The sequence below is a fragment of the Streptomyces sp. NPDC059373 genome (genome assembly GCF_042751495.1).
Classification (GTDB): domain Bacteria; phylum Actinomycetota; class Actinomycetes; order Streptomycetales; family Streptomycetaceae; genus Actinacidiphila.
Genome location: NZ_JBHYXC010000036.1, coordinates 1 through 55275 on the forward strand (window position 1 = coordinate 1; position 55275 = coordinate 55275).

Below are 55275 nucleotides of genomic sequence, written 5' to 3' on the forward strand. Positions count from 1 at the left end.
CCCCTGGCCCTCGGGGCCCGGGGCGGAGCCCCCGGTTTCGGGAAGGGGCGGGTGCGGGGAGAGAAAACCCCGGCCACCGGCCCGCAGACGGCTCGCGACAGCCACAACCGACAGGCAGAACCAACCCGCATGTACTCCCTCCTCTTCAAGCTGGTCTTCCGCCGGATCGACCCCGAACGGGCGCACCACCTCGCCTTCGGCTGGATCCGGCTCGCCGCCCGCATCCCGGTGCTGCGCACCCTCACCGCCGCCGTCCTCGCGCCGCGCCACGCGGCGCTGCGCACGGAGGCGTTCGGATTGCGGATGCACGGGCCGTTCGGGCTGGCCGCCGGGTTCGACAAGAACGCGGTCGGCATCGACGGCCTCGCCATGCTGGGGTTCGACCATGTCGAGATCGGCACGGTCACCGCGCAGCCCCAGCCGGGCAATCCGAAGAAGCGGTTGTTCCGTCTGGTGGCCGACCGGGCGCTGATCAACCGGATGGGCTTCAACAACGAGGGCTCGGCGGCCGTCGCGGTCCGGCTCGGGGCGCGTAAGCCGGTCTTCAAGCCGGTCGTGGGCGTCAACATCGGGAAGACGAAGGTCACCCCGGAGGCGGAAGCGGTCGCCGACTACGTGACGTCGGCCGAGTGGCTCGCCCCGCACGCGGACTACCTGGTCGTCAACGTGTCGTCGCCGAACACACCCGGCCTGCGCAACCTTCAGGCGGTCGACCATCTGCGGCCGCTCCTGACCGGGGTGAAGGCCGCCGCCGGCGCGGTGCCGCTGCTGGTCAAGATCGCACCGGACCTCGCGGACGAGGACGTGGACGCGGTCGCGGACCTCGCCGTGGAGCTGGGCCTGGACGGGATCATCGCGACCAACACCACCATCGCCCGCGAGGGCCTCGGGCTGTCCTCGGACCCGTCCCTGGTCAAGGAGACCGGCGGGCTGTCCGGCGCGCCACTCAAGGCCCGCTCGCTGGAGGTGCTGAGCCGCCTGTACGCCCGCGTGGGAGACAGGATCACCCTGGTCGGCGTCGGCGGCGTGGAGAGCGCCGAGGACGTCTGGCAGCGCGTCCTCGCCGGTGCCACGCTGGTGCAGGGCTACAGCGCCTTCATCTACGAGGGCCCGTTGTGGTGCCGCCGTATCCACCGGGGCCTGGCCGCCCGTCTCGCCGAGAGCCCGTACGACACCCTCGCCGACGCCGTCGGCGCCGCCGTCCGTAAGGAGAAGGCCGCATGACCTGGGAGAGTCCCGAGAACCTCGAGCCCTTCGGCGCCCGGCTGCGCCGTGCCATGGACACGCGCGGGCAGCTGTGTGTGGGCATCGACCCGCACGCCTCGCTGCTGGCCTCCTGGGGTCTCGGCGACGACGTGGCGGGCCTGGAGCGCTTCACGTACACCGTGGTCGAGGCGCTGGCCGACCGGGTTGCCGTGCTGAAGCCGCAGAGCGCCTTCTTCGAGCGCTTCGGGTCGCGCGGCATCGCCGTACTGGAGCGGGCGGTGGCGGACGCGCGGCAGGCCGGCGCGCTGGTGCTGATGGACGCGAAGCGCGGCGACATCGGCTCGACCATGGCCGCCTACGCCGCGACCTACCTCGACAAGGACTCGCCGCTGTTCTCGGACGCGGTCACCGTCAGCCCCTACCTCGGCTTCGGCTCGCTGCGCCCGGCGCTGGACGCCGCCCGGATCAGCGGGGCGGGGGTGTTCGTGCTCGCGCTGACCTCCAATCCGGAGGGCGCCGAGGTGCAGCGGGCCGCCACGCCCGACGGCAGGTCACTCGCACAGGTGATGTTGGACCACATCGCGGAGGAGAACCGGGGGGCCACGCCGCTCGGCTCCGTCGGCGCCGTGGTGGGTGCGACGCTCGCCGAGGCGGGGGTGGAGCTGGCGGTCAACGGGCCCCTGCTGGCCCCGGGTATGGGGGCTCAGGGCGCCACCGCGGCCGATCTGCCGCGGATCTTCGGCGCCGCCGTCCGCGATGTTCTTCCGAGCTTCAGCCGGAGTGTCCTGCGGCACGGTCCGTCGGTCGCCGCGCTGCGGGAATCGGCCGCCCGGGAGGCAGCAGAAGTGGCCGAATCCGTCAAGTAGGCCACAAACCTGCGGTGATTTGTCCCAAAAGTCCTGGTCGGGTGAGGCTGACCAGGACTTTTCTTCTTGTTTGCGCTGACTGTGAGCGCTTCGGCCGCTAGTCTCCGACGAGAGCGCGCAACGTGCGCGTTTCACGTTGCCCCTGCAGGTCGGGGGCGACTAGGTTCCACACCGGTCCGTATCCGACAGTTCTACTTCCGAGGTGACGTAGGCGTGGCTCTTCCGCCCCTTACCCCTGAACAGCGCGCTGCCGCGCTCGAAAAGGCCGCCGCGGCTCGCCGGGAGCGCGCCGAGGTCAAGAATCGGCTCAAGCACTCCGGCGCCTCGCTGCATGAGGTCATCAAGTCGGGCCAGGAGAATGACGTCATTGGCAAGATGAAGGTCTCCGCCCTTCTGGAGTCCCTGCCCGGCGTGGGCAAGGTCCGCGCCAAGCAGATCATGGAGCGGCTCGGCATTTCCGAAAGCCGCCGGGTCCGCGGGCTGGGTTCCAACCAGATCGCGTCCCTGGAGCGCGAGTTCGGCAGCCCGGCTGCCTGATGTCCCCAGCGGTCCCGCGAACCTCCGGGACCGGGGATAATCGCTCCATGATGGATCGTCCGCGGCTGACCGTGCTCTCCGGCCCCTCCGGGGTCGGCAAGAGCACGGTCGTCGCCCATATGCGCAAAGTCCACCCCGAGGTCTGGCTCTCGGTGTCGGCCACCACCCGCAAGCCGCGCCCCGGTGAGAAGCACGGGGTCCAGTACTACTTCGTGGACGACGACGAGTTCGACAAGCTCGTCGCCAACGGGGAACTGCTGGAGTGGGCGGAGTTCGCGGGGAACCGCTACGGCACCCCGCGCCGGGCCGTGCTGGAAAAGCTCGACGCCGGTGTGCCGGTGCTGCTGGAGATCGACCTGCAGGGCGCCCGGCTGGTCCGCAAGGCCATGCCGGAGGCCCAGCTGGTCTTCCTGGCGCCCCCGGGGTGGGAGGAGCTCGTACGCCGGCTCACCGGCCGGGGCACCGAGTCCCCCGAGGTGATCGAGCGACGGCTGGCGGCCGCCCGGGTCGAACTGGCCGCCGAGTCCGAGTTCGACGTAACCCTTGTCAACACCTCCGTCGAGGATGTAGCCCGCGAGCTGCTAGCCTTGATGGGAGTTGTCTGACTCCGAATCTTTTTCCCTTTTATCGGAAGGTAGAGCGTGTCCTCTTCCATCTCCACGCCCGAGGGCATCATCAACCCGCCGATCGACGAGCTGCTCGAGGCCACGGACTCGAAGTACAGCCTCGTGATCTACGCGGCCAAGCGTGCGCGTCAGATCAACGCGTACTACTCGCAGCTCGGTGAAGGCCTGCTGGAGTACGTCGGCCCGCTGGTGGACACCCACGTCCACGAGAAGCCGCTGTCGATCGCCCTTCGCGAGATCAACGCGGGTCTGCTGACCTCCGAGGCCGTCGAGGGCCCCGCGCAGTAGTCCTTTCCAGCCCTTCGGAGCTGCCACCACGGGCCCGGCCGTCAAACGGCCGGGCCCGTGGTGTGTCATAGACACATGACTAAGCCACAGGTCGTCCTCGGGGTGAGCGGCGGGATCGCCGCGTACAAGGCGTGCGAGCTGCTGCGGCGGTTCACCGAGTCCGGACACGACGTACGGGTGGTGCCCACCGAGTCGGCGCTGCACTTCGTCGGCGAGGCCACGTGGTCGGCGCTGTCCGGCCACCCGGCCACCACCCGGGTGTGGGACGGCGTGGAAGAGGTCCCGCACGTACGGATCGGCCAGCACGCCGACCTCGTGGTGGTCGCCCCCGCCACCGCCGACATCCTCGCCAAGGCCGCCCACGGCCTGGCCGACGACCTGCTCACCAACACCCTCCTCACGGCGCGATGTCCGGTGGTGTTCGCCCCGGCCATGCACACCGAGATGTGGGAGCACCCCGCCACCCGGGAGAACGTCGCCACCCTGCGCCGGCGCGGCGCCGTCGTCATCGAGCCCGCCGTCGGCCGGCTCACCGGCGTCGACACCGGCAAGGGACGCCTCCCCGACCCCGGCGAGATCTTCGAGGTCTGCCGCCGCGTCCTGGTCCGGGGCACGGCCGCCCCGGACCTGGTCGGCCGGCACGTCGTCGTCAGCGCAGGCGGCACCCGCGAACCCCTCGACCCGGTCCGCTACCTCGGCAACCGCTCCTCCGGCAAGCAGGGCTACGCGCTGGCCCGCGTCGCCCTCGCCCGGGGCGCCCGGGTCACCCTCGTCGCCGCGAACACCGCCCTCCCCGACCCGGCCGGCGCCGACGTGGTCCGGGTCGGCACCGCCGTACAGCTGCGCGAGGCCGTGCTCAAGGCCGCCGCCGATGCCGACGCGGTCGTGATGGCGGCCGCCGTCGCCGACTTCCGGCCCGCCCACTACGCCGAGGGCAAGATCAAGAAGAAGGACGGCGAGGAGCCGGCCCCGCTGGAACTCGTACGCAACCCGGATGTGCTGGCCGAGCTGTCCCACGACCGTCCGCATCCCGGGCAGATCGTCGTCGGCTTCGCCGCCGAGACCGACGACGTCCTCGCCAACGGCCGCGCCAAGCTCGCCCGCAAGGGCTGCGACCTGCTCGTCGTCAACGAGGTGGGCGAACACAAGGCCTTCGGCTCCGAGGAGAACGAGGCCGTCGTCCTCGCCGCCGACGGCTCCGAGACCCCCGTCCCGTACGGCCCCAAGGAGGCACTTGCCGAACTGGTGTGGGACCTTGTGGCGCGGCGCCTGGGCTGATCAGCCGCATTCGGCCTACGGTGAAAACACGGTGTCGCAGGTCACGGCCATCCAAGGTACGAGATCCCGTGTCCACCAGAACGCTTCGAACGATAAACTAGCCACGGAACCGCCGGGCGCAGCCCCGCGCGAGCCGCCAAATGTTCAGTCAGCAGCCGCTGCAACCCCAGGGAGCGATGTGTCCCGCCGCCTGTTCACCTCGGAGTCCGTCACCGAGGGACACCCAGACAAGATCGCTGACCAGATCAGCGACACGATCCTCGACGCGCTCCTCAAGGAGGACCCCACCTCCCGCGTCGCCGTCGAGACGTTGATCACCACCGGCCTGGTGCATGTCGCCGGAGAGGTCACGACCAAGGGGTACGTCGACATCGCGACCCTGGTCCGTAACAAGGTCCTCGAGATCGGCTACGACTCGTCGAAGAAGGGCTTCGACGGCGCCTCCTGCGGCGTCTCGGTCTCCATCGGCGCGCAGTCCCCGGACATCGCCCAGGGTGTCGACACCGCGTACGAGAAGCGGGTCGAGGGCGGCATCGCCTCGGGTGACACGGACGACGAACTCGACAAGCAGGGCGCCGGCGACCAGGGCCTGATGTTCGGGTACGCCACCGACGAGACCCCCGAGCTCATGCCGCTCCCCATCACGCTGGCGCACCGCCTCTCCAAGCGCCTCACCGAGGTCCGCAAGAACGGGACCATCCCGTACCTGCGCCCCGACGGCAAGACCCAGGTCACCATCGAGTACAACGGCGACAAGGCCGTGCGGCTGGACACCGTCGTGGTCTCCTCGCAGCACGCGAGCGACATCGACCTCGACTCGCTGCTCGCCCCCGACATCCGCGAGTTCGTCGTCGAACCCGAGCTCAAGGCGCTGGTCGAGCAGGGCATCAAGCTCGACACCGACAGCTACCGCCTCCTCGTCAACCCCACCGGCCGCTTCGAGATCGGCGGCCCCATGGGCGACGCCGGCCTCACCGGCCGCAAGATCATCATCGACACCTACGGCGGCATGGCCCGCCACGGCGGCGGCGCCTTCTCCGGCAAGGACCCCTCCAAGGTCGACCGCTCCGCCGCCTACGCCATGCGCTGGGTCGCCAAGAACGTCGTAGCCGCCGGCCTCGCCTCCCGCTGCGAGGTCCAGGTCGCCTACGCCATCGGCAAGGCCGAGCCCGTCGGTCTCTTCATCGAGACCTTCGGCACCGCCACCGTCGACGTCGAGAAGATCGAGCAGGCCATCGGCACCGTCTTCGACCTCCGCCCGGCCGCCATCATCCGCGACCTGGACCTGCTCCGCCCCATCTACGCCCAGACCGCCGCCTACGGCCACTTCGGCCGCGAGCTGCCCGACTTCACGTGGGAGCGCACCGACCGCGTGGAGGCGCTGCGCAAGGCCGTCGGCCTGTAACCCGCTTGTTCACGGCCCCGGACCTGACCTCAGGTCCGGGGCCGTACCCATGCCGCCGCCCGTTGTCGGCGCCGTCTGGTAACACTGAGGCTGTGAGCAGCGAGAACGATCGGGACGCGACCCCGGCGGGGGATCAGGCCGCCGGGGGGGAGCAGCTTGCGCTCATACGGGAGACGGTGCGCGAGGCGAAGGGGCCGAGGGCGAAGCCGCGGACGTGGCGGGGGGCGGCGCTGGCGGAGGGGTTGCCGGTGGCGCGGGTGCTGGTGGACAAGGGGCTGCTGCACCTGGACCAGTACTTCGACTACGCGGTGCCGGCGGCGATGGACGAGCAGGCGCAGCCCGGGGTGCGGGTGCGGGTGCGGTTCGGGGCGAGGGTGGTGAAGGGGCGCCGGGAGGGCGGCGAGCTGCACGACGGGTTCATCGTGGCGCGGCTGGCGGAGAGTGACTACCGGGGGCCGTTGGCACCGTTGGCGCAGGTGCTGTCGCCGGAGCAGGTGCTGTCGCCGCCGTTGCTGAGGCTGTGCCGGGCGGTGGCGGACCGGTATGCGGGGGCGCTGGCGGATGTGGTGCAGCTGGCGGTGCCGCCGAGGCGGGCAAAGCCGGAGGCAGAGGCAGCGGCGGAGCCGTCGGCCGCGGCGCCGGCGTTCTCCGGGGTGCCGGGCACGCTTGCGGAGGCGGGGAGCTGGGGGCGGTATCCGACGGGGGCGGCGTTTGTGCAGGCGCTGGCGCGGGGGGATTCGCCGAGGGCGGTGTGGACGGCGTTGCCGGGGCCGCAGTGGCCGGAGGAGCTGGCCCGGGCGATGGCGGCGACGCTGGTGTCGGGGCGGGGGGCGCTGGCGGTGGTGCCGGACGGCAGGGCGGCGGCCCGGGTGGACGCGGCGCTGACCGGGCTGCTGGGGGAGGGGCGGCATGTCGTACTGACCGCCGACGCCGGGCCGGAGGAGCGGTACCGGCGATGGCTGGCGCTGAGCCGGGGCGCGGTGCGGGCGGTGGTGGGGACCCGGGCCGCGATGTTCGCGCCGGTCGCCGACCTCGGGCTGGTCGCGATATGGGACGACGGCGACTCCAGCCACTCCGAGCAGCACGCGCCGCAGCCGCACGCCCGCGAGGTGCTGCTGCTGCGGGCGTCCGAGGAGCGGGCCGGATTTCTGCTGGGCGGCTTCACCTGCACCGTGGAGGGGGCGCAGCTGGTCGACACCCGGTGGGCGCTGCCCATCACGGCGTCGCGCGAGCAGGTGCGGGCCGTCGCGCCGCTGATCCGTACGGTCGGGGAGAACGACGAGGCGCGGGACGGGGCGGCGCGGGCGGCACGGCTGCCGAGCCTGGCGTGGCAGGTGACGAAGGAGGCGCTGACGCGCGGCCCGGTGCTGGTGCAGGTGCCGCGCCGGGGATACGTACCGGGGCTGGCCTGCGAGCGGTGCCGGGAGACCGCCCGGTGCGGGGGCTGTTCGGGGCCGCTGGAGCTGCGGGAAGGGGGCGGCGCGCCGACGTGCGGGTGGTGCGGGCGGATCGAGACGGCCTGGCAGTGCCATGAGTGCGGCGGCTCCCGGCTGCGCGCCCAGGTCGTCGGCGCACGCCGCACAGCGGACGAGCTGGGCCGGGCCTTCCCCAAGGTGCCGGTGCGCATGTCCGGGCGGGACGGGGTGCTGGCGTCGGTGCCCGACGCGCCCGCGCTGGTGATCTCCACGCCGGGTGCCGAGCCGGTCGCCGAGGGCCCGGGGTATGCGGCGGCGCTGCTGCTCGACGGCTGGGCGTTGCTCAACCGGCCCGACCTGAGGGCGGGGGAGGAGGCGCTGCGGCGCTGGGCGGGCGCGGCCGCGCTGGTGCGGCCCGCGGGGGAGGGCGGCACGGTGGTCGTCCTGGGCGAACCGACGCTGCGCCCGGTGCAGGCGCTGGTGCGCTGGGACCCGGCAGGGCATGCCGTGCGCGAGCTGGCGGAGCGCGCAGAGCTGGGCTTTCCCCCGGTGTCCAGGATGGCGGCGGTCGCCGGCCGTCCGTCAGCCGTCGCCGACCTCGTCGCCACCGCCGAACTGCCCGAGGGTACCGATGTGCTCGGCCCGGTGCCGATCCCCGTCGTCGAGCCCGGCCGGCCCCGGCGGCCCGGGGACCCGCCGCCCGGCGAGCAGTGGGAGCGGGTGCTGCTCCGGGTGCGCCAGGGCAGTGGGGCCGCGCTGGCGAGTGCGCTGAAGGCGGCGCAGACGGCACGCATCGCGCGTAAGGAGGCCGACCCGGTGCGGGTGCGGATCGACCCGCCGGACATCGGCTGACGGCGACCCGCCGGGCATCGGCTGACGGACGGCCGCCGGGCATCGGCTGACGGCGGCGCCGGACATGCCACCGCCCCGGCGTCCCGCCTGTCGGCGTGGCGGGCGGCGGGGCGGGTGCGCGGCGTACGGGATCAGCCGGTGCGGGTTCCGCCGGTGCGGGGGCCGGGGACCGCGCCGGGGAGGGCTTCGTCGTGGGACGGTACCGAACGGGCGGCAGGGACCACGGGCACCACGGGGACGGCCGGAGCGGCGGCGATCACGGCTGCCGCGGTGTCGTCCGTACCGGGGGCGGAGGAGGTCCGGCGCGCCCCGTAGCGGCGGTGCACGGCCTGCTTGGTCACCCCGAGGGCGGAGCCCACCGCGTCCCACGAGAAACCGAGCGAGCGGTCGAACTCGACGGCCGCCGTGACCAGGGTCTCGACGCTGTCCCGGAGCTCCTGCGCGAGCCGGACCGTGGGGGCGGGGGCGCGGCCGTAGACGACGAATCCGGCGGCGGGACCGCTGCGCCGCGGACGGTAGACGTTGCCCAGTTGGGCGGTGAGGGTCCGCAGGGCGTCCACTTGGCGGCGGACCCTCTCGATGTCCCGCACCAGCAGGTGCAGGCTTGCCCGTGCCTGGGCGTCGTGCGTTGCGTGTTCGGGCATCAAAAAGCCTCTCGAACCGGCTCCGGCATGGAACGGACCGTCCTTATCGGCCCGATTTCGGTCAATCTCCTTTGACCAACGCGCCAGCCTCCCTGCGGGTCACGCAGCTGGGGGCGCACCACCTCTCACAGGGGGCGCACGATCGCGCGCACGCCCCCACTGTCGCCGTACCGCCGACGCCGTAGCCGGACCCCATAGACTGGGTCGCTGTCCCCCGATCCGCCCATGACCACGGGAGTCCGCCGCGTGTCCGTCCAGCCGATCCGCCTCTTCGGAGACCCGGTGCTGCGCATGGCGGCGCAGCCTGTCACCGTCTTCGACAAGGAACTCCGTACCCTCGTCAGGGATCTGTCCGAGACCATGCAGGACGCCCCCGGCGCCGGCCTGGCGGCACCTCAGATAGGCGTATCGCTGCGGGTGTTCACGTACTACGTCGAGGGCGAGCTCGGCCACCTGGTCAACCCGGACCTCAGCCTCAGCGAGGACGAGCAGGACGGCCCGGAGGGCTGCCTGTCACTGCCGGGGCTCACCTACGACTGCAAGCGGGCGTACGGCGTGGTCGCCAAGGGCTTCAACATGTACGGCGACCCCGTCACGATCGAGGGCACGCAGCTGCTCGCGCGCTGCATCCAGCACGAGACCGACCACCTGGACGGCATCATCTTCATCGACCGGCTCGACACGGAGCAGCGCAAGGCGGCGATGAAGGCGATCCGTGACGCGGAGTGGGCGGGACAGAGTGTGCCGCAGGTCAGGATCTCGCCGCACAGCACCTTCGGCCGGGCGCTCTGAACCTTCGGCCGCGCGCTCTGACTTTCCGTATCGCCAAGGCTTCGCCACCGCTCCGCCGCACCGAAAGGCACCACACACTCCATGAGGCTCGTCTTCGCCGGCACCCCCGAGGTCGCCGTCCCCGCCCTGGACGCTCTGTTGGCCTCCGACCGGCACGAGGTCGTCGCCGTGGTCACCCGGCCCGACGCGACGGCGGGGCGGGGACGCAAGCTCCTCGCGAGCCCGGTCGCGCAGCGGGCGGAGGAGGCCGGCGTCGAGGTGCTCAAGCCGCGACGGCCCCGTGACGAGGACTTCCTGGCCCGGCTGCGCGAGATCGCCCCGGACGCCTGCCCGGTCGTCGCGTACGGCGCGCTGCTGCCGAAGGCCGCGCTCGACATCCCGGCGCACGGCTGGATCAACCTGCACTTCTCGCTACTCCCGGCCTGGCGCGGCGCCGCCCCCGTGCAGCATTCCGTGATGGCCGGGGACGAGGTGACCGGCGCGTCGACCTTCCTGATCGAGGAGGGCCTCGACTCCGGGCCGGTCTACGGCGTCGTCACGGAGGACGTCCGGCCCACCGACACCAGCGGCGACCTGCTGACCCGGCTCGCCCACAGCGGCGCCCGCCTGCTGACCGCGACCATGGACGGCATCGAGGACGGCACGCTGGTCGCCCGCCCGCAGCCCGCCGAGGGCATCACCCTCGCCCCGAAGATCACCGTCGACGACGCCCGCATCGACTGGACGGCGCCCGCCCTCCGCGTCGACCGCCTGGTACGCGGCTGCACCCCGGCGCCGGGCGCCTGGACCCTCTTCCACGGCGAGCGGCTCAAGGTCGGGCCGGTCACCCTGCGCCCCGACCGGCGCGAGCTGGCCCCCGGCGAGCTGGAGGTCGCCAAGAACGCGGTCTACGTCGGCACCGGCAGCTACGCCGTACGGCTCGGCGACGTCCAGCCGCAGGGCAAGAAGCGGATGGCCGCCGCCGACTGGGCACGGGGCGTACGGATCGCCTCCGGCGAGCGGGTGGGCGAGCCCGGGGAGCAGGGGGAGAAGGCGGAGTAGGGGCCGTCGGTGGCCGCGCCGTAGGCTTGGTACGCAGGCCTTCGCAGGCCGTCGCCGTCGTCACCCCGATCCGGAGCACCTTTCACGTGAGCGCAGCCTCTCCCCGCCGTACCGGCCCCGCCCCCCAGGGAAAGCCCCAAGGCAATCCCCAGGGCAAGCCTCAAGGCAAGCCGCAGGGCCGGCCCTACCGCCGTCCGCAGCGGGATCCCGTGCGGATCCTGGCCTTCGAGGCACTGCGTGCGGTCGACGAGCGGGACGCGTACGCGAACCTCGTACTGCCGTCGCTGTTGCGGGAGGCCGAGGCCGAAGCGACGCGCAAGGGGCGGGAGTTCGACCGGCGGGACGCGGCGCTGGCCACGGAGCTGGTCTACGGGACGCTGCGGCGGCAGGGGACGTACGACGCGGTGATCGCGGCCTGCGTCGACCGGCCGCTGCGCGAGGTGGACCCGCCGGTGCTGGACGTCCTGGCGCTGGGCGCGCACCAGCTGCTCGGGACGCGGATCCCGAGCCATGCCGCGGTGTCGGCGACGGTGGAGCTGGCCCGGGTCGTACTCGGCGACGGGCGGTCGAAGTTCGTCAATGCCGTGCTGCGGCGGATCGCGGCGCAGGACCTCGACGCGTGGCTGGAGCAGGTCGCCCCGCCGTACGACGACGACCCCGAGGACCATCTGGCCGTCGTCCACTCCCACCCCCGCTGGATCGTTTCCGCACTCTGGGACGCCCTCGGCGGCGGCCGCGCCGGCATCGAGGAGCTGCTGGCCGCCGACAACGAGCGGCCCGAGGTCACCCTCGTCGCCCGCCCCGGCCGGTCAACGGCGCAGGAGCTCGCCGACTCGCTCCCGCCCGAGGCGACCGTGCCGGGCCGCTGGTCCCCGTACGCCGTCCGGCTCGCGGAGGGCGGCGACCCGTCGGGCGTCGAGGCGGTAAGCGAGGGCCGGGCCGGCGTTCAGGACGAGGGCAGCCAGCTCGTGGCCGCCGCATTGGCCGCCGCACCACTGGAAGGCCGCGACGCCCTCTGGCTGGACGGCTGCGCCGGCCCCGGCGGCAAGGCGGCGCTCCTGGCCGCGCTCGCCACCCAGCGCGGTGCGGTGCTGGTCGCCTCCGAGAAGCAGCCGCACCGCGCCCGGCTCGTCGCCCGAGCGCTCGCCGGCAACCCCGGCCCCTACCAGGTCATCGTCGCCGACGGCACCCGCCCCGCCTGGGCCGAGGCCGGCTTCGACCGCGTACTCGTCGACGTCCCCTGCACCGGCCTCGGCGCCCTCCGCCGCCGCCCCGAAGCCCGCTGGCGCCGCCGCGCCGAGGACCTCCCCGGCTTCGCCCCCCTCCAGCGCGGCCTGCTCACCCAGGCCCTCCGTGCCGTCCGGGTCGGCGGCGTCGTCGCCTACGCCACCTGCTCCCCCCACCCCGCCGAAACCCGCGCCGTCGTCGAGGACGTCCTCCGCGACGCGTCGGCCGACTGGGTCGACGCCCGCCCCCTCATGCCCGGCGTCACCGACCTCGGCGACGGCCCCGACGTCCAGCTCTGGCCCCACCTCCACGGCACCGACGCGATGTACCTGGCGCTGCTGCGCCGTACGGCCTGAGGCGTGAGCGGCAAGTACGCCAGGGTGGAGCGGGAGCGCCGCTTCCTGCTGGCGGGTCTCCCCGACGGCACGCCGTCGGGCGCCGCGCGCTCCATCGTCGACCGGTACGTCACCGGTACGCGCCTGCGGCTGCGGCAGATCACGGATGAGGGGACAGGCGCGCGCGAGTACAAGTTCACGCAGAAGATCCCGGCGGACCGGCCCGGGCCGGTCCAGGGGCTGATCACCAACACGTACCTGTCACGGGCCGAGTACGACGTGCTGGCCGCGCTCCCGGCGGCGACGCTGCGCAAGGCGCGGCACAGCCTGCCGCCGTTCGGGGTGGACGTCTTCGAGCCGCCGCTGCACGGGCTGGTGCTCGCGGAGGCGGAGTTCGGGACGGACGCGGAGATGCCGGCCTTTACGCCGGGCATCGAGGTCGTTGCCGAGGTGACAGCCGATCCGCGCTTCACCGGGGGGCGGCTGGCCCGGACGAGCCGTGGGGAACTGCTTGCCTGGCTGGCCGAGTTCCGGCTCGTCGTCGGTTGACGGGAAGGGGCGGGGTGGGGGGATCCCCCCCCGCCGGGGCGGTCAGCGGGGCTCGGGGTCGTCGACCGGCGCACGCGCGGGCTCGGGCGTCGTGGCACCGGGCGCGGTCCGGTCGAGGTGGCTGGGCCACCAGACGCGGGGGCCGAGGTCGAGGGTGAGGGAGGAGACGAGGACGGAGCGGACGATGAAGGTGTCGAGGAGGACGCCGAAGGCGACGGCGAAGCCCATTTCGGCGAAGCCGACGATGGGGAGGGTGGCGAGGGCGGCGAAGGTGCCGGCGAGGACGAGGCCGGCGGAGGTGATGACGCCGCCGGTGGCGGCGAGGCCGGTGAGGGTGCCCTGGCGGGTGCCGGCGTGGGCGGTCTCCTCGCGGATGCGGGTCATGAGGAAGATGTTGTAGTCGATGCCGAGGGCGACGAGGAAGACGAACACGAACAGCGGGAACGCGGTGTCCTCGCCCTCGAAGCCGAAGACGTGCCGGAAGGCCAGCGTGCTGACGCCGAGGGCCGCCGCGAAGGACAGTACGACGGTGCCGATGAGCACCAGCGGGGCGATCAGCGCCCGCAGCAGCAGGGCGAGGATGATCATCACCACGACCAGGATCAGCGGGATGAGCAGCTCGCTGTCGCGTTGGGAGGCGGCGTTGGCGTCGACGACCGTGGCGGTGCCGCCGCCGACCTTGGCGTCGGCGCCGGGGATGGCGTGGAGGGTGTCGCGGGCACGGTGGACGGTGTCCTTGGCGGCCTGGCTGTCGGGGGCGGCCGTGGTGGTGGCTTCCAGGTAGACCAGGCCGTTCTTCTCGGCGGGCGCCCCGGGTGGCGTACCCACCGAGCCAGGGGCGACGCCCTTCACGGACGCCAGGGAGGCCTTGACCTGGGCGGCCGCGCCGGCCTTGGTGATGACGACGAGCGGCTGGCCGGCGCCGGCCGCGAAGTAGCGGGCCTGGACCTCCTGCCCGGCCACGGAGTCCGGCTTGCCGGTGTAGCTCTGGGCGTTGGTGAGGCCGGCCGCCTTGAGGGTGATGAGGCCCAGGGAGAGGACCGCCAGGATCAGCGCGGTCGTCACCCACACCGCGCGCGGCCGGCGGTCGATACGACGGCCCACCCGCGCCCACACTCCGGTGCGGGTCGGCTCGGCGGAGCCGACGTGCGGGATGGCGGGCCAGAAGACCCAGCGCCCGACGATGACCAGCAGCGCCGGGAAGAGCGTCAGCATCGCGGTGACGCCGATGGTGATACCGATCGCGGCGACCGGCCCCAGCCCCGACGTGGAGTTCATCTCGGCGAAGAGCAGACAGAGCATGCTGACCGCGACGGTCGCCGCGCTCGCGATGATGGCGGGCCCGGCGCGGTGCAGGGCGAGCGCCATCGCCTCGTGCCGGTCCTCGTGGCGGCGCAGTTCCTCGCGGTAGCGGGCGACCAGAAGCAGCGCGTAGTCCGTGCCGGCGCCGAAGACCAGCACCGTCAGGATTCCGGCGCTCTGTGCGTTGACGACCAGCCCTGCGTGCTTGGCCAGCAGATAGATCGCGGCCTGGGCGGTGAAGAGCGCGCCGATCACCGACAGCACGGGCACCAGCAGCAGGGTCAGGCTGCGGTAGGTGAGGAGCAGGATGACGATGACCACGCCGAGTGCGGAGTACAGCAGGGTGCCGTCGATGCCGGAGAACGCGTCGGCCGAGTCGGAGGCGTAGCCGCCGGGGCCGGTGATGTGGACGTCGAGGCCGGCGGTGTCCTTCGTGACGGTGCCCCGGATGTCCTTGACCGCGTCGGCGATGCCGTTCCAGCCGCCCTTGTCGACGCTGATGGGGACGATCAGCTGCGCGGCGCGCGGGTCGGTCGGCCGGTCGAACACCGGCCCCTGCGTGCGCGAGCCGAAGATGCCGTGCCGCGTCAGGGCCTTGATGTCGGCGGCGTCGGCCTGGATCTTCGTACGGTCGGCGGCGGTCAGCCCGTCGGGCCTGGTGTAGATCACGACGGCGGGTGCGGTGTCGGGAAGGAAGCTCTTCTGCAGGTTGAGCACCTGCGTGGACTCCGCGCTGCCGGGCAGCCACGAGGACGCGTCGTTCTGCTCGGCGTCGTTGAGCTTCTGTGCGAGCGGCGACACGACCACGAGCAGGATGATCCACAGCGCGAGGACGACCCACTTGCTGCGCCTGCCGCAGACGAGCAGGGCCACCCTGCCCGACGCACCTGGAGTACGTGGATTTCCTGGAGTGCCCGGATCCGTCACGTCAGCCACCTCCGCCTGGTCGTAGGCGTCCCCCGAGGAGTGCTCAGTTTCTCCGCCTCAGCATGGCATGCGGGGCCTGGCGCCGCAGGGTGCTTCGCCGAGCCGCGACCCGTCCGTGACCCGTGGCGTCGCCCACCGCTCGGCACCGCCATACTGGGAACATGGCCGTGCAGATCAACCCCAGCATCCTGTCAGCCGACTTCGCGCGCCTCGCCGAGGAAGCGCGTGCGGTAGAGGGCGCCGACTGGCTCCATGTCGACGTGATGGACAACCACTTCGTCCCCAACCTCACCCTCGGCGTGCCGGTCGTCGAAGCGCTGAGCAGGGCGACCCGGACCCCGCTGGACTGCCACCTGATGATCGAGGACCCGGACCGCTGGGCCCCGGCCTACATCGAGGCGGGCGCCGGCTCCGTCACCTTCCACGTCGAGGCCGCCGCCGCCCCCGTGCGGCTGGCGCGTGAGATCCGTGCCCAGGGCGCGCGGGCTTCCATGGCGCTGAAGCCGGCCACTCCGATCGAGCCGTACGAGGACCTGCTGCCCGAGCTGGACATGTTGCTGATCATGACCGTCGAGCCCGGTTTCGGCGGCCAGGCCTTCCTCGACATCATGCTGCCGAAGATCCGCCGGGCCCGGCGCCTCATCGACCGGCACGGCCTCCAGCTGTGGCTCCAGGTGGACGGCGGCGTCTCCGCGTCGACCATCGAGCGCTGTGCCGAGGCCGGTGCCGATGTCTTCGTCGCGGGGTCGGCCGTGTACGGCGCGGAGGACCCGGCGGAGGCGGTACGTGGCTTGCGTAAGCAGGCCGCGGCGGCCTGCGCCCACTGAGACCGGACCACACGGGCTACGTGCCCGTAACCTCGCGCGATCGTGCGAGGATGAGCGCGGAGCCGATCAGATGGGCAAACGGGAGAGCGACGTGACCACAGGCCGCACGCAGGTGCGCATGGGCCCAGGAGAGATGGTCCAGGCGGCAGCGATGGCTCGCCGCTTCTACCTGGAAGGCAAATCCAAGATCCAGATCGCCGAGGAGTTCGGCGTGAGCCGCTTCAAGGTGGCCCGGGTCCTGGAGACCGCCCTCGAGCGTGATCTCGTACGCATCGAGATCCGCGTCCCCGCCGAGCTCGACGCCGAACGCTCCGACGCGCTTCGTGCCCGCTACGGTCTCCGGCACGCCGTCGTCGTGGAGTCCCCGGCCGACGAGAGCGACGGCCCCGACCCCGAGAACCTCGGCGCCGTCGCCGCCGACCTGCTCGGCGAACTGGTCAACGAGGGCGACGTCCTCGGGCTCGCCTGGGGCCGCTCCATCATCACCATGGCCAACGCCCTCGACCGGCTGCCCCCCTGCACCGTCGTCCAGCTCACCGGTGTCTACGACGCCGGCACCGCCGACCGCGGCTCCGTCGAGGCCGTCCGCACCGCCGCCGCCGTCTCCGGTGGCGAGGCGCACCCCATGTACGCCCCGATGGTGCTCGGCGACGCCACGACGGCGGCCGCCCTACGCGCGCAGAGTGGCATCGCCGCCGCCATGAGCTACTTCGACAAGGTCACCGTCGCCGTCGTCTCGGTCGGCTCCTGGGAGGCGGGCATCTCCACGGTGCACGACGCCCTGACCGACGAGGAACGCGAGCACTACGCCTCTCTCGGCGTCGCTGCCGAGATGTCCTCCCACCTCTTCGACGCCCAGGGCCGCCGCGTCGGCCGCGACCTCGGCGAACGCTGCATCACCATCGAGGCGGACCGGCTGCGCCGGATCCCCGAAGTGCTCGCCATCGCGGGCGGCCGCCGCAAGGGCGGCGCCATCGACGCAGTGCTTCGGTCCGGCCTGGTCACCAGCCTCGTCACCGACACCGCGGCAGCGGATTACCTTCTGCATTCCACCGATCCGCTGTCGCGGGCCGCCCTCGACCGCACCGACCCCGACGGGTCGTAACGGCCCTCGCCGCCGGCCCTGTGGGAGCATCGCCGCATGTCCCCACGGTCCGCGCTCGGCGCCCTGCTGGCGTGCCTGGTGCTGTTGCTCGGCGGCTGCGCCGCACAGGGCGGCGACACCGGCGCCGGCCCGACGGCCGCCACGACCTCGACCGCTATCGCGACGGTCACCGAAGCGCAGCTCCCCGCCGAGGCACGCGCGACGCTGAAGCTGATCGAGGCGGGCGGCCCGTTCCCGTACGCCAAGGACGGCGCCGTCTTCGGCAACTTCGAGGGGCTGCTGCCCGGCCGGAAGCGCGGCTACTACCACGAGTACACGGTGCGCACCCCGGGGGAGCGCGACCGCGGCGCCCGCCGCCTGGTGACGGGCGAGGGTGGCGAGTTCTACTACACCGACGACCACTACGGCTCTTTCAAGGCGGTACTGCGATGACGAAGGCCCTGCTCGCCGTGCTCGACGGCAGCGCGCCGCCCGCCGTGCTGCCCTGGTCCGTGGCGGAGCTGCCGGCCGCGAAGGCGCAGGAGGCGGCGCGGGCGGCCGGGTGGCGTACGGACCTGCTCGACCTGGCCGGGGTGCGGGACAAGCCGGGGTTCATGGACCGGTGTGCGACGGCGCTGCGGCTGCCGGACTACTTCGGGCGCAACTGGGACGCCCTGGACGAGTGCCTCGGCGACCCGAGCTGGTGGCCGGAGCAGGACGCCGCCGGATGGCTCGTGCTCGTACAGGGGTGGCAGGAGTACGCGGCGGAGCACCCGCACGACTGGGTCATCGCCGAGCAGATCCTCGCGGACGCGGTCAGTGACGGCGCGCGCGTCGCCGTCCTCCTGGAGGAACCGGCAGGCGGCGGACAGCAGTGAGCCCGGCGACGGCCCCTTGTGAGGGGGCCGCGGCCGGGCCGGTGGTCCGGGGCGGGCATGCTCCGCTCATGCGGTGCCCCGGAGCCCGGATCACGCGGGCAGGCGGGTGAAGCGCGCGGTGATGGCGAGGGTCGAGATGTCCTTCAGCATGCCGAGCTGATTCCACGTCAGGCCGAAGTCCTTGCGGTTGACGGTGAGGCCGGCGGTGAGCGTGACCGCGTCCGCCGTGACCTCGGTGGCCTCGGCGGTGAAGGCCAGCGGACGGCTGGTGCCGGTCACCGTCAGTTCGCCCGAGACCTCGACGGTCCCCTTGCCGCCCGCGGAGACGCTGGTCGCGGTGAAGGTGATCGACGGGTGCGTGTCCACGTCGAAGAAGTCGGCGGAGCGCAGGTGGATGTCGCGCTTCTTGTGCTGGGTGTCCACGGAAGCGGTGTCGATCGTCACGGTGCCGTGGGCGGAACCGCCGGGGAGCACCTCACCCTCTCCGCTGATCTTGGTGAAGGTGCCCTTGACGTTGACCAGGCCCCAGATCGACTTGTGCTCGAAGGCGACCGAGGAGCCGGCCGGATCGAGGGTCCAGCGGCCGGGGGCGACGTCGGTCAGGGGTATGGCGTGCCGGGAACCAGCGGTGGTGTCGGACATGGTCGATCGTGCCTTCCGTGATACGGGCGAGCACAACGCGAGCCCGCTTTAGTTTTCAATGAAAAGATATCTATTAGGTAGCTGCCGAGATAATAGCTCGCTGAGTTACCCTCGGCAAGGGCGATGACCTCGCACAAGACGAACAGGACGGGAGCCGGACATGGGGCAGCCGACGCGGCTGGACGACGGGGCAGGGGTCTGTCCGGGGGCCGAGGAGGTCGAGCTGCTCCGCCGCTGGCGCGTCATCGACAGTGGCCTCCGTCGGATCACCGACCAACTGCTGGCCGACGTCCATGACGAGGTCGGCATGCCGCCGTCGGAGCTCCACGTGCTCTGCTTCCTGGCCGAGTCCCCGGAGCAGGCGGCCCCGATGCGGCAGCTCTCCGAGCTCCTCGGCTTCTCCACCGCGGGAACCACGGGAGTGGTCGACCGCCTCGCCGACGCCGGTCTGGTCGAGCGTCGCCCGTCCCGTACGGACCGCCGCGTCACCTTCGCCGCCCTGACGGAGCTGGGCCGGCGCACCGCCTCCGCCGCTGTCGGGGTGCTCGCGGAGGCAGTGCGCCGGCGGATCACCCAGCCGCTGGGCGACGACGGCTTCGCCGCCCTCGAGGCCGCTGTCGGCTCCCTCGGTGGTGGCGGCGAAGCCGACGACGGATGCCCGCGCTCCAGCGCGTGCTGAGGGCTTACGCCTCGTCGGCGAGGTAGGACCGGCAGGGCGAACGGGATCGGGCCGATGGATCGATGGACGGGCGTGCGCGCTACGAAGCGCGGTGCCGCACCGCACGGATGACGGTGAAGGAGTACGGCGGGAGTTCGTGCTCGACCGGTCCCGAGGGCGACAGGGTGACGGTGTGGGGCTCGGCCGGGGCGGGGGCGAAGGGCTCGCCGTCACCCGGGGCGGCCGCCAGGACGGTCGCGGTGACCCGAAGCGGCGGACCGGCGTCGTGCAGATCGACGGTCGTGGTCACCGCGCTGGGCGTCGTGTTGGCCACCTTGACGATGACATCCCCGGTCCGGCTGTCACGGACCGAGGAGACCGCGAACCGCTCCGGTTCGTGCCGCACGTCCTCGAGGTCGTGGACCGGCCGCCCGTCGAGGAGGCAGCGGACACGGCTGCCGCTCAGCTCGACCCGGACGTCGTACCAGCGGCCGGTCTCCATGGGATGCGGCACCGGGTCGGCGAGGTCGTGAAGGAAGCCGTCGTCGCTGCGCTGGAGGGTGAGCGAGCGGTTCCGCCAGCCGCCGAGGTTCCACTGGTAGTGGTCGCCCTCGGCCGTCCGCCCGAAGCCGATGACGAAGCCCTCTGCGCCGCCGGTCCGCCGCGCCCGCAGGGTGACCACGCAGTCCCCGGCCGGGGCCGCCGACGCCAGGACCGACAGCGCCTCGGGGTCGTCGCCGGTCTGGCGCAGCACCCCGCCGGCGAACTCCCATTCCCCGGCCCGGGGTTCCCAGCCGTCGGCGGGCCGGCCGTCGATCCTGACGTCGGCGAACTCCGCCCGGGTGGCACAGGTGCCCAGCGAGATGCCGTGCCGGTCCGCCCGCGGTTCGGCGGGGCCGCTGGGGCCGCCGGAGACGGTCACCGGCAGGCTGCTGTCGCCGGAGTTCGACGAATGCATCCGCTGGACGTGGTAGTTGAGCGTCTTGTGGACGTGTGCGTTGTCGAAGTAGATCAGGTCGGGGACCCACTGGGTGTTGCCCACCTTGGCCAGCAGCGGGGCGTAGGAGGAGAGCCGGACCACGTCGCCCGCGCGCTCCATGGCGATCATGTACGTGGCCTCCGCGAGGGCGCAGAGCATGGTGTTGCCCCGGGCGGCGTACTCGCCGACGTAGAGCTCGGGGCCCGAGCGGTCCAGCGCGTCGAAGCGGCGGGTGTTCTCCAGGAACCAGCGCGGGGATTTGTAGGAATGCTCGTCGACGATCTCCACATCGAGCTTGTGCGCCAACTCCCAGCCCTGCTCCCACTCCGCGCCCACCGGGGCCGGTCCGGTCGTGCCGATCACGGTGATCTCCGGATGGTGCTCGCGCAGCGCCGCGTGGACCAGGTCGAAGCGCTCCCGGAACTCGGGGGTGATCTGGTCCTCGTTGCCCACCCCCAGGTACGCGAGACCGAACGGCTCGGGGTGGCCGGCGGCCGCTCGCACGGCTCCCCAGGGTGAGTCCGGGGGCCCGTTGGCGTACTCGACGAGATCCAGCACCTCCTGGACGTACAGCGGCATGTCCTCCTCGGGGACGGCCTGTTGACCGCCCGGGGCGTTCTGGCAGCAGACCCCGGCGGCGACGACGGGGAGCGGCTTGGCACCGATGTCCTCGCAGAACTGGAAGTACTCGAAGTAGCCGAGCCCCGCCGACTGGTGGTAGCCCCACAGGTTCGGCTGGGTGCGCCGCCACTCCAGGGGGCCGACGGTGTCCTTCCAGCGGTACATGGTGTCCAGGCCGAGGCCGTGGGCGACGCAGCCGCCCGGGAACCGTACGAACTTCGGCTGCAGGTCGGCGATCGCCTGTGCGAGATCGGCGCGCATGCCGTTCGGCCGGTCCCGGAAGGTCGCCCGGGGGAGCAGCGAGACGAAGGCCAGGTGCAGGACCCCGCGGGTGTGGGTCAGGAGGGTGAAGCGCGCGTCGGGGTCCGTCGAAGCGGCTTCGAGGGTCGCGGTGTACCAGGTCCATTCGTCCGAGGTGACCGGGCCGAGCGCCGCCTCGCCGTGCTGGGCGGCACCGGCCGCGCTCTCCAGCCTCACCGTGAGCGCGGCCGGCCCACCGACGGCTCGGCGGGCCAGGACGCGGACGTTGTACTGCTCGCCGGCCGTGACCGCGATCCCGTCGAAGCCGCCGTTGCGCAGGCCGGCGCCGCCACCGGGCTCGGTGACGCGCACCTCGGCGTGGTGCGGGCTGTTGGGGTGCGGTGGCCGGTCCGTGCCGATGGTGACGCCGGCCTCGGCGCCGCCGAGGCACACCGGTTCCCATGCGGTGAGCGCGTGCCAGCCGGCCCGGTCGGCGCCGGAGTAGGAGAACGAACGGTTCTGGACCAGTTCCGCGTACAGGCCCCCGTCCGCCGCGTGGTTGAGGTCCTCGAAGAAGATCCCGAAGAGGTCCGGACTGATCGGCACCCCCGCCGCCGAGGCGTCGACCGTGATGACGGCCCTGGAGTCGGTCACGTCGCTCTCCCGTTCCTTCGCCTCGGCGGTCGTAGAAAACGTTCTCTATGGAAGCTAGGCCCGCGCCTCCCGCCGGGCAAGGTGTCGTGCATGGGAATCTTCCGGCACGGACAACTTCCCTGCGTGTGCACGGTATTTCGAACCAGCTGCAGCGCAGGGGCAGTGGCCTCGCACCCAGAGAACGATTTCCTGCCGGGTCCAGGCCGACGCCCGGGCATCGCGTGGGCGCGAGTGACGCCGCTGACGCGCCGGATGCTGGTGGACAGCCCCGGCACCCTGCCCGGGTAGGCGACGCGCTGGTGCCCGCGCTGAGCAGGTGCGTGGTCATGGCGAAGGCGCCGCCCTCATTGTCGTACTCCACGACGGTGGCCCGGTCCAGGGCGTTCGCGAAGTGCGTCCTGCGGCTCTGGCAGGCCCTGTCCTCCCAGGCGCCGCCGACCACGATGACGGCGTCCGCGCGCTGCTCACGCATCGCCTCGACGACGGCCGGGACGCGCTGCGGATCGCCGTGCGTGGTGCAGAGCATGCACAACCGGCCCTCGGCCGGAGAGGGTCGATGACCAGGGCGCCAAAGTGACCCAGGATCAGGGGGGGTTGCGGGCCGCCTGGCGACGGGTTTGGCTGTCCTCATGCAGCGACCGGTTTCGGCTCCTCGGCAGCAGTTCGGCACTCTGGATCACCGCTACCGGGGTGAGCACCCGGTGCGTACGCTCGGCTATCTCTTCCGGCCCGACCGGGGCCGACTGCTTGTGGCCATCGCCGCCTTCGTCGTCAAACACAGCCCCGTATGGCTGCTTCCGCTCATCACCGCCAACGTCATCGACGTCGTCGTCCAGCACGGCCCGGAGTCCGACCTGTGGCTCAACGCGGGAGCGCTGCTCGTCATCCTGCTGCTCAACTACCCGCTGCACCTGCTGTACGTGCGGTGCGTGGGCAGCAGCGTCCGGCGCATGGGGACGGCTCTGCGCGACGCGCTCTGCCGCCGTATGCAGCAGCTCTCCATCGGCTATCACGCCCGGACCAGCGCGGGGGTGCTGCAGGCCAAGGTGATCAGGGACGTGGAGACGATCGAGCAGGGGATCCAGCAGTGCGCCGACATGGGCCTGGCCGCGGTCACCACCCTGATCGGCGGGCTCGTCGTCATCGGCGTGCGCGTGCCGTCGTTCCTGCCGGTCTTCCTGGTCGTCGTGCCGGTGGCCGGGGTGCTGGTGATGCGGCTGCGGGGCCGGCTGCGCAGTCACAACGAGTCCTTCCGCCAGGAGGTGGAGCGGCTCTCCTCCCGGGTCGGCGAGATGACCAGCCTGATCCCCATCACCCGGGCCCACGGCCTGGAGCGGGCGGCACTGCGCCGGGTCGACGGATCGCTGCGCCAGGTCTTCGTCGCCGGCCTGCGCCTCGATCTGGTCAACGGCCGGTTCGGCGCGCTCGCCTGGATCCTGCTCAACACGCTGGGCGTGGCCTGCCTCGCCGGATCAGCACTGGTCTCGTACCACGGCTGGCTGCCCATCACCGCGGGCGACGTCGTCATGCTCAGCGCCTTCTTCACCGTCCTCACCGGCTCGGTGACCACCCTGCTCGGCCTCACCCCCGTCATCAGCAGGGCCCTGGAGTCGGTGCGTTCCGCGGGCGAGGTGCTCCAGGCGCCCGACCTGGAGAACAACGCCGGCAAGGCACAGGTCGAGCAGGTCCGGGGCCGCATCGACTTCGAGGACGCCGGATTCTCGTACGAGGGCACGGCAGGCCCGGCCGTCGAGGACTTCAGCCTCAGCGCCCGCCCCGGCGAGACCGTCGCGCTGGTCGGCGCCTCCGGTGCGGGCAAGTCCACCGTGCTGAACCTCCTCATCGGCTTCATCCGGCCGACGTCCGGGCGCATCATGCTCGACGGCACGGACATGGCCACCCTCGACCTGCGCAGCTACCGCCGCTTCCTGTCGGTCGTCCCGCAGGAGTCGATCCTCTTCGAGGGCTCCATCCGCGAGAACGTCACCTACGGCATGGCCGACACCGACGAGCACCGGGTGCGCGACGCGCTGCGCGACGCCAACGCCCTGGAGTTCGTCGAGCAGTTGCCGCAGGGCCTGGACACCGTCGTCGGGGAACGGGGCGCACGCCTGTCCGGCGGCCAGAAGCAGCGCCTCGCGATCGCCCGCGCCCTCATCCGCGATCCCCGGATCCTCATCCTGGACGAGGCCACGTCGGCCCTCGACACCCGTTCCGAGGCCCTGGTCCAGCAGGCCCTCGCCCGCCTCGTCCGGGGCCGCACCGTCTTCGTCGTCGCCCACCGGCTCTCCACGATCCAGGGCGCCGACCGGATCGTGGTCATGGACGCGGGCCGGATCGCCGAGGTCGGCACCCATGAGGACCTGCTGCGCCGCGGCGGCGTCTACGCAGGCCTGCAACCGGCCGGCCGATCCTTTGGCTGAACCGACAAGCGGGCCGCCCCGTAGCTGGTGGAAGGCACACACATGGCGGCGGTGGTTCGCCAGGAGGTGGTGACATCGGGGATGATGGCGTAGGAGCCGCGGCCGGACCGGGTGCTGACTCCCCACCCGCCACCCCGTAAATTCGCAGGTGAGAGAGTTGGCATGCGTTTCCTCAATGATGTAAAGCCTCCGTACGACCTGACGTACGACGACGTCTTCATGGTCCCCAGCCGCTCGGCGGTGGGATCCCGTCAGGGCGTGGACCTCTCGTCCCCCGACGGCACGGGTACGACGATCCCGCTGGTGGTGGCGAACATGACCGCCATCGCGGGCCGCCGCATGGCGGAGACCGTCGCCCGGCGCGGCGGCCTGGTGGTGATCCCGCAGGACATCCCGATCGACGTGGTCACCGAGGTGGTCAGCTGGGTCAAGGAACGCCACCTGGTCCTCGACACCCCGATCACGCTGGCACCGACCGCCACCGTCGCCGACGCGCTGTCGCTGCTGTTCAAGCGGGCGCACGGCGCGGGCGTCGTGGTGGAGGACGGGCGCCCGCTCGGCATCGTCACCGAGCACGACCTGACCGGCGTGGACCGCTTCACCCAGGTGTCGGAGGTCATGTCCCGGGACCTGCTCCTGCTGGACGCGGACATCGACCCCCGCGAGGCCTTCAACCGCCTCGAGGACGCCCACCGCAAGCTCGCCCCCGCCATCGGCGCGGACGGGCGGCTCGTGGGCATCCTCACCCGCAAGGCCGCGCTGCGCGCCACCCTCTACCAGCCCGCCGTCGACAAGGACGGCAAGCTGCGCATCGCCGCCGCCGTCGGCATCAACGGCGACGTGGCGGGCAAGGCCAAGCAGCTCCTCGACGCGGGCGTGGACACCCTCGTCGTCGACACCGCGCACGGCCACCAGGAGTCGATGCTCGCCGCGGTGCGCGCCGTGCGCGGCCTCGACCCGCAGGTGCCGGTCGTGGCCGGCAACATCGTGGCCGCCGACGGCGTACGCGACCTCGTCGAGGCCGGCGCCGACATCATCAAGGTCGGCGTCGGACCGGGCGCCATGTGCACCACCCGCATGATGACCGGTGTGGGCCGCCCGCAGTTCTCCGCCGTCATGGAGTGCGCCGCCGAGGCGAAGAAGCACGGCAAGCACGTCTGGGCCGACGGCGGTGTCCGGCACCCGCGCGATGTCGCGATGGCGCTCGCCGCGGGCGCGTCCAACGTCATGATCGGCTCGTGGTTCGCGGGGACGTACGAGTCCCCGGGCGACCTGCAGCAGAGCGCCGACGGCCGGCTGTACAAGGAGAGCTTCGGCATGGCCTCGGCCCGTGCCGTACGCAACCGCACCAGCGAGGAGTCCGCGTACGACCGGGCCCGCAAGGGGCTGTTCGAGGAGGGCATCTCCACCTCGCGGATGTTCCTGGACCCGGCCAGGCCCGGCGTCGAGGACCTGATCGACTCGATCATCGCCGGGGTGCGCAGCTCCTGCACGTACGCGGGCGCCGCCTCGCTGGCGGAGTTCGAGGAGAAGGCCGTCGTCGGCATCCAGAGCGCCGCCGGATACGCCGAGGGCAAGCCGCTGCACGCCAGCTGGTAGTGACGGCGGATCAGCACCGCGACGGCCGTTTCCTTCGGCTCGGGCCGAAGGAATGGCCGCCGCCGTACGGTGCCTGATGCCATGACGGGCATGACACAACGCATGCGCGAAGGCTATGCGGGCACCGGCCCGGGGGCGATCACACCGGACGGCTGCGCGGTGGAGCTGTGGGCCAGGCTCCGGATCGGCGACGAGCCCGAGATCATCGAGGCGGCGGTGCCCGCCGGGGCACGGATCCTCGAACTCGGCTGCGGGGTGGGCCGGATGACCCGCCCGCTGGCGGAGCGGGGCTTCACGGTCACCGCCGTGGACGAGTCGCCGGAGATGCTGGAGCGGGTCGCCGGGGCGGAACGCACGGTGTGCGCCGCCATCGAGGAACTGGACTTGGGCGAGCGCTTCGACGTGGTGCTGCTCGCCTCGTTCCTGGTCAACGCCGGCGACCCGGCGGTGCGCCGCGCCCTGCTGCGGACCTGCCGCCGCCATGTCGCGGACGGCGGGCTCGTCCTGGTCCAGCGCGAGGGCGAGGACTGGCACGACCCGGAGAACGTGCCGCGCGAGAGCGTGCGGGGCGACGCCGTCCTCAGGCTGGTCTCGTCGGAGCCGATCGGCCCGGACACCTACTCCAACCTCTTCGAATACGTCTTCCCTGACGTCCGCTGGGCCCACACCTTCGTCTCCCGGCGGCTGACCGAGGAGCAGTTCGCCCAGGCTCTGGCGGAAGCCGGGCTCGCCCTGGACGCGGTTCTCACGCCGGACCGTACGTGGGTGCGGGCCGTGCCGGTGGCCGAGCAATGAATCGGCGCTTACCGGGTCTTTCACGCAACGATCGTCCGCAGATACGCAAGAGACGCGCATTACGGGACGCTGCGGTCATCTCATAGGGTCGTGCCTCGTACGTGGAGCGGTGGCGACCCTCGGCGGTCCCCACCCTCCGGTCGCCGCCGCCTGAAGCCGGCAGCGACAAAGGAGTCTCCCCCGTGGCACGAACCGGCACAGAGCCGCCCCCCACCCTTGACCCACCGCGCGGCGGCGGCGGTCTCGGGGCGCGCGTCATGCGGCGCAAGCCCGTCGAGCGGCTGGTCGCGGAGAGCGGCCAGGGAGAGGGCGGCCAGCTGAGGCGCTCGCTCGGCATGTGGCAGCTCACCATGATCAGCATCGGCGCCACCCTCGGCACCGGCATCTTCGTCGTCCTCGGCGAGGCCGTGCCGAAGGCGGGCCCCGCGGTCGTCATCTCCTTCGTGATCGCCGGCGTCACCGCCCTCTTCTCGGCCCTGTCGTACGCCGAGCTGGCCGGCACCATCCCGGTCTCCGGGTCCTCGTACTCGTACGCCTACGCCACCATGGGCGAGCTGATCGCCTGGATCTGCGGCTGGTGTCTGATCCTCGAGTACGGGGTCTCCGTCGCCGCCGTGGCCGTCGGCTGGGGCCAGTACCTCAACGAACTGCTCGACGGCACGATCGGCGTGACCATCCCGACGGCGCTCGCGGCCCCGCCCGGCGACGGCGGCATCCTCAACCTCCCGGCGCTGGTGGTCGTGCTGCTCGCCATGGGCTTCCTGCTCGGCGGCGCCCGCGAGAGCGCCCGCGCCAACACCGTCATGGTCCTGGTGAAGATCGCCTCGCTGGTGCTCTTCTGCGCCGTCGCCTTCACCGGCATCCGGGCCGGCAACTACGCGCCCTTCGTCCCGCTGGGCCTGGGCGGGGTCAGCGCGGCCGGTGCCTCGCTCTTCTTCTCTTACATCGGCTTCGACGCCGCCTCCACGGCCGGCGAGGAGGCCAAGAACCCGCAGCGGGACATGCCCCGGGCGATCATGCTGTCGCTGCTGATCGTCACCGCGCTGTACTGCCTGGTCGCGCTGATCGCCGTCGGCGCCATGCCCTGGAAGAACTTCGGCAACGCCGACGCCGCGCTCGCGCAGATCATGAAGGACGTCACCGGCCAGAGCTTCTGGGCCGTGCTGCTCGCCGCCGGTGCGGTCATCGCCATCGCGAGCGTCGTGCTGACCGTGCTCTACGGGCAGACCCGGATCCTGTTCTCGATGTCGCGTGACGGACTGGTGCCCAAGGTCTTCTCCAAGGTCAACCCGCGCACCGGCACCCCGGTCGCCAACACCGTCATCGTGTCGCTGTTCTGCGGTGTGCTGGCCGCCTGCGTACCGCTGGGCGCGCTCGCCGACGCCACCAGCATCGGCACGCTCTTCGCCTTCGGGCTGGTCAACATCGCGGTGATCGTGCTGCGGCGGAAGCAGCCCGACATGCCGCGCACCTTCCGGGTGGCCTTCTCGCCGGTGACGCCGGCGATCGGCTTCGGGCTGTGCGTGTGGATGATGGGCAGCTTCGACGCCATCACCTGGGAGTACTTCCTTGGCTGGATGGCCGTCGGCCTCGTGGTCTACTTCGCTTACGGCCTCCGCCGCTCCCAGCTGGCCCGCGAAGAGAAGTGATCCACCCGCTGTGCGACTGAACGATCTCGACGAACGCATCGTCCACGCCCTCGCCGAGGACGCCCGCCGCTCCTACGCCGACATCGGCGCCGTGGTCGGGCTCTCCGCCCCGGCCGTGAAGCGCCGCGTCGACCGGTTGCTGGCAGCCGGCGCGATCACCGGCTTCACGGTCCGGGTGGATCCGGCGGCGCTGGGCTGGGAGACGGAAGCGGTCGTCGAGCTCTACTGCCGCCACAACACCTCGCCGGACGACATCCGGCGAGGCCTGGCGCGCTACCCCGAGGTCGCGTCCGCCTCCACCGTCACGGGGGAGGCGGACGCGATCGTCCAGGTCTTCGCGGAGGATGTGCGGCACTTCGAGCGCGTCCTGGAGCGCATCGCGGGCGAGCCCTTCGTGGAGCGTACGAAGTCCGTGCTGGTGCTCTCACCGCTGCTGCGGCGCTACACCTCGGGCTCTCCGACGTAACCCCGCGCAACGAATCGCCGGGTCGGGGGCGAAAGACGCAACGGATCGGTCATTGGTCCGCAATGTCCGCGTCTTGTCGGTAGGTGATCGTGAAACGTACCGTTTTGAAAGGCCCCCGAACACCCGGAAGACGCGAGGTTCCATGACGCCGCTGCGCACCGCCCTGCTCCAGAGCTCAGGAGAGCTCAGTGACGTCGCGCGGAACATCGAGATCCTGGACGACGCCGCCCGCCGGGCGGCCGGGGCAGGGGCAGGGCTGCTCATCGCACCGGAGATGTTCCTGACCGGGTACGCGATCGGGGAGGACATCCCCCGCCTCGCCGAGCCCGCCGACGGCCCGAGCGCGCAGCGGCTCGCGGAGGTCGCCGCCGCGCACGGCGTGGCGCTGGCCTACGGCTACCCCGAGCGGGGTGCCGGCGGCGAGACGTACAACTCGGTGCAGCTCATCGGCCCCGACGGGCAGCGGCTGGCGAACTACCGCAAGACCCACCTCTTCGGCGACTTCGAGCGCAAGTACTTCACCCCCGGCGACACCGGGGTCGTGCAGGCGGAGCTGAACGGGCTCAGGCTCGGCTTCCTGATCTGCTACGACGTGGAGTTCCCGGAGAACGTGCGGGCGCACGCCCTGGCGGGCACCGATCTGCTGGTGGTGCCGACGGCGCAGATGCACCCGTTCGAGTTCGTCGCCGAGAGCCTCGTCCCGACGCGGGCCTGGGAGAGCCAGCTCTACGTCGCGTACGTCAACCGGCACGGCGCCGAGGGCGACTTCGACTTCGTCGGGCTGAGCTGCCTGGCCGGGCCCGAAGGCGGGGCCGCGCTCGTGCGCGCCGGGCGCGGCGAGGAGCTGCTGTTCGGCGACGCCGACCCGGAGGTGCTGCGCGCGTCGCGCGCGGCGAACCCGTATCTGGCCGACCGCCGCCCCGAGCTTTACTGAGCCACTTTCTTTTTCCTAGGAGCACCAGCCCGATGACGTCCGTGCCCACCGCCGTCCACGACGAGCAGCACGCCGAGGCCCAGGCCACCCCGCCCATCACCATGTTCGGGCCGGACTTCCCGTACGCGTACGACGACTTCCTGGCGCACCCGGCGGGCCTCGGCTCCGTACCGGCGACCGCGCACGGCACCGAGATCGCGGTGATCGGCGGCGGGCTGAGCGGCATCATCGCGGCGTACGAGCTGATGAAGATGGGCCTCAAGCCCGTCGTCTACGAGGCCGACCAGATCGGTGGCCGGCTGCGCACCGTCGGCTTCCCCGGCTGCGACGAGTCGCTGACCGCCGAGATGGGCGCGATGCGCTTCCCGCCCTCCTCGACGGCCTTCCAGCACTACATCGACCTGGTCGGGCTGGAGACCAGGCCCTTCCCCAACCCGCTGGCGCCGGAGACCCCGTCGACCGTCGTGGACCTCAAGGGCGAGACGCACTACGCGACCTCGGTCGACGACCTGCCCGAGGTCTACCACCAGGTCATGCACGCCTGGAATGCCTGCCTGGAGGACGGCGCCGACTTCTCCGACATGCAGCGGGCCATGCGGGAGCGCGACATCCCGCGCATCCGCGAGATCTGGTCCCGGCTGGTCGAGAAGCTGGACAACCAGACCTTCTACGGCTTCCTCTGCGACTCGCCGGCCTTCAAGTCCTTCCGCCACCGCGAGATATTCGGCCAGGTCGGCTTCGGCACCGGCGGCTGGGACACCGACTTTCCCAACTCGATCCTGGAGATCCTCCGCGTCGTCTACACCGGCGCCGACGACGACCACCGCGGCATCGTCGGCGGCAGCCAGCAGCTCCCGCTCCGTCTGTGGGAGCGCGAGCCGGAGAAGATCGTCCACCACCCGTACGGCACCTCCCTGAAGTCCCTGCACGACGGTGAGCCCCGCCCCGCCGTCACCCGGATGCACCGCACCGCCGGGCACCGGATCACGGTCACCGACGCCTCCGGCGACATCCGTACGTACGCCGCCGCGGTCTTCACCGCGCAGAGCTGGATGCTGCTGAGCAAGATCGCCTGCGACGACTCGCTCTTCCCGATCGACCACTGGACGGCGATCGAGCGCACCCACTACATGGAGTCCAGCAAGCTCTTCGTGCCCGTCGACCGGCCCTTCTGGCTGGACAAGGACGAGGAGACCGGGCGTGACGTGATGTCGATGACCCTCACCGACCGGATGACCCGGGGCACCTATCTGCTGGACGACGGCCCGGACCGGCCGGCCACCATCTGCCTCTCGTACACCTGGTGCGACGACAGCCTGAAGTGGCTGCCGCTGAGCGCGAACGAGCGGATGGAGGTCATGCTCAAGTCGCTCGGCGAGATCTATCCCAAGGTCGACATCCGCAAGCACGTCATCGGCAACCCGGTGACGGTGTCCTGGGAGAACGAGCCCTACTTCATGGGCGCCTTCAAGGCCAACCTGCCCGGCCACTACCGCTACCAGCGGCGGCTGTTCACGCACTTCATGCAGGACGCGCTGCCCGAGGACAAGCGCGGCATCTTCCTGGCCGGCGACGACATCTCGTGGACGGCGGGCTGGGCGGAGGGCGCCGTGCAGACCGCGCTCAACGCGGTGTGGGGCGTGATGCACCACTTCGGCGGCGGGACGGATGCCTCGAACCCGGGCCCGGGCGACGTGTACGACGAGATCGCCCCGGTCGCGCTCGAAGAGGACTGATCACCGGACTGATCACCGGTCCAGAGGCGTCAGCAGGAAGCGGCCGATCAGCCCGACGCCGGTGTCGAGCTTCTCGGTGAACTCCTCGTACATCTCCGGCATCCGCCGCAGGGACCACAGCACGCGGGACGCGGCCCAGGCGGCGTCCCGCGCGCGGTCCAGGCTCCAGGAGCCGGCGAGGTGGGTGAGGGGATCGGCGATGTCGAGGAGGTCGGGGCCCGGCATGAGCTCCTCGCGTACGCGTTCCTCGATGGCCGTCAGCAGCTCGCCGACGCGGTCGAAGTCCCGCTCCAGGTCCGGCGGTTCGAGCTCCAGGGCGCGGGCGGTGTCGATCACGGCGAGGGCCAGGTCGTGGCCGACGTGGGCATTGATGCCGGCCAGGGCGAACTGCAGGGGCCGGATGCCCCGGTGGCCGCGCAACTGGAGCAGCGGGCGCCAGCAGGCGGGGGCGTCGCGCGGCTCGGCGGCGGCGACGGCGGCCAGGTAGCGGCCGGCGAAGCGGGCGCCCAGTTCGGCGGCCGCGGTGCGGTCGGCGAAGGCCCGGGCTTCGAGCCGCCGGCGCAACTCCTCGGTCACGGAGAGGTAGACGCGGTTGAAGACCGCGACGCCGTCGCGCGGCGGGAGTGCCGCGTCGAGGTCGCGCATCCGGGTCAGGACCTCGTCCACATCGGCTGTGGGGAGCCGGCGTACCGTCGTCATGCGCCCAGAGTCCCAGGCGATTTGTCGATTTGGCGGCCGCGCGCCGTGGCGTCCCCGATTCGGGTGAAACGGTTACCCGGTTGCGGGTGCCTTCACAGCGCGCCCGCGTCCCGCGCCGTCCACACCGAGGGGTGGATCGGCCGGAAGCCCAGCTCGTCGCGGATCCGCAGCGTGGACACGACACCCTCCCAGGGGTCGGGCAGCGGCCGGTCCGCCATCCCCTCCGGAAGTTCGGCGCCGTTCAGGGCGAGCAGCACGGCCGCGCTCGCCGGCGCGTCGTCCGCGATGTTGTACGTACGCCCGGCCACGCCCGGCGCCCGCAGCAGCCGCAGCAGGCCCTGCGCCACGTCCGCGTGGTGCACCAGCTGCATCGGCTTGTGGGCCGCCCACGAGGCCGCGAAGCGCAGCGACTGCGCGAGGTGCGGGTCGCCCTCGCCGTAGACGTAGGCCAGCCGCCCGATGCGCAGGTCGAGCCCCTGCTCGCGGTGGAGTGCCAGCAGCTCCTGTTCGGCCGCCGCCTTCGACGCCGGGTAGGCGCCCCAGGCCGGGTCCGGGTCGGGCAGGTCGTCCTCGGTCGCGGGGCGTCCGTGTCCGGGCCCGTAGACCAGATTCGTACTGACCTGTACGAACCGTCCCGCGCCTGCGTCCAGCGCGGCCCGCGCAAGACCCAGGGCCGCGTCCCGGTTGACCGCCCACACCTCGTCGGCGGCCTCGCCGTGCCGGAAGGCGGCGGCGATGTTCACCACCGCGTCCGCCCCGGCGACGGCCTTGCGTACCGCCTCGGGGTCGCGCAGCTCGCCCACCGCGACCTGCGCGCCCAGCGCCGCGAAGGGCTCGCCGCGCGTCCCGTCCCGCACCAGCACCCGTACGGCGTCGCCGGGGCCGCCGCTGTGCTGCAGCAGCCGTGGCACGAACCGCCGCCCGACCTCGCCCGTCGCACCCGTCACCAGAACCAGCATGTCGACCTTCTTCCGTCGTGAGACCTCGTGACGGGACCAGCTTCGGGCGGCCGGGCGACGGGCGGGAGAGACCTCCCGATCAGGGGACCAGCACTCCCTGGATACCGCCGCTCGGGAGCGCGATGCTGGCAGGGTGGACCTTGACCTGGACCGAGCCGAACTCGCCGACTTCCTGCGCCGCAGCCGCGCTCGCCTCGCCCCTACGGACGTGGGCCTCGCGGAAGGGGCGAGGCGCCGCACGCCGGGGCTGCGCCGGGAAGAGGTCGCCCAGCTCGCCGGGATGTCGGTGGACTACTACACGCGGCTCGAGCAGGCCCGCGGCCCGCGCCCGTCGCGGCAGATCCTCGCCTCGCTGGCGCGGGCGCTGCGGCTCACCGACGACGAGCGCGACCACCTCTTCCACCTCGCGGGGGAGGAGCCGCCCCGCGACCGGCACGGCACCGGCCATGTGCGGCCGGGGCTGCTGCTCGTACTGGACCGGCTCGACGACACCCCCGCCCAGGTGATCAGCGACCACGGTGACGTGCTCGCGCAGAACCCGATGTCGGCGGCCCTCTTCGGCGACATCTCGGCCCGCCCGCCCGCCCACCGCAACATCATCCGCGGGTTCTTCCTCAACCCCGCCGGCCGCGACCTCATCCCGCCCGACGACCGCCCCACGCTCGCCCGCAGCCACGTCGCCTCCCTCCGCGCCCTCCTCGCCGCCCGCCCCGACGACCCGCGCACGGCCGCCCTCGTTGCCGAACTCCGCGCCGGAAGCGAGGAGTTCGGGCAGTTGTGGGCCGCCCACGAGGTCGCCGTGCGGCGCTCGGACGTCAAGCGTTTCCGCCACCCCGTCGTCGGCGACCTGGAGCTGGACTGCGAGGTGCTGCTCAGCTCCGACCACGACCAGCGGCTCATCCTCTTCACCGCCCGCCCCGGCAGCGAGTCGTACGAGAAGCTGCGCCTGCTGCGGGTGGTCGGGCTGCAGAACCTCACGCCGACCCGCTAGGAGGCTCCTGCGGCTTCAGGTACGCCGGGGCGGCGGCGCGCAGCAGGTGGTAGCCGGCCAGCACGACGATGGTGCCGAGGGCGATGCCGCTGAGCTTGAAGTTGTCGCTGATGTCGAGGCTGACGCCGCCGACGCCGATGACGACGCCCGCCGCGACGGGGACGAGGTTCAGCGGGTTGCGGAGGTCGACGCGGTTGTGGACCCAGATCTGGGCGCCCAGCAGGCCGATCATGCCGTAGAGGATGACGGTGATGCCGCCGAGGACGGCGCCGGGCACCGCTGCGACGATCGCGCCGAACTTGGGGCAGAGGCCGAACAGCAGCGCGAAGAAGGCGGCGGCCCAGTAGGCGGCGGTGGAGTAGACGCGGGTGGCGGCCATGACGCCGATGTTCTCGGAATAGGTCGTGGTGGCGGGGCCGCCGACGGCGGTGGAGAGCATGGTGGCGGCGCCGTCGGCCGCGATGGCGGTGCCGAGCTGGTCGTCCAGGGGGTCGCCGGTCATCTCGCCGACGGCTTTGACGTGGCCGGCGTTCTCGGCGATGAGGGCGATGACGACGGGCAGGGCGACCAGCACCGCCGACCAGGTGAAGGCGGGGGCGTGGAAGGGCGGCAGGCCGACCCAGTCCACCTTGGACAGGCCGGACAGGTCGAGCCGCCAGTGGTCGACGGGCCGTGGGCCGCCGTTGACGGAGTGGATCCTGCCGAAGAGGCGGTCGAAGAGCCACGAGATGCCGTAGCCGAAGAGCAGCCCCAGGAAGATCGCGATGCGTGACCAGAAGCCGCGGAACGCCACGACGGCGAAGCCGGTGAACGCCATGGTCAGCAGAGCCGCCCACTGGTCCTGGGGCCAGTACACCTCCGCCGTGACCGGCGCGAGGTTGAAGCCGATCAGCATGACGACGGCGCCGGTCACCACCGGCGGCATCACGGCGTGGACCACCCCCGCCCCGAACCTCCGCACCACCAGGCCCGCGAGCAGCAGCACCCCGCCGACCACGAAAATCGCGCCGGTCACGCCCGCACTGCCGCCGCCCTGGGCGCGGATCACGGCCGCGACACCGACGAAGGACAGGCTGCAGCCCAGATAGCTCGGCACCCGGCCGCGCGTGGCCAGCAGGAAGAGGATGGTCGCGACCCCCGACATCATGATCGCGAGGTTGGGGTCGAGCCCCATCAGCACCGGGGCGACGAAGGACGCGCCGAACATCGCCACGACATGCTGTGCGCCGAGCCCGGCGGTGCGGGGCCAGGAGAGCCGTTCGTCGGGTCTGACGACGGCTCCGGGAGCGGGGGTGCGCCCGTCGCCGTGCAGTTTCCAGCCCACGCCGAGGTCCGGGCCCATGCGCTTCATGGACACACGTTACGCGGAATGCGAGGTTCAGGCCGTTTCGACAGGGGTTGTCCGGTCCCGGACTCCGAGCCGTAGGTGCTCCACGTGGTAGACGGCCTCGTCGAGGAGTTGGGCGACGTGGTTGTCGTAGAGGCTGTAGACGATCCGGCGGCCGTCGCGGCGGCCGGTGACCAGACCCAGGGCGCGCAGCAGCCGCAACTGGTGGGAGACGGCGGACTGTTCCATCCCGACGGCCTCGGCGAGGTCGTTGACCGGCAGGGGGCCCTGCCGCAGCCGGGTGAGGATCAGCAGGCGGGACGGGGTCGCGAGGGCCTGCAGGGTCGCGGCGACGGTCGCGGCGGACTCCGCGTCAAGACGCGCCGCGGGTGCTTCGTTGCCGTCGACTCCATGTCCCATGGGGTGAATCGTATCGTCAGCGTACGAATGAAGACCTCTTCATGTGTTCCGGTACAGTGGCGACCATGTCCTCCGCCTCCACGCTGACCGCCGAACGGCCCGCACCCCCCTCCCACGCCGAGGCCGCCGCGCCCCCTCGCCGGACCCGGGTGCTCGCCCTGCCCGAGGCCCGCTGGGCGGCGGGATCCCTCGCGGCCTTCCTCGTCGCGCTGACGCTCCAGTGGGCCGGTGCCCCCGGCTGGTCCTGGGGCGTGCTGTACGCGGTCTGCTACGTGGCCGGCGGCTGGGAGCCCGGCTGGGCGGGGCTGTGCGCGCTGCGCGAGAAGACCCTGGACGTGGATCTGCTGATGATCGTCGCGGCCATCGGCGCCGCCTCCATCGGGCAGGTCATGGACGGCGGCCTGCTGATCGTCATCTTCGCCACCTCAGGCGCGCTGGAGGCGCTGGCCACCGCCCGCACCGAGGACTCCGTACGCGGCCTTCTGGACCTGGCACCCGCCACCGCCACGCGGGTCTGCGCCGGCAGCGAGGAGACCGTGCCGACCGCCGAGCTGCGGGTCGGCGACACGATCCTCGTACGGCCGGGGGAGCGGATCGGCGCCGACGGCACGGTCCTGGACGGGGCGAGCGAGGTCGACCAGGCGACCATCACCGGCGAACCGCTGCCTGCCGCGAAGGAGCGGGGGGACGAGGTGTTCGCCGGGACGCTCAACGGCACCGGGGCGCTGACCGTACGGGTCGGGCGGGACGCCTCCGACAGCGTCATCGCGCGGATCGTGACCATGGTCGCCGAGGCCTCACGCACCAAGGCTCCGACGCAGCTGTTCATCGAGAAGGCGGAGCAGCGCTACTCGGTGGGCGTCGTCGTGGCGACCCTCGCGCTCTTCGCGGTGCCGCTCGCCTTCGGGGCGGAGCTGACGGCCACGCTGCTGCGGGCGATGACCTTCATGATCGTCGCGTCGCCGTGCGCCGTTGTCCTGGCCACCATGCCGCCGCTGCTGTCGGCGATCGCCAACGCCGGGCGGCACGGCGTGCTGGTGAAGTCCGCCGTGGTGATGGAGCGGCTCGGCCAGGTCGACGCCGTCGCCATGGACAAGACCGGCACCCTCACGGAGGGCGCGCCGCGCGTCGCCGAGGTCCGCGCGCCGGCCACCGAACCGGCCTCCGGGCCGTCCTACGGCCTGGCCTCCGACCTGGACGAGGACGGCGTACTGGCCCTGGCCGCCGCCGCCGAGCACGCCAGCGAGCATCCCCTCGGGCGGGCCGTGGTCGACGCGGCCCGGGCCCGTGGCCTGCGGATCGCCCCCGCGCGGGACTTCACGTCCGAGCCCGGCCGCGGGGTCAGCGCGGTCGTCGGCGGCCGCCGGGTCGAGATCGGCAGCCCGGCGCGGCTCCTCGAGCCCGGCGCCGCCGCGCAGCGCGCCGTGGCCGAGCTGGAGGACGCCGGGCACACCGCCGTCGCCGTGCTGGCCGACGGCACGCCCGTCGCCGTGCTCGGCATCGCCGACCGGCTCCGCGACGGCGCCCCCGCGGCCGTCGCCGCCCTGCACCGGCTCACCGGCGCCGCCCCGGTCCTGCTCACCGGGGACAATCCGCGCGCCGCCGCCCGGCTCGCCGCCGAGGCGGGGATCACCGACGTGCGGGCGGGACTGCTGCCGCAGGACAAGGTCGCCGCCGTACGGGAGCTGGAGGCCGCCGGCCGCAAGGTCCTGGTGGTCGGGGACGGCGTCAACGACGCCCCCGCGCTCGCGGCCGCCCACACCGGCATCGCCATGGGCCGCGCCGGATCCGACCTGGCCCTGGAGACCGCCGACGCCGTCGTCGTACGCGACGAACTGGGCACCGTTCCCGCCGTGGTGGCCCTCTCCCGCCGCGCCCGCCGGCTCGTCGTCCAGAACCTCGTCATCGCCTCGGTCTTCATCACCGCCCTCGCGGTGTGGGACCTCGCCGGCCACCTCCCCCTGCCGCTCGGCGTCGCCGGGCACGAGGGCTCCACGGTCGTCGTCGGCCTCAACGGGCTACGGCTGCTCCGCGAGGCGGCCTGGCGCCGGGGCATCTGACGGGGCGGCCGGCGCCGCGGGCCGGAGAACCCCCGCACCGAGGGCCAGGCCCGCCGCAAGGGCGGTCACGAGGCCGAAGGAGACCGTGAGAGACGTCGCCTGGGCGATGGAACCGATCGCCGCCGGGGCGACCAGGCCCGAGGTGTACGTGACGGTGGCGACGCCCGCGATGGCCTGACTCGGCACCGGGCCGCTGTGCCCGGCGGCGGCGAAGCAGAGCGGGACCACGACGGCCACGCCGACGCCGATCAGGGCGAACCCGGCGATCGCGGCGAGCTGGGAGGCCGCCGTGACCACGAGGACACCCCCCGCCGTGGCCAGGACACCGCCCGCCCGCACCGTACGGACCGGGCCGAAGCGGCGGACCACCACGTCGCCGACGAGCCGGGCGGCGGCCATGGTGCAGGCGAAGGCGGTGTAGGAGGCGGCGGCGACGCCGTGCGAGGCGTTGGTGATGTCCCGCAGGTACACCGCGCTCCAGTCCATGCTGGCGCCCTCCGCGAAGACCGCGCAGAAGCCGATGGCGCCGATGACCAGCGCGGACCTCGGCGGAAGCGCGAAGCGCGCCGGGGCCGCCTCCTCCGGGGCGGGCCGGATGTCGAGGACGCCGCCGCAGACGTAGATGCCCAGCGCGATCAGCGTCACGGCCATCAGCGACAGGTGAATCCGCGCGTCCAGGTCGAAGTGGGCGGCGACCACGCCGACCAGCGAGCCGAGCAGCGCGCCCGCGCTCCACATGCCGTGCAGCCCCGACATGACGGACCGGCCGAGCCGCTGCTCGACCTCGACGCCCTCGGCGTTCATCACCACGTCGGCCATGCCGGCGCTCGCGCCGTACAGGAACATCGCCAGGCCCAGCCACACCGCCCCGGGGGCCAGCGCGGGCAGCGCCAGCGACGCGCACCACAGGGCGAGCAGCGCGCGCAGCGCCGTACGCATGCCGAGCCGGTGGACGATCCGCGCGGCCAGCGGCATCGCCAGGGACGCGCCGAGCGCGGCGAACATCAGGGCGAGGCCGAGGCGGCCGGTGGTCAGCCCCAAGTGCTCCTGGATCCAGGGGATACGGGTGGCGAAGCTGCCGGTGACGGCGCCGTGCACGGCGAACACCGTCGCGACCGCGCGATGCGCCCGCCGCACCCGGGGGTCGGCCTTCAATGTCGTCATTCTGCGGGTCCCCTCCCCGGTAACGCGTGACCTGATGCGTCCTATAAACTATCAGGCAGGTTGCCTGATAGAAACCTCTGGGAGGATCCCGCCCATGACCGCCCCGCGGGCCTACTCCGGCCGTACCGCCTCACCGCGCACGGCACGTGCGATCAATGACCGGCTGGCGCTGGAATTCCTGCAGCGCGAGGGCCCGTTGACCGCGACACAGCTCAAGGGCCTCACCGGGCTGTCACGCCCCAGCGTCGCCGATCTCGTCGAACGCCTCCAGGACGCCGGGCTGATCGCGGTCGTCGGTGAGTCCGGCGCCGACCGGCGCGGCCCCAACGCCCGCCTGTACGGCATCGTCGCCGACCTCGCCCACCTGGCAGCCGTCGACGTACGCACCCACAGCGTCGCCATAGAGGTCGCCGACCTGCTCGGCCGGACCGTCGGCAGCGCCGTGCTCCCCGTCGACCCGCAGGGCGACCCGGGCCGCACGGTGAAACGGTCGGTCGCCCTGCTGGAGCGCACCGCGCACGACGCGCACGTCCCCTCCCTGCACACCATCGCCGTCGGCGCCCCCGGCCTCGTCGACCCCGCCACGGGTGAACTCCGCGCGACCGGCCAGCTGCCCGCCTGGCATTCCGCGCTCGTCGCCGAACTGCGGCGGCGGATCGGCGTGCCGGTGATCCTGGAGAACGAGGTCAACCTCGCCGCCGTCGCCGAGCAACGGCTCGGGGCCGTGCGGGACAAGGACACCTTCGTACTGTTCTGGCTCGGCCACGGCGTCGGCGCGGCGGTGATGCTCGACGGCGTGCTGCGGCGCGGATCCTCCGGCGGCGCGGGCGAGATCGGCTTCCTGCCCGTCCCCGGCACCTTCCAGCTGCCCAACGCGACCGGCTGCGAAGGCGGTTTCCACACCCTGGCGGGCAGCGCCGCGGTGTGCGCCCTGGCCCGGGCCCACGGCATGACGGTCACCGGGGACGACGCGGCCGCGGCTGAGGCCGTCGTCGCGCGGGCCCCGGGCGACGGCAAGCACGGCGAGGTCTTCCTCGACGCGCTCGCCGCCCGCATCGCCATCGGCGCGGCGGCGGTCTGCTCGGTACTCGACCCCGGCTGTGTCGTCCTGGCCGGCGAGGTCGGCCGGGCCGGCGGCGCCGCCCTCGCCATCCGCGTCGCGGACCGGCTGGCCGGCATGTCGCCGCTGCGCACCGAGGTCCGCCCGGGCGAGATCACTGGCAGCGCTGTGCTGCGCGGCGCGGTCCTGACCGCGATGGACGCCGCCCAGGATGCGCTGTTCGAGCCGGGGGCATAGGCATTCCTGGTCTCGCGTGGGAATCCCGGCCTTCATGCCGGGCGGGAAACGCATCCTTGTATACGGAGCCGCGAAGCGGCGTAGTACGCTTCCTCTCTACCTCGGTAGCGGTCAGGGCTTGGCCGTCATGCGGGTCATCACGGCCCAAGTGAGAAGCCCCCTCGTTCACGAGGGGGAGGAGTCACGTGAGCCAGCCCACAGGTATTCGGATGCATACGCATCGACCTGTTGTGGCAGACTGTTGTCCGTACCAGTGACGTTCAGCGCACTCCGGGGTCGGTGAAACTCCGAACCGGCGGTTACAGTCCGCGACCCGTCCGCATCCAGCGGGCGGTTGACCAGGTGAAATTCCTGGACCGACGGTTAAAGTCCGGATGGGAGGCAGTGCGCGGCGGTCCAAGCACCGGTACGCCGCCGTCGGCGGCCGCCGTACGCGCCCCGCGTATGGAGCCGTCCGCCCGACCTCGGCGTTCCCCGGTGCCCGGCGTCCGCTCATGTCTCTTCAAAGCCCCGGAGTCCGTGCCCGAAGAGGCAGGAGGACCCGGTGGCCACCGCCATGGAAGCCGACGCGATGCGCCGGGCGATCACGCTCGCCGCCCGCGGACTCGGCTCCACCAGCCCCAACCCGGTCGTCGGCTGCGTCGTCCTCGACGCCGCCGGACACACCGTCGGCGAGGGCTGGCACCAGCAGGCGGGCGGCCCGCACGCCGAGATCCACGCCCTGCGCGCGGCAGGCGAAAGGGCCCGGGGCGGCACCGCCCTCGTCACCCTCGAGCCCTGCAACCACACCGGCCGGACCGGCCCCTGCTCCCAGGCGCTGATCGAGGCCGGCATCGCCCGGGTCGTCTACGCCGTCGCCGACCCCAACCCCGCCGCCACCGGCGGCGCGGTCACCTTGTCCGCCGCCGGAGTCGAGGTCGAGGGCGGCCTGCTCACCGACGAGGCCGCCCGTGGCAACGAGGCCTGGCTGACCTCCGTACGGCTCCGCCGCCCCTTCGTGCTCTGGAAGTACGCGAGCACGCTGGACGGCCGCATCGCGGCCGCCGACGGCACCAGCCGCTGGATCAGCTCCGCCGAATCCCGCGCCGACGTCCACCGGCTGCGGGCCGAGGCCGACGCGGTCGTGGTCGGCTCCGGCACCCTGCGGGCCGACGACCCGCAGCTCGCCGTACGGGGAGTCCGCGACGACGTCACCGTCGCGTTCACCCAGCCGCTGCGCGTCGTCGTCGACACCAACGCCACCGTCAAGCCCGGCGCCCGCGTGCTGGACGACGCCGCGCCCACCCTGATCGCCGTCGCCGAGGACGCCGACACCGCGCACCTGCCCGAGGACGTCGTCGTACGGCTGCCGCGCGCCGAGGGCGGCTTGGGCGTCCCCGCGCTGCTGGCCGCGCTGTACGAGCGTGACGTGCGCTCGGTCCTGCTGGAAGGCGGCCCCACCCTGGCCGGTGCCTTCGTACGGGCCGGCGCCGTCGACAAGGTCGTCGGCTATCTCGCACCCGCTCTGCTGGGAGCCGGCCCGGCCGCGCTGCGCGACGCCGGAATCACCACCATCGCGCAGGCGTTGCGCCTCGACGTCGCCGAAGTCGAACGAATCGGCCCCGACGTCCGTATCACCGCTTACACCCGCCGTGAGGAGATCTGAGTGTTCACCGGAATCGTCGAAGAGCTGGGCGACGTGGTTGCCATCGAGGAGCTGGGCGACGCGTCACGCTTCCGTCTGCGGGGCCCGGTCGTCACGGAAGGGGCCAGGCACGGTGACTCGATCGCCGTCAACGGCGTATGCCTGACCGTCGTCGACTTCGGCGACGGCGAGTTCACCGCCGACGTCATGGCCGAGACCCTCGACCGCTCCAGCCTCGGCGCCCTCGCCGTCGGCTCGAAGGTCAACCTGGAGCGGCCCATGGCACTCGGCGGCCGCCTCGGCGGACACCTCGTCCAGGGCCATGTCGACGGCACGGGCACCATCGTCGAGCGCAAGCCGTCCGAGCACTGGGAGATCGTGAAGGTCAGCCTCCCGGCGGACCTCACCCGGTACGTGGTCGAAAAGGGCTCCATCACCGTCGACGGCATCAGTCTCACCGTCGTGGACGCGGGACCCGACTACTTCACCGTCAGCCTCATCCCGACCACCCTCGCCCTCACCACCCTCGGCGCCAAGCAGGCCGGCGACCCGGTGAACCTCGAGGTGGACGTCATCGCCAAGTACGTCGAGCGGATGCTCGGCGACGCCGACCGCACCAAGCCGAAGACCGAGACGGAGGCAGCCAGGTGAGCGCCCTCGACTGGCTCAACAGCGGGGCCTTCACGGCCTTCGGCCAGCACGTCATCTGGTCCGACATGGCGGGCAACCTGCTCGGCCTCGGCGGCCTGGCGCTGGGCTGGCGGCGTTCGGTGTGGGCCTGGCCCGTGCAGCTGTTCTCCGGTGTGGTGCTGGTCGCGGCGTACTGGTCCGCGCAGCTCAGCGGCGGCGTCGGCAAGCAGTTGCTGGTGATCGGCGTCGCGGTGTGGGGCTGGTTCCAGTGGCGGCAGGGCCGCCTGGACTCCGGTTCCGGGCGGATCGAGATCCGCTTCGCCACCTGGCGCGAGCGCGGCTGGCTGGTGGGCGGCACTGCCGTCGGCACGCTGGCCGTGGTCGGCCTGTTCACGCTCTACCCGTCGCTGTCCTGGAACCCGTGGCCCGACGCGTACATCTTCGTCGGCACGGTCGCAGCGATGGTCGCCATGGCCCGGGGCTGGGTCGAGTTCTGGTTCGCGTGGCTCGCCGTCGACCTGGTCGGCGTCCCGCTCGCGTTCACCAGCGGACTGCCCTTCTCCGGCCTCGTCTACGTCATCTACTTCGTCCTGGTGATCGCCGGCATGTACGCCTGGTGGCAGCAGACCCGCGTCCCCCAGCGGGGGCCCGCACTGGAAGGAGCGGCGGCATGACCGCACTGCAGAGCTGGTACGAGGACGAGGACGCGCCGGTCGTCCTCGACCCGGTCGAGCGCGCCATCGCCGACATCGCCGCCGGACGCCCCGTCGTGGTCGTGGACGACGAGAGCCGCGAGAACGAGGGCGACCTCATCGTCGCGGCCGAGCTGGCGACCCCCGAGATCGTCGCGTTCATGATGACCGAGTGCCGCGGCCTGATCTGCGTACCGCTGGAAGAGGGCGACATCCAGCGCCTCGACCTGCCGCAGATGGTCGACACGAACACCGAGTCCATGGGCACGGCCTTCACCGTCTCGGTCGACGCGAGTGCCGCCCACGGCGTCAGCACCGGCATCTCCGCCGCCGACCGGGCCACCACCATCCGCCTGCTCGCCTCCGGCGAGTCGCAGGCCGGTGACTTCGTCCGCCCCGGCCACGTCTTCCCGCTGCGCGCCCGCCCCGGCGGCGTACTGGTCCGCGCCGGCCACACCGAGGCCGGGGCCGACCTGGCCCGGCTCGCGGGGCTGCGCCCGGCCGCCGCCATCGTGGAGATCGCCAACGAGGACGGCACCATGGCCCGGCTCCCCGAGCTGATGGTTTTCGCCCGCAAGCACGGGCTGGCCATCATCTCGATCGAGGACCTGGTCGCCTACCGCCGCTCGTCCGAGCCGACCGTCCGCCGCGAGGCCGAGACCCGGCTGCCCACCACGTACGGCGACTTCCGCGCGTACGGCTACCGCAGCATCGTCGACGGCGTCGAGCACATCGCGCTGGTGGCGGGCGAGCAGGGTGACATCGGCGACGGCGAGGACCTGCTCGTACGCGTCCACTCCGAATGCCTGACCGGCGACATCTTCCATTCCCTGCGCTGCGACTGCGGACCGCAGTTGCAGGCGTCACTCGAAAGGGTGGCTTCTGAGGGCCGGGGCATCGTCATATACCTGCGCGGCCACGAGGGGCGCGGCATCGGGCTGCTGTCCAAGCTGCGCGCGTACGAACTCCAGGAACGCGGCCGCGACACCCTCGACGCCAACCTCGAACTCGGCCTGCCCGCCGACGCCCGCGACTACGCCGCCGGCGCACAGATCCTCACCGACCTCGGTGTGCGGTCCGTACGCCTGATGACCAACAACCCCGACAAGGTCGCCGCCCTCACCCGGCACGGCCTGAAGGTCACGAGCCGCGAGGCGATGCCGGTCCAGGCCGGCGAGCACAATCTGCGGTACCTGCGCACCAAGCGGGACCGCATGGGCCATGACCTGCCCTGGCTCGACGCCGAACCCGCCGGCGCCTGCCGCAACCAGTAGTCCCGAAAAACCAGAACGACCCGGAACGAATCAAGGAGAGAACGCACGTGAGCGGTAAGGGCGCCCCCGAGCTGACCGTGAAGAACTGCGGCGACCTGCGCGTGGCCGTGATCGCGGCGCAGTGGCACGTCCAGGTGATGGACGGACTGGTCGACGGCGCACTGCGCGCCCTGCACCAGCTGGGCATCGACGAGCCGACCCTGCTGCGCGTGCCCGGCAGCTTCGAGCTGCCGGTGGCCGCCAAGGTGCTGGCCAGCCGCGGCTACGACGCCATCGTCGCCCTCGGCGTGGTCATCCGCGGCGGCACGCCGCACTTCGAGTACGTCTGCCAGGGCGTCACCGAGGGCCTGACCAGGGTCTCCGTGGACACCGGCGTGCCGATCGGCTTCGGCGTCCTCACCTGCGACACCGAGGAGCAGGCCCTGGACCGGGCCGGACTCCCCGGCTCCAACGAGGACAAGGGGCACGAGGCGGTGACCGCCGCGGTGGCCACGGCGACCGTCCTGCGTTCAGTATCCGAACCGTGGCGCTGAGCGGAAGGGACTTCCGCGTAGGCTGATGACCACCATGGCCAAGAAGACATTCGAGGAGCTCTTCACCGAGCTCCAGCACAAGGCCGCCACCGGCGACCCCAGTACCTCCCGCACCGCCGAACTGGTCGGCAAGGGCGTCCATACGATCGGCAAGAAGGTGGTCGAGGAGGCCGCCGAGGTGTGGATGGCCGCCGAGTACGAAGGCGCCGACCGCACCGCCGAGGAGATCTCCCAGCTGCTGTACCACCTGCAGGTGATGATGGTCGCCCGGGGCATCTCGCTCGACGACGTATACGCTCACCTGTGACCAGAGCCGCATCAGCCGAAGCACCAGCCGAAAAGGAATCCGCTCCCATGCTGCGCATCGCCGTTCCCAACAAGGGCCAACTCTCGGGACCCGCGGCGGACATGCTCCATGAGGCCGGCTACCGGCAGCGCAAGGACAGCAAGGAACTGGTCCTCGTCGACCCCGAGAACGAGGTGGAGTTCTTCTACCTCCGTCCTCGGGACATCGCGATCTACGTCGGCTCCGGACGCCTCGACATCGGCATCACCGGCCGCGACCTGCTCCTCGACTCGGCCGCCAACGCCGAGGAGATCCTCCAGCTCGGTTTCGCCCGCTCCACCTTCCGGTACGCGACCGTGCCGGGCACGGTCACGGACGTCAAGGAGTTCGGCGGCCTGACCATCGCCACCTCCTACCCCGAGGTCGTCAAGCGGCACCTGCTCGAGAACGCCGTCGACGCCTCCGTCGTCCGCCTGGACGGCGCGGTGGAGACCGCGATCCAGCTCGGCGTCGCCCAGGTCATCGCGGACGTCGTCGAGACCGGCACCTCGCTGCGCAATGCGGGCCTCGAGGTGATCGGCGAGCCGATCATGCAGTCCGAGGCCCTCGTCATCCGCCGCTCCGGCGCGGACGCCGACGAGCCCAAGGTGCAGCAGTTCCTGCGCCGCCTGCACGGCGTCCTGGTCGCGCGCCGGTACGTGATGATGGACTACGACATCCGCGCCGAGCACGTCGACAAGGCCGTCGCCCTCACCCCCGGCCTGGAGTCGCCCACCGTCTCCCCGCTGCACCGGGAGGGCTGGGTCGCCGTCCGCGCCATGGTCCCCAGCCGTGAGGCCCAGCGGATCATGGACGAGCTCTTCGACCTCGGCGCCCGGGGCATCCTCACCACCGGCATCCACGCATGCCGGCTGTGACCGACCCCGCCGCCCCAGCGACGCCCGCGCTGCCCGTCACCTTCCGGCCCACCCGCACCCGTGCGGTGCTGCTGGTGGCGGGCACCGTGGCGCTCGGCATGTTCACGCTGGTCGCCGGGCTGCTGCCGGCCGACGGCGCCCGGCCCTGGGGGTTCGGCGACCGGCTGGCCTTCGCCTGCACCGGTGCGCTCATCGCCGCCGTACTGACCTGGCTCAGCCGCCCCAAGGTCGTCGCCGACCCGGCCGGCGTCACCGTGGTCAACCTGGTCACCCGGCGGCGCCTGGACTGGGCCGAGATCGTACGGGTGAATCTGCGCCCCGGCGACGCCTGGGTCCACCTCGACCTCGCCGACGGCACCAGCCTCGCCGCCATGGGCATCCAGCCCGGCATCGGCCGCGACCAGGCCCTGCGCGACGCCCGCGCCCTGCGCGCACTGGCCGAGCAGCATGGCGCCTCGGCCGGCGAACCGAGTCCGTAACACAGCAGCTCTGCCGCGCGGGCCCGGTTCTTGACTACCCTGGAACCCCCGCGACAGCGGCCCGTGACGACCCAAGGAGTGACAACCAAGTTCGATGGACGGACCGTCCGGTAGTACCTGCGCCGCCGCTTTCTTCCGACATCCCGGAGCGGTGGCATGAGCACCTCGTTGCTGCTCCTCGCGGCAGCCTTTGTCCTGATCCTCGCGAACGGCTTCTTCGTCGCCGCTGAATTCGGCCTGGTGACCGTGGAGCGCCCGGCCGCCGAGCGCGCCGCCGCCGAGGGCGACCGCCGGGCCCGCAGTGTGGTCGCGGCCCTGCGCAAGCTGTCCTTCCAGCTCTCCGGCACCCAGCTCGGCATCACCATCACCTCGCTGGTGGTGGGCATGCTCGCCGAGCCGGCCCTCCGCGACCTCCTCACCGGCCCCTTCACCGCGATCGGCATCCCCCAGGGCGCGGCCCCCACGATCGCCGTCGTCGTCGGCATGATGCTCGCCTCGGCCGTCCAGATGGTCATCGGTGAGCTCGTCCCCAAGAACTGGGCCGTCTCCCGGCCGCTGCAGGTGGCCCGTATGGTGGCCGGCCCGCAGCGGGTCTTCTCCGCGGTCTTCCGGCCCGTCATCGAATTCCTCAACACCGCCGCCAACCGGCTGGTCCGCGCCCTCGGCGTGGAACCCGCCGACGAGCTGGCCTCGGCCCGTACGCCCACCGAGCTGGTCTCACTGGCCCGGCACTCGGCCCGGGCCGGGGTCATCGAGCAGGACACGGCCGATCTGTTCGTACGCACCCTGTCGCTCGGCGACCTCACCGCCGAGAACGTGATGACGCCGCGCGTACGGGTCAGTGCCCTGGAGGACACCGCCACCGCCGCCGACGTCCTCAACCTCACCCGGGCGACCGGGCTGTCCCGCTTCCCCGTCTACCGGGAGCGGCTCGACGACACGATAGGCATGGTCAGCCTCAAGGACGCGCTGGCCGTCCCCGCGCACCTGCGGGACCGCACGCCGGCCGGGCGGATCGCCATTACCCCGCTGCTCGTCCCCGAGACGCTGCCGGTGCAGCAGCTCCTGGAGCGGCTGCGCAGCCAGCAGCCGATCGCGGTCGTCGTCGACGAGTACGGCGGCACCGCCGGGGTCGTCACTCTCGAGGACATCATCGAGGAGCTCGTCGGCGAGGTCCGCGACGAGCACGACACCGCCGACATCCCCGAGCTCGCGCCCGCCCCCGACGCCCCCGGCCGCGCCGCCGCCTGGGACGCCGACGGGGCCTGCCGGGTCGACTCGCTCGCCCGGATCGGCCTGCAGGCCCCCGAGGGCCCGTACGAGACCGTCGCCGGGCTGGTCGCCGACCTGCTCGGCCGGATCCCCGCCCCCGGCGACACGGCCCGGCTGCCGGGCTGGGAGCTACGGGTGCGGGACGTCGCGCACCACCGTGCTGAAAGGGTTCGTCTGGTCCGTGCCGGGGAGGTGGCCGAGCGATGAGCGTCCTTCAGCTGTTCTTCGCGGCGCTGCTGGTGCTGGCCAACGGCTTCTTCGTCGGCGCCGAGTTCGCGCTGGTCTCCGTACGCCGCAGCCAGATCGAACCGCTGGCCGCCAAGCACCGGCGGGCCCGCACGGTCCTGCACGGCCTGGAGAATCTGCCGCAGATGATGGCGGCGGCCCAGTTCGGCATCACCGTCTGCTCGCTGACGCTGGGTGCGGTCGCCGAGCCGACGGTGGCGCACCTGCTGGAGCCGGTCTTCCAGGCGGTGCATCTGCCGGACGAGCTGATCCACCCGGCCGGGTATGTCATCGCCCTCGCGGTCGTGGTCTTCTTCCACCTCGTGATCGGCGAGATGGTGCCGAAGAACCTCGCGATGGCCGCGCCCGAGAAGACCGCGATGTGGCTCAGCCCGGGACTGGTGGGCTTCGCCCGGGTCTTCCGGCCGGTCATCGCCGTGCTCGGCGCATGCGCCAAGCTCGTGCTGCGGCTGTTCCGGGTCGAGCCCAAGGACGAGGTCGACTCGGTCTTCACCAGCGAGGAGCTGACCCTGCTGGTCGAGGACGCCCGGCAGGCCGGACTCCTCGACGACGGCGCGCAGGAGCGGCTGGAGGACGCCCTCGAGCTGGGCAGCCGCCCGGTCACAGAGGTCCTGCTGCGGCCGGCCGAGCTGGTCACGGTGGACGCCTCCGTCACGCCGCGCCGGGTGGAGGAGCTGACGGTGAGCACGGGTTACTCCCGCTTCCCCGTCGCCGGGTCCGACGGCGCCTACCTCGGCTACCTCCACGTCAAGGACGTCCTCGACCTCGAGGACACCGACCGCCCCGTCCCGGCCCGGCTCTTCCGGCCCATGGCCACCCTCCGCGCCGAGCTCCCCCTCGACGACGCCCTCACCCAGATGCGGCGCGCCGCGTCCCATCTCGCCGCCGTCTCCGACGCGGGCGGTCGTGTCCTCGGCCTCGTCGCGCTGGAGGACGTCCTCGAAATGCTCGTCGGCGAAGTCCGCGACCCCTCCCACGTCGCGGCTGCGCCGCGGGCCCTGGCGGGGTAGCGGGGCGCGCAGTTCCCACCGGGTTGTGGGAGTACGTTCCGCAAGGCGGAACGGGCTGGCACAACCCGGCCACGGACGCGAGGCCGCCGACGCACCTCCGGACACCCACCGTCGTGGTGCGCGTCCGTCGCCGAGCGCGGCCGGGTTGGGCCAGCCCGTCCCGCCTCAGGCGGACGGCCTACCCCCAACCCGGGGGGGTGCCAGGGTTCCAGGGGCACCGCCCCTGGTCAGTCGGCCGGCTCCGGTGGGGGGAGGCCGGGGCCGCGGCCGGAGAGGACTTCGCCGTAGGCCTGCATGAGGTCGGGGAGGCGGAGGGTGGAGAGGTCGTCACGGCTCGGGGGACCGGAGTAGCCGGAGAGGCGGAGATCCCGGTAGGCGCAGCTCTTCTCGTAGAGGGTGCGCAGGAAGCGGCCGTTGCCGAGCTCGTCGATCCACCCCTGGTCGACGACGTGGCCGGAGATGGCCAGAAGTTCCTCGAGCGCCTCGTCGTCCCAGCGGTCGCCGTTGTCCGCGGCGAGGACCCCGCCGATGCTGGTGAGTTCCAGCGGCCGGTAGCTGGGGAAGTCGACGCGGGTGGTGAAGCGGGAGCTGAGTCCGGGGTTCGCGGCGAGGAGGCGGTCCATGCCCTCGGGGTAGCCGGCGAGGATGACGACGAGGCGGTCGCGGTTGTCCTCGGCGCGTTTCAGCAGCACCTGGAGGGCCTCGTCGCCGTACGCGTCGCCCTTGCTGTAGCCGGAGTTGGAGAGCGCGTACGCCTCGTCGACGAAGAGGACGCCGCCGAGCGCGGAGTCGATGAGCTCGTTGGCCTTGACGGCGGTCTGGCCCAGGAACTCACCGACCAGGTCGGACCGTTGGGCCTCGACGAGGTGGTCGCCGCCGAGCAGGCCGAGGGCGTAGAAGACCCGGCCGAGGATGCGGGCCACCGTGGTCTTGCCGGTGCCGGAGGGGCCGGAGAAGACGAAGTGCCGCTTGGGCGGCTGGACGGGCAGGCCCTGGTGGGCGCGGAGCCGGGCCATCCGCAGTTGGGCGGAGAGGGCGCGCACCTGGCGCTTGACGGGTTCGAGGCCGACCATGCGGTCGAGTTCGGCCAGCGCCTCGGCGAGCAGGACCGGGTCGGGGGCGGTCACCGGGACGTCGGGCGGTATGGGGGTGACGGGGAGGATGGCCCGGTCGCGTACGTTGTCGTCGAAGGGGCCCGAACCGGTGAGCGGGTCGTCGAGGAACTGCCCCGGCGCCGCGGTACCGGGCGGCGGCGGCACGGGATCGGGGTCGGTGAGGGCGTCGGGGACCAGCTGGCCGAGGCCCGCCGTGGTGACGGTGGCGAGGTCGGCACCCTCGTCGCCGAAGTCGTCGGTGTCGTTGATGGCGGCGAGCCGGGCGGCGGTGTCCATGAAGGACGGGTCGACCCGGTGGACCGCCCGGTACAGCGGCAGTGCGGCGGCCGTACGCCCGGTGCCCTCGTAGGCGCGGGCCAGCCAGTAGCGGAGCTCCTTGCGCTGCGGCTGCTCGCTGCGGCACCGCATCAGCGCGGCGGCCAGCAGCGGCTCGGCCTGCCCGCACAGCTCCATCCGGACCCGGGCCATGCCGCCGAAGAGGCCGGCCTCGATGCCGAGCACGGGATCGCCGAGCAGTGGCTCGGTGTGCCGGACCAACTGCTCCCAGTCCTTGACCAGGTAGGCGCGGCAGGCGTGCAGGAAGCGCACCTGCGGATCGGTGTCGATGGGCGGGCACTCCGCAAGGGCCCGGTCCAGCTCGGCGACATGCCGTCCGTCGAGCCAGTGCGAGGCGTGCGCGAGCAGCAGGTCGCGGTCGGTCTCCAGGACCGGCTGCACCCACCAGCCCAGCCAGAACCAGGAGTTCATGGAGCGGCGATGGCGGTTGCGCTGCTCCCCGAAGCGGTCCCGGTGCCGGAACATCTGCAGCAGCGCGGTGGAGGTGTCGGCGCGCAGCGCGTGCAGGCCGAGCCAGGCGTCGGCCATGCCCGGGTCGTGCCGGACCGCGGTGCGGAACTCCTCCTCGGCGTGCGGATAGGCGCCGACGGTGTAGGCGTCGACCGCGCGCGACCAGGCGAGGTCGGCGGGGGAACCCGAGCGTTCCGTACCGAAGTCCATCAGGCCCCCACCAACCGTTCCCCCATGGCCGTCGCCGTCGGCCTGCCCCAACCAGCCCACCGAGAGCGGGAGTTGGCGCCTGGCGTGCCATACACATATACCTGCGACCGCGCCCCGTTCGCATGGTACCCGGGTGACCGGCCGCGCCGAAGAGTGGTGGCTTCGGTGACAGTGTGTTAGGAAAACGGCCCGCAAGAAGCCCATTTGTCCATCGCGGGGCAGAACGAAGCCCCCGGTCACGGGGGAACAACCGGGGGCTTCGCGTCAGGGCGGCGGTCGCTTCCGACCGCGCATTCAGAACGTAAGTCCTGTACGGCCCCTGGGTCAAGCCACCTTGAAGCACTGTCCTGGAGCCTCTCTGGGGCCACAGCGGACCGGCTGCGGACGGTCACGTTCAGTGACGCCTAAGACGTTTCAAGGCTGTCCCATCGGCATCGTGTGCACCTCGTATCCGTACGGTCGCTGCTGCACCAGCAGATCCGCGAAAGGTCGTGACGGGTCCCCGGCGAAGTGCGCTTCCTGCGCCCGCATCCAGCCGTTCCAGAAGCCGGCGAGGTCCGGGCCGTCGCGCAGTTCCCCGCGCGACCGGGCCGTGTCGCGGGGCACGTCGAGCCAGAGCAACCGGGCCAGCCAGGGGCGCAGCGCACGGCGGCCCGCGCCGACGCCCTCCAGCAGCACGACCGGCGCCGGGGGGATGTCGGCGAAGCCGTCGAAGCGGCGGGCGGTCCAGTCGTAGACGCGGTGCCGGGCCGTGGCGCCCTTCCGGAGCGGTTCCAGGACCTCGTCCCGGAGGCGGGCGGTCCAGCCGAACAGCTCGTCGTGCGTGGCGAGATCGTCGAGATGCACGACGGGTGCGCCGCCCAGCGCCCGCGACAGCACGGCCGCGAACGTCGTCTTGCCGGCCCCCGCGTGGCCGTCGACCGCGACCAGCCGCACCGGGCCGCACGACGGCGGCAGCGCGCGCAACCGCTGCGCCAGCTCCTCCAGATCCATCGCGGCCCAGCGTACGACGCGTACGGTGAGGCCTATGACCGACTCCGCCCCCGCCCCCGCCGCCCCGCTCTACCCCGCCGAGCGGCTCGAACTCGCCCGCAAGGCCGCCGCAGGCGCGGGCCTGGACGCCCTCCTCGTCGCCCCCGGCGCCGATCTGCGCTACCTCACCGGCTACCGCGCCCACCTCACCGAGCGCCTCGTGTGCCTGGCCGTCCCGGTGCTGGGCGAGCCGTTCCTCGTGGTGCCCGAGCTGGAGAAGCCCGGGGCGGAGGCTTCGCCGCTGGGCGGGCTCGGCATCGACATCATCGGCTGGGGCGAGACCGACGACCCGTACGCGCTCGTCGCCGGCCGGCTTCCCGGCGGCGTGGAGCGGGTCGCCGTCGACAACCACATGTGGGCCGAGAAGGTCCTCGCCTTCCGCGCCGCCCTGCCCCGGGCCGAGCAGAGCCTGGCCGGCCAGGTGCTGATGGAGCTGCGCATGCGCAAGACCCCAGCCGAGATCGAGGCCCTGCGCCGGGCCGGCGCCGCCATCGACCGCGTCCACCGCCGCATCGGAGAGTGGGTCCGGGCCGGCCGCACCGAACGCGAGGCCGCCCGCGACATCGCCGACGCCATCATCCAGGCCGGCCACGCGACCGTGGACTTCGTCATCGTCGGCTCCGGCCCCAACGGCGCCAGCCCGCACCACGAGGTCTCCGACCGGGTCATCCGCTCCGGCGACCCGGTCGTCGTCGACATCGGCGGCACGACGGACGACGGCTACTGTTCGGACTCCACGCGTACGTACGCCGTCGGCGAGCCGCCCGCCGAGTTCCGCGAGCTGTACGAGGTGCTGCGACGCGCCCAGAGCGCCCAGATCGAGGCCGTCCGCCCCGGCATCACCGCCGAGCAACTGGACGCCGTCGGGCGCGACATCATCACCGCCGCCGGATACGGCCAGCACTTCATCCACCGCACCGGGCACGGCATCGGCCTGGAGACCCACGAGGAGCCCTACATCGTCTCCGGCAGCGCCCGCCCCCTGGAGCCCGGTATGGCCTTCTCCGTCGAGCCCGGCATCTACCTGCCCGGCCGCTTCGGCGCCCGCATCGAGGACATCGCGGTCTGCACGGCGGAAGGCGGCGAGCGGCTCAACCTGACGGCGCGGGATCTGGTCGTCCTGCCGGGCTAGCGTCGTGCCGGGCCGGCGTCCTGCCGGGGCTAGCCGGACTTCGGCGCGAGGACGACCCACACCTGGCCCTTCGCGAAGTTCAGCGGCCGGCCGCCGGTCGTGGTGAAGGCCGTCCCACCGGTGGCCGAGGGCCGCGACCATCTGCCGTCGTACGCGCGGCCGTCGCGGAGCACGACCGCACGGCCGGAGCCCACGGTCTCGCTGTACGGCGACGAGTTGCCCCAGCGGTCGTGGTAGCCGGAGGCCCGTACGTTCACGTACTGGATGACGACCGTCGGCGGCCCGAGCTGACCGCCCTCCGTGGCGGTCTCGGGGCGGCCGTCGAAGGACGCCAGCCAGCGCGACTGCTGGGCGGACCAGTGGAAGGCGACGCGGGCCGAGGGGAAGCGCACCGTCCTGTCCGTGGTGGGGGTGCCGGAGGCCGGGGCGGGGCCGAAGCGGAAGCCGATGTCGTGGGAGGCGGAGGCTGACGGGGCGGCGGCCAGGAGCTCGGCGGGGGCGGCGTAGAGGTTGTGCGGTGCCTGGCGGGCGGAGTCGCGGGTGTAGGCCTGCGGGGCGTGGGCGGGGGAGACGTCGTCGACGGCGGCACGGGCTATGACGGGGAGCAGCTTGCCCTGGGCGCCGGAGTAGGCGAGCGCCGGGCGGCCGAACTGGCGCAGGAGCTCGAGGTCGGACTCGCGGGCACTGCGCACCGGGCCGACCCGGGGCGGGAGGTGGGACGAGAAGACGGCGAGGATGCGGCTGAGGCCGGACTCGACCTCCTCGACGTACACCAGGTCGGCCTTGGTCAGGCCGGTGTGCGGCCGCGCGGCCGCCACATTGTCGATCTTCACCGCCAGCACCGGTGCGGGCGCCCGCTGCGGCAGCCCCGTGAAGGGCGAAGTCGCTGCCGACGGGGACGTGGTGCCCGAGGGGAGCGGGCTCGCGCCCCGGTCGCGGCCGCGATGAGTGACCACGAGGGCCGCCGCGATCACCACGACGGCCAGGATCGCCGCCCACCTGCTCCAGTGCCTGCCTCTGGCCATGCCAACCGTCCCAGTTGTGCATAGATATGCGAGACCCAGAAAAAGAATTGCACGCTGGCTTTACGTCTTCCTAGTATCCGTCACATGGAGCCGAAACCCGAGACCTCCGACCTGACCGCATATCTGGCGGCCGACAGCGTCATCGACCACCACCACCCACTGGTCCGCGAGACCGCAGCCACGCTGCGCGCCGGGGCACCCGAGCTGCATGACTATGCCAAGGCCGCCTTCGAGTTCGTACGCGACACCATCCCGCACTCCGACGACTCCGGAGACCTGCGGGTCACCTGGCGCGCCTCGGACGTCCTGGCCGCCCGCACCGGCATCTGCTACGCCAAGTCCCACGCCCTGGCGGCCCTGCTGCGAGCCGAAGGCATCCCGACGGGCCTGTGCTACCAGTTCCTCGGGGTGGTCCACGGCCTTGTGGCGGTCAGGCTCCCCGGGCACGACCGCTGGGCCCGGCAGGATCCGCGCGGCAACAAGCCCGGCGTGGACGCGCAGTTCTCGCTCGGCGAGGAGCGGCTGGCCTGGGTGCCGGATCCGGCCGAGGGCGAGTTCGACTTCCCGACCCTGTACGCGGCCACCCCGCCGCCCGTGCTGGAATGCCTCCAGCAGGCCAC

52 protein-coding genes and 1 riboswitch (1 of these 53 only partly in view) are annotated in these 55275 nt (G+C 72.4%); of the genes, 40 read left to right on the forward strand and 12 right to left on the reverse strand.

Translation table 11 applies throughout. From position 1 onward, the window contains the following. Positions 1 to 129 precede the first annotated feature (129 nt). The 8 genes from ACFXJ5_RS32435 to ACFXJ5_RS32470 all read left to right on the forward strand — a co-directional run bounded on the left by ACFXJ5_RS32435 (position 130) and on the right by ACFXJ5_RS32470 (position 8473). On the forward strand, positions 130 to 1224 hold the full coding sequence (locus ACFXJ5_RS32435; protein ID WP_384639253.1) for a quinone-dependent dihydroorotate dehydrogenase: 1095 nt from the start codon (positions 130 to 132) through the stop codon (positions 1222 to 1224). Further along, complete coding sequence (pyrF, locus tag ACFXJ5_RS32440) at positions 1221 to 2072, forward strand: orotidine-5'-phosphate decarboxylase (RefSeq protein WP_384639093.1); 852 nt, start codon at positions 1221 to 1223, stop codon at positions 2070 to 2072. Before ACFXJ5_RS32435 ends, pyrF begins: the two co-directional genes overlap by 4 nt. A gap of 213 nt (positions 2073 to 2285) precedes the next feature. After that, positions 2286 to 2609, forward strand: coding sequence for an integration host factor (locus ACFXJ5_RS32445; protein ID WP_127358056.1), 324 nt, complete (start codon positions 2286 to 2288; stop codon positions 2607 to 2609). Between the two features lie 47 nt (positions 2610 to 2656). Continuing rightward, positions 2657 to 3214 carry a guanylate kinase gene (gene gmk / locus ACFXJ5_RS32450; protein ID WP_384639097.1) on the forward strand — a complete coding sequence of 186 codons (558 nt, stop codon included), beginning with the start codon at positions 2657 to 2659 and terminating at the stop codon, positions 3212 to 3214. Between the two features lie 36 nt (positions 3215 to 3250). Further along, entirely contained in the window at positions 3251 to 3523 is a 273-nt protein-coding gene (rpoZ, locus tag ACFXJ5_RS32455; RefSeq protein WP_006382157.1) for a DNA-directed RNA polymerase subunit omega, read from the forward strand. A gap of 75 nt (positions 3524 to 3598) precedes the next feature. Beyond that, positions 3599 to 4801 (forward strand): bifunctional phosphopantothenoylcysteine decarboxylase/phosphopantothenate--cysteine ligase CoaBC, encoded by a 1203-nt coding sequence (gene coaBC / locus ACFXJ5_RS32460; protein ID WP_384639101.1) that lies wholly within the window; start codon positions 3599 to 3601, stop codon positions 4799 to 4801. Between the two features lie 178 nt (positions 4802 to 4979). Beyond that, positions 4980 to 6206 (forward strand): methionine adenosyltransferase, encoded by a 1227-nt coding sequence (gene metK / locus ACFXJ5_RS32465; RefSeq protein WP_384639104.1) that lies wholly within the window; start codon positions 4980 to 4982, stop codon positions 6204 to 6206. A gap of 92 nt (positions 6207 to 6298) precedes the next feature. Continuing rightward, positions 6299 to 8473 (forward strand): primosomal protein N', encoded by a 2175-nt coding sequence (locus ACFXJ5_RS32470; protein WP_384639106.1) that lies wholly within the window; start codon positions 6299 to 6301, stop codon positions 8471 to 8473. A gap of 131 nt (positions 8474 to 8604) precedes the next feature. Here the strand turns inward: ACFXJ5_RS32470 and ACFXJ5_RS32475 are convergent, their stop codons facing one another. Then, a complete protein-coding gene (locus tag ACFXJ5_RS32475) occupies positions 8605 to 9117 on the reverse strand; it encodes a hypothetical protein (protein ID WP_384639109.1) in 513 nt (170 codons plus the stop codon). A gap of 225 nt (positions 9118 to 9342) precedes the next feature. On the opposite strand from ACFXJ5_RS32475, the gene def reads away from it, so the two are divergent. The 4 genes from def to ACFXJ5_RS32495 all read left to right on the forward strand — a co-directional run bounded on the left by def (position 9343) and on the right by ACFXJ5_RS32495 (position 13061). Further along, on the forward strand, positions 9343 to 9909 hold the full coding sequence (gene def / locus ACFXJ5_RS32480) for a peptide deformylase (RefSeq protein ID WP_459253996.1): 567 nt from the start codon (positions 9343 to 9345) through the stop codon (positions 9907 to 9909). Between the two features lie 81 nt (positions 9910 to 9990). Further along, the gene (gene fmt / locus ACFXJ5_RS32485) at positions 9991 to 10950 is read left to right on the forward strand and encodes a methionyl-tRNA formyltransferase (protein ID WP_384639112.1); all 960 of its coding nucleotides are present in this window, start codon (positions 9991 to 9993) and stop codon (positions 10948 to 10950) included. A 209-nt stretch (positions 10951 to 11159) separates the two neighbouring features. Then, positions 11160 to 12533, forward strand: coding sequence for an RsmB/NOP family class I SAM-dependent RNA methyltransferase (locus tag ACFXJ5_RS32490; RefSeq protein ID WP_384639259.1), 1374 nt, complete (start codon positions 11160 to 11162; stop codon positions 12531 to 12533). A gap of 3 nt (positions 12534 to 12536) precedes the next feature. Further along, complete coding sequence (locus ACFXJ5_RS32495; RefSeq protein WP_384639115.1) at positions 12537 to 13061, forward strand: hypothetical protein; 525 nt, start codon at positions 12537 to 12539, stop codon at positions 13059 to 13061. A gap of 42 nt (positions 13062 to 13103) precedes the next feature. Here the strand turns inward: ACFXJ5_RS32495 and ACFXJ5_RS32500 are convergent, their stop codons facing one another. Next, a complete protein-coding gene (locus tag ACFXJ5_RS32500) occupies positions 13104 to 15236 on the reverse strand; it encodes an MMPL family transporter (RefSeq protein WP_384639117.1) in 2133 nt (710 codons plus the stop codon). 215 nt (positions 15237 to 15451) lie between these two features. On the opposite strand from ACFXJ5_RS32500, the gene rpe reads away from it, so the two are divergent. The 4 genes from rpe to ACFXJ5_RS32520 all read left to right on the forward strand — a co-directional run bounded on the left by rpe (position 15452) and on the right by ACFXJ5_RS32520 (position 18079). Beyond that, positions 15452 to 16117, forward strand: coding sequence for a ribulose-phosphate 3-epimerase (gene rpe / locus ACFXJ5_RS32505; protein WP_384639120.1), 666 nt, complete (start codon positions 15452 to 15454; stop codon positions 16115 to 16117). Positions 16118 to 16187: 70 nt separating this feature from the next. Next, positions 16188 to 17222 (forward strand): sugar-binding transcriptional regulator, encoded by a 1035-nt coding sequence (locus ACFXJ5_RS32510; RefSeq protein ID WP_384639123.1) that lies wholly within the window; start codon positions 16188 to 16190, stop codon positions 17220 to 17222. A gap of 36 nt (positions 17223 to 17258) precedes the next feature. Next, positions 17259 to 17654, forward strand: coding sequence for a ribonuclease domain-containing protein (locus tag ACFXJ5_RS32515; protein ID WP_384639126.1), 396 nt, complete (start codon positions 17259 to 17261; stop codon positions 17652 to 17654). Further along, entirely contained in the window at positions 17651 to 18079 is a 429-nt protein-coding gene (locus ACFXJ5_RS32520) for a barstar family protein (protein WP_384639129.1), read from the forward strand. The genes ACFXJ5_RS32515 and ACFXJ5_RS32520 overlap by 4 nt, the downstream gene beginning before the upstream one ends. A 90-nt stretch (positions 18080 to 18169) precedes the next feature. Here the strand turns inward: ACFXJ5_RS32520 and ACFXJ5_RS32525 are convergent, their stop codons facing one another. Continuing rightward, positions 18170 to 18721, reverse strand: coding sequence for a YceI family protein (locus ACFXJ5_RS32525; protein WP_384639132.1), 552 nt, complete (start codon positions 18719 to 18721; stop codon positions 18170 to 18172). Between the two features lie 160 nt (positions 18722 to 18881). On the opposite strand from ACFXJ5_RS32525, the gene ACFXJ5_RS32530 reads away from it, so the two are divergent. After that, the gene (locus ACFXJ5_RS32530; RefSeq protein WP_384639135.1) at positions 18882 to 19400 is read left to right on the forward strand and encodes a MarR family winged helix-turn-helix transcriptional regulator; all 519 of its coding nucleotides are present in this window, start codon (positions 18882 to 18884) and stop codon (positions 19398 to 19400) included. 79 nt (positions 19401 to 19479) lie between these two features. Here ACFXJ5_RS32530 and ACFXJ5_RS32535 read toward each other — a convergent pair whose 3' ends face one another. Further along, positions 19480 to 21873: an alpha-L-arabinofuranosidase C-terminal domain-containing protein gene (locus ACFXJ5_RS32535; RefSeq protein WP_384639138.1), complete on the reverse strand. Its 2394-nt coding sequence runs from the start codon at positions 21871 to 21873 to the stop codon at positions 19480 to 19482. Positions 21874 to 22199: 326 nt separating this feature from the next. Here ACFXJ5_RS32535 and ACFXJ5_RS32540 point away from each other — a divergent pair, with 326 nt between their 5' ends. The 8 genes from ACFXJ5_RS32540 (at position 22200) to ACFXJ5_RS32575 (ending at position 31475) form a co-directional block, all read left to right on the forward strand. After that, entirely contained in the window at positions 22200 to 22433 is a 234-nt protein-coding gene (locus ACFXJ5_RS32540; RefSeq protein WP_384639140.1) for a hypothetical protein, read from the forward strand. A 69-nt stretch (positions 22434 to 22502) separates the two neighbouring features. After that, entirely contained in the window at positions 22503 to 24296 is a 1794-nt protein-coding gene (locus ACFXJ5_RS32545) for an ABC transporter ATP-binding protein (protein WP_384639143.1), read from the forward strand. A gap of 162 nt (positions 24297 to 24458) precedes the next feature. Next, entirely contained in the window at positions 24459 to 25895 is a 1437-nt protein-coding gene (locus ACFXJ5_RS32550; RefSeq protein ID WP_384639146.1) for a GuaB1 family IMP dehydrogenase-related protein, read from the forward strand. A gap of 90 nt (positions 25896 to 25985) precedes the next feature. Further along, positions 25986 to 26690 (forward strand): class I SAM-dependent methyltransferase, encoded by a 705-nt coding sequence (locus tag ACFXJ5_RS32555; protein WP_384639148.1) that lies wholly within the window; start codon positions 25986 to 25988, stop codon positions 26688 to 26690. 182 nt (positions 26691 to 26872) lie between these two features. Beyond that, positions 26873 to 28339, forward strand: a complete 1467-nt coding sequence (locus ACFXJ5_RS32560) for an amino acid permease (RefSeq protein ID WP_384639151.1) — start codon at positions 26873 to 26875, stop codon at positions 28337 to 28339. A 10-nt stretch (positions 28340 to 28349) separates the two neighbouring features. After that, the gene (locus tag ACFXJ5_RS32565) at positions 28350 to 28805 is read left to right on the forward strand and encodes an Lrp/AsnC family transcriptional regulator (protein WP_384639154.1); all 456 of its coding nucleotides are present in this window, start codon (positions 28350 to 28352) and stop codon (positions 28803 to 28805) included. A gap of 142 nt (positions 28806 to 28947) precedes the next feature. Beyond that, positions 28948 to 29739 (forward strand): carbon-nitrogen hydrolase family protein, encoded by a 792-nt coding sequence (locus tag ACFXJ5_RS32570; protein ID WP_384639155.1) that lies wholly within the window; start codon positions 28948 to 28950, stop codon positions 29737 to 29739. A gap of 32 nt (positions 29740 to 29771) precedes the next feature. Continuing rightward, a complete protein-coding gene (locus ACFXJ5_RS32575; RefSeq protein ID WP_384639158.1) occupies positions 29772 to 31475 on the forward strand; it encodes a flavin monoamine oxidase family protein in 1704 nt (567 codons plus the stop codon). Between the two features lie 12 nt (positions 31476 to 31487). On the opposite strand, the gene ACFXJ5_RS32580 is transcribed toward ACFXJ5_RS32575, so the two are convergent. Then, positions 31488 to 32174 carry a DUF5995 family protein gene (locus tag ACFXJ5_RS32580; protein ID WP_384639160.1) on the reverse strand — a complete coding sequence of 229 codons (687 nt, stop codon included), beginning with the start codon at positions 32172 to 32174 and terminating at the stop codon, positions 31488 to 31490. 92 nt (positions 32175 to 32266) lie between these two features. Next, positions 32267 to 33133 carry an NAD-dependent epimerase/dehydratase family protein gene (locus ACFXJ5_RS32585; protein ID WP_384639162.1) on the reverse strand — a complete coding sequence of 289 codons (867 nt, stop codon included), beginning with the start codon at positions 33131 to 33133 and terminating at the stop codon, positions 32267 to 32269. Between the two features lie 145 nt (positions 33134 to 33278). Between ACFXJ5_RS32585 and ACFXJ5_RS32590 the strand changes: the two genes are divergently transcribed. Continuing rightward, positions 33279 to 34124 (forward strand): helix-turn-helix transcriptional regulator, encoded by an 846-nt coding sequence (locus ACFXJ5_RS32590; RefSeq protein WP_384639262.1) that lies wholly within the window; start codon positions 33279 to 33281, stop codon positions 34122 to 34124. Here ACFXJ5_RS32590 and ACFXJ5_RS32595 read toward each other — a convergent pair. Together ACFXJ5_RS32595 and ACFXJ5_RS32600 are read right to left on the reverse strand one after the other, a co-directional pair. Next, positions 34108 to 35475 (reverse strand): uracil-xanthine permease family protein, encoded by a 1368-nt coding sequence (locus ACFXJ5_RS32595; RefSeq protein ID WP_384639165.1) that lies wholly within the window; start codon positions 35473 to 35475, stop codon positions 34108 to 34110. The genes ACFXJ5_RS32590 and ACFXJ5_RS32595 overlap by 17 nt on opposite strands. Before the next feature lie 27 nt (positions 35476 to 35502). Further along, on the reverse strand, positions 35503 to 35871 hold the full coding sequence (locus tag ACFXJ5_RS32600; protein ID WP_384639168.1) for an ArsR/SmtB family transcription factor: 369 nt from the start codon (positions 35869 to 35871) through the stop codon (positions 35503 to 35505). Positions 35872 to 35936: 65 nt separating this feature from the next. On the opposite strand from ACFXJ5_RS32600, the gene ACFXJ5_RS32605 reads away from it, so the two are divergent. Continuing rightward, positions 35937 to 37931 carry a heavy metal translocating P-type ATPase gene (locus ACFXJ5_RS32605; protein ID WP_384639171.1) on the forward strand — a complete coding sequence of 665 codons (1995 nt, stop codon included), beginning with the start codon at positions 35937 to 35939 and terminating at the stop codon, positions 37929 to 37931. On the opposite strand, the gene ACFXJ5_RS32610 is transcribed toward ACFXJ5_RS32605, so the two are convergent. After that, on the reverse strand, positions 37890 to 39095 hold the full coding sequence (locus ACFXJ5_RS32610; protein WP_384639173.1) for an MFS transporter: 1206 nt from the start codon (positions 39093 to 39095) through the stop codon (positions 37890 to 37892). The two genes, ACFXJ5_RS32605 and ACFXJ5_RS32610, sit on opposite strands and share 42 nt — an antisense overlap. Positions 39096 to 39189: 94 nt before the next feature. Between ACFXJ5_RS32610 and ACFXJ5_RS32615 the strand changes: the two genes are divergently transcribed. From ACFXJ5_RS32615 to ACFXJ5_RS32665, 11 genes are all read left to right on the forward strand, one after another. After that, positions 39190 to 40392 carry an ROK family transcriptional regulator gene (locus ACFXJ5_RS32615; RefSeq protein WP_384639176.1) on the forward strand — a complete coding sequence of 401 codons (1203 nt, stop codon included), beginning with the start codon at positions 39190 to 39192 and terminating at the stop codon, positions 40390 to 40392. A gap of 261 nt (positions 40393 to 40653) precedes the next feature. Further along, positions 40654 to 40784: riboswitch (FMN riboswitch) on the forward strand. A 179-nt stretch (positions 40785 to 40963) separates the two neighbouring features. After that, on the forward strand, positions 40964 to 42037 hold the full coding sequence (gene ribD, locus ACFXJ5_RS32620) for a bifunctional diaminohydroxyphosphoribosylaminopyrimidine deaminase/5-amino-6-(5-phosphoribosylamino)uracil reductase RibD (protein ID WP_384639264.1): 1074 nt from the start codon (positions 40964 to 40966) through the stop codon (positions 42035 to 42037). Next, the gene (locus tag ACFXJ5_RS32625; RefSeq protein ID WP_384639179.1) at positions 42038 to 42667 is read left to right on the forward strand and encodes a riboflavin synthase; all 630 of its coding nucleotides are present in this window, start codon (positions 42038 to 42040) and stop codon (positions 42665 to 42667) included. Continuing rightward, entirely contained in the window at positions 42664 to 43320 is a 657-nt protein-coding gene (locus ACFXJ5_RS32630; RefSeq protein WP_384639181.1) for a nicotinamide riboside transporter PnuC, read from the forward strand. Before ACFXJ5_RS32625 ends, ACFXJ5_RS32630 begins: the two co-directional genes overlap by 4 nt. Beyond that, positions 43317 to 44612 carry a bifunctional 3,4-dihydroxy-2-butanone-4-phosphate synthase/GTP cyclohydrolase II gene (locus tag ACFXJ5_RS32635; protein WP_384639184.1) on the forward strand — a complete coding sequence of 432 codons (1296 nt, stop codon included), beginning with the start codon at positions 43317 to 43319 and terminating at the stop codon, positions 44610 to 44612. Before ACFXJ5_RS32630 ends, ACFXJ5_RS32635 begins: the two co-directional genes overlap by 4 nt. A 47-nt stretch (positions 44613 to 44659) precedes the next feature. Then, complete coding sequence (gene ribH, locus ACFXJ5_RS32640) at positions 44660 to 45145, forward strand: 6,7-dimethyl-8-ribityllumazine synthase (RefSeq protein WP_384639187.1); 486 nt, start codon at positions 44660 to 44662, stop codon at positions 45143 to 45145. Positions 45146 to 45179: 34 nt separating this feature from the next. Next, the gene (locus ACFXJ5_RS32645) at positions 45180 to 45452 is read left to right on the forward strand and encodes a phosphoribosyl-ATP diphosphatase (protein ID WP_127360743.1); all 273 of its coding nucleotides are present in this window, start codon (positions 45180 to 45182) and stop codon (positions 45450 to 45452) included. Positions 45453 to 45499: 47 nt separating this feature from the next. Continuing rightward, a complete protein-coding gene (gene hisG / locus ACFXJ5_RS32650) occupies positions 45500 to 46348 on the forward strand; it encodes an ATP phosphoribosyltransferase (RefSeq protein ID WP_384639190.1) in 849 nt (282 codons plus the stop codon). Further along, positions 46336 to 46827 (forward strand): PH domain-containing protein, encoded by a 492-nt coding sequence (locus tag ACFXJ5_RS32655; protein WP_384639193.1) that lies wholly within the window; start codon positions 46336 to 46338, stop codon positions 46825 to 46827. The genes hisG and ACFXJ5_RS32655 overlap by 13 nt, the downstream gene beginning before the upstream one ends. A 156-nt stretch (positions 46828 to 46983) precedes the next feature. After that, positions 46984 to 48306 (forward strand): hemolysin family protein, encoded by a 1323-nt coding sequence (locus tag ACFXJ5_RS32660; RefSeq protein WP_384639196.1) that lies wholly within the window; start codon positions 46984 to 46986, stop codon positions 48304 to 48306. Continuing rightward, positions 48303 to 49355 (forward strand): hemolysin family protein, encoded by a 1053-nt coding sequence (locus ACFXJ5_RS32665; protein WP_384639198.1) that lies wholly within the window; start codon positions 48303 to 48305, stop codon positions 49353 to 49355. The genes ACFXJ5_RS32660 and ACFXJ5_RS32665 overlap by 4 nt, the downstream gene beginning before the upstream one ends. A 227-nt stretch (positions 49356 to 49582) precedes the next feature. Here the strand turns inward: ACFXJ5_RS32665 and ACFXJ5_RS32670 are convergent, their stop codons facing one another. Together ACFXJ5_RS32670 and ACFXJ5_RS32675 are read right to left on the reverse strand one after the other, a co-directional pair. Then, positions 49583 to 51466 (reverse strand): AAA family ATPase, encoded by a 1884-nt coding sequence (locus ACFXJ5_RS32670; RefSeq protein ID WP_384639201.1) that lies wholly within the window; start codon positions 51464 to 51466, stop codon positions 49583 to 49585. Positions 51467 to 51880: 414 nt separating this feature from the next. Continuing rightward, positions 51881 to 52459 (reverse strand): uridine kinase, encoded by a 579-nt coding sequence (locus ACFXJ5_RS32675; protein ID WP_384639204.1) that lies wholly within the window; start codon positions 52457 to 52459, stop codon positions 51881 to 51883. A gap of 34 nt (positions 52460 to 52493) precedes the next feature. Between ACFXJ5_RS32675 and ACFXJ5_RS32680 the strand changes: the two genes are divergently transcribed. After that, on the forward strand, positions 52494 to 53630 hold the full coding sequence (locus tag ACFXJ5_RS32680) for a M24 family metallopeptidase (RefSeq protein WP_384639206.1): 1137 nt from the start codon (positions 52494 to 52496) through the stop codon (positions 53628 to 53630). Between the two features lie 29 nt (positions 53631 to 53659). Here the strand turns inward: ACFXJ5_RS32680 and ACFXJ5_RS32685 are convergent, their stop codons facing one another. Beyond that, positions 53660 to 54655, reverse strand: coding sequence for a DUF3048 domain-containing protein (locus tag ACFXJ5_RS32685; protein WP_384639209.1), 996 nt, complete (start codon positions 54653 to 54655; stop codon positions 53660 to 53662). 84 nt (positions 54656 to 54739) lie between these two features. On the opposite strand from ACFXJ5_RS32685, the gene ACFXJ5_RS32690 reads away from it, so the two are divergent. Further along, on the forward strand, positions 54740 to 55275 hold the 5' portion of the coding sequence (locus ACFXJ5_RS32690; RefSeq protein WP_384639212.1) for a transglutaminase family protein. The gene runs 43 nt beyond the window's last position; the window shows 536 of its 579 coding nt (coding positions 1-536); its start codon is at positions 54740 to 54742; its stop codon lies beyond the right edge, outside the window.

Coding starts and splice junctions, on each gene's coding strand:
- ACFXJ5_RS32435 (WP_384639253.1), top strand. CDS start 130: ATGTACTCCCTCCTCTTCAAGCTGGTCTTCCGCCGGATCGACCCCGAA.
- pyrF (WP_384639093.1), top strand. CDS start 1,221: ATGACCTGGGAGAGTCCCGAGAACCTCGAGCCCTTCGGCGCCCGGCTG.
- gmk (WP_384639097.1), top strand. CDS start 2,657: ATGATGGATCGTCCGCGGCTGACCGTGCTCTCCGGCCCCTCCGGGGTC.
- coaBC (WP_384639101.1), top strand. CDS start 3,599: ATGACTAAGCCACAGGTCGTCCTCGGGGTGAGCGGCGGGATCGCCGCG.
- ACFXJ5_RS32475 (WP_384639109.1), bottom strand. CDS start 9,117: ATGCCCGAACACGCAACGCACGACGCCCAGGCACGGGCAAGCCTGCAC.
- def (WP_459253996.1), top strand. CDS start 9,343: ATGACCACGGGAGTCCGCCGCGTGTCCGTCCAGCCGATCCGCCTCTTC.
- fmt (WP_384639112.1), top strand. CDS start 9,991: ATGAGGCTCGTCTTCGCCGGCACCCCCGAGGTCGCCGTCCCCGCCCTG.
- rpe (WP_384639120.1), top strand. CDS start 15,452: ATGGCCGTGCAGATCAACCCCAGCATCCTGTCAGCCGACTTCGCGCGC.
- ACFXJ5_RS32510 (WP_384639123.1), top strand. CDS start 16,188: ATGGGCAAACGGGAGAGCGACGTGACCACAGGCCGCACGCAGGTGCGC.
- ACFXJ5_RS32515 (WP_384639126.1), top strand. CDS start 17,259: ATGTCCCCACGGTCCGCGCTCGGCGCCCTGCTGGCGTGCCTGGTGCTG.
- ACFXJ5_RS32520 (WP_384639129.1), top strand. CDS start 17,651: ATGACGAAGGCCCTGCTCGCCGTGCTCGACGGCAGCGCGCCGCCCGCC.
- ACFXJ5_RS32525 (WP_384639132.1), bottom strand. CDS start 18,721: ATGTCCGACACCACCGCTGGTTCCCGGCACGCCATACCCCTGACCGAC.
- ACFXJ5_RS32530 (WP_384639135.1), top strand. CDS start 18,882: ATGGGGCAGCCGACGCGGCTGGACGACGGGGCAGGGGTCTGTCCGGGG.
- ACFXJ5_RS32540 (WP_384639140.1), top strand. CDS start 22,200: ATGGCGAAGGCGCCGCCCTCATTGTCGTACTCCACGACGGTGGCCCGG.
- ACFXJ5_RS32545 (WP_384639143.1), top strand. CDS start 22,503: ATGCAGCGACCGGTTTCGGCTCCTCGGCAGCAGTTCGGCACTCTGGAT.
- ACFXJ5_RS32550 (WP_384639146.1), top strand. CDS start 24,459: ATGCGTTTCCTCAATGATGTAAAGCCTCCGTACGACCTGACGTACGAC.
- ACFXJ5_RS32555 (WP_384639148.1), top strand. CDS start 25,986: ATGACACAACGCATGCGCGAAGGCTATGCGGGCACCGGCCCGGGGGCG.
- ACFXJ5_RS32570 (WP_384639155.1), top strand. CDS start 28,948: ATGACGCCGCTGCGCACCGCCCTGCTCCAGAGCTCAGGAGAGCTCAGT.
- ACFXJ5_RS32575 (WP_384639158.1), top strand. CDS start 29,772: ATGACGTCCGTGCCCACCGCCGTCCACGACGAGCAGCACGCCGAGGCC.
- ACFXJ5_RS32580 (WP_384639160.1), bottom strand. CDS start 32,174: ATGACGACGGTACGCCGGCTCCCCACAGCCGATGTGGACGAGGTCCTG.
- ACFXJ5_RS32585 (WP_384639162.1), bottom strand. CDS start 33,133: ATGCTGGTTCTGGTGACGGGTGCGACGGGCGAGGTCGGGCGGCGGTTC.
- ACFXJ5_RS32595 (WP_384639165.1), bottom strand. CDS start 35,475: ATGAAGCGCATGGGCCCGGACCTCGGCGTGGGCTGGAAACTGCACGGC.
- ACFXJ5_RS32600 (WP_384639168.1), bottom strand. CDS start 35,871: ATGGGACATGGAGTCGACGGCAACGAAGCACCCGCGGCGCGTCTTGAC.
- ACFXJ5_RS32605 (WP_384639171.1), top strand. CDS start 35,937: ATGTCCTCCGCCTCCACGCTGACCGCCGAACGGCCCGCACCCCCCTCC.
- ACFXJ5_RS32610 (WP_384639173.1), bottom strand. CDS start 39,095: ATGACGACATTGAAGGCCGACCCCCGGGTGCGGCGGGCGCATCGCGCG.
- ACFXJ5_RS32615 (WP_384639176.1), top strand. CDS start 39,190: ATGACCGCCCCGCGGGCCTACTCCGGCCGTACCGCCTCACCGCGCACG.
- ribD (WP_384639264.1), top strand. CDS start 40,964: ATGCGCCGGGCGATCACGCTCGCCGCCCGCGGACTCGGCTCCACCAGC.
- ACFXJ5_RS32635 (WP_384639184.1), top strand. CDS start 43,317: ATGACCGCACTGCAGAGCTGGTACGAGGACGAGGACGCGCCGGTCGTC.
- ACFXJ5_RS32645 (WP_127360743.1), top strand. CDS start 45,180: ATGGCCAAGAAGACATTCGAGGAGCTCTTCACCGAGCTCCAGCACAAG.
- hisG (WP_384639190.1), top strand. CDS start 45,500: ATGCTGCGCATCGCCGTTCCCAACAAGGGCCAACTCTCGGGACCCGCG.
- ACFXJ5_RS32655 (WP_384639193.1), top strand. CDS start 46,336: ATGCCGGCTGTGACCGACCCCGCCGCCCCAGCGACGCCCGCGCTGCCC.
- ACFXJ5_RS32660 (WP_384639196.1), top strand. CDS start 46,984: ATGAGCACCTCGTTGCTGCTCCTCGCGGCAGCCTTTGTCCTGATCCTC.
- ACFXJ5_RS32665 (WP_384639198.1), top strand. CDS start 48,303: ATGAGCGTCCTTCAGCTGTTCTTCGCGGCGCTGCTGGTGCTGGCCAAC.
- ACFXJ5_RS32670 (WP_384639201.1), bottom strand. CDS start 51,466: ATGGACTTCGGTACGGAACGCTCGGGTTCCCCCGCCGACCTCGCCTGG.
- ACFXJ5_RS32675 (WP_384639204.1), bottom strand. CDS start 52,459: ATGGATCTGGAGGAGCTGGCGCAGCGGTTGCGCGCGCTGCCGCCGTCG.
- ACFXJ5_RS32680 (WP_384639206.1), top strand. CDS start 52,494: ATGACCGACTCCGCCCCCGCCCCCGCCGCCCCGCTCTACCCCGCCGAG.
- ACFXJ5_RS32685 (WP_384639209.1), bottom strand. CDS start 54,655: ATGGCCAGAGGCAGGCACTGGAGCAGGTGGGCGGCGATCCTGGCCGTC.